At 67.5% G+C, this 56,522-nt stretch carries 55 protein-coding genes, 1 tRNA gene and 1 other RNA gene (1 of these 57 cut by a window edge); 31 read left to right on the top strand and 26 right to left on the bottom strand.

Translation table 11 applies throughout. The features are described from left to right. Positions 1-450, top strand: the final stretch of a protein-coding gene (locus FPY90_RS04225) for an alkene reductase (RefSeq protein ID WP_498684005.1). 627 nt of this gene lie to the left of the window's left edge; the window shows 450 of its 1,077 coding nt (coding positions 628-1,077); its start codon lies beyond the left edge, outside the window; the stop codon is at positions 448-450. 37 nt (positions 451-487) lie between these two features. Further along, entirely contained in the window at positions 488-1,201 is a 714-nt protein-coding gene (locus FPY90_RS04220; protein ID WP_498684004.1) for an SDR family oxidoreductase, read from the top strand. Positions 1,202-1,320: 119 nt separating this feature from the next. On the opposite strand, the gene FPY90_RS04215 is transcribed toward FPY90_RS04220, so the two are convergent. The 4 genes from FPY90_RS04215 to FPY90_RS04200 form a co-directional block, all read right to left on the bottom strand. Further along, the gene (locus tag FPY90_RS04215; protein ID WP_498684001.1) at positions 1,321-1,593 is read right to left on the bottom strand and encodes an alpha/beta fold hydrolase; all 273 of its coding nucleotides are present in this window, start codon (positions 1,591-1,593) and stop codon (positions 1,321-1,323) included. A gap of 735 nt (positions 1,594-2,328) precedes the next feature. Then, complete coding sequence (locus tag FPY90_RS04210) at positions 2,329-3,324, bottom strand: NADP-dependent oxidoreductase (RefSeq protein WP_498683999.1); 996 nt, start codon at positions 3,322-3,324, stop codon at positions 2,329-2,331. Between the two features lie 380 nt (positions 3,325-3,704). Further along, positions 3,705-4,946: an MFS transporter gene (locus tag FPY90_RS04205; RefSeq protein WP_498683998.1), complete on the bottom strand. Its 1,242-nt coding sequence runs from the start codon at positions 4,944-4,946 to the stop codon at positions 3,705-3,707. 17 nt (positions 4,947-4,963) lie between these two features. Further along, a complete protein-coding gene (locus tag FPY90_RS04200) occupies positions 4,964-5,485 on the bottom strand; it encodes a PaaI family thioesterase (RefSeq protein ID WP_498683994.1) in 522 nt (173 codons plus the stop codon). Between the two features lie 314 nt (positions 5,486-5,799). Here FPY90_RS04200 and FPY90_RS04195 point away from each other — a divergent pair, with 314 nt between their 5' ends. From FPY90_RS04195 to FPY90_RS04185, 3 genes are all read left to right on the top strand, one after another. Next, positions 5,800-6,192 (top strand): tautomerase family protein, encoded by a 393-nt coding sequence (locus tag FPY90_RS04195; RefSeq protein ID WP_498683993.1) that lies wholly within the window; start codon positions 5,800-5,802, stop codon positions 6,190-6,192. 74 nt (positions 6,193-6,266) lie between these two features. Then, on the top strand, positions 6,267-6,734 hold the full coding sequence (locus FPY90_RS04190; protein ID WP_083411239.1) for a winged helix-turn-helix transcriptional regulator: 468 nt from the start codon (positions 6,267-6,269) through the stop codon (positions 6,732-6,734). A 48-nt stretch (positions 6,735-6,782) separates the two neighbouring features. Then, entirely contained in the window at positions 6,783-7,139 is a 357-nt protein-coding gene (locus FPY90_RS04185) for a VOC family protein (protein ID WP_071214928.1), read from the top strand. A 668-nt stretch (positions 7,140-7,807) separates the two neighbouring features. Here FPY90_RS04185 and epsC read toward each other — a convergent pair. The 3 genes from epsC to msrA all read right to left on the bottom strand — a co-directional run bounded on the left by epsC (position 7,808) and on the right by msrA (position 10,093). Then, on the bottom strand, positions 7,808-8,392 hold the full coding sequence (gene epsC / locus FPY90_RS04180) for a serine O-acetyltransferase EpsC (RefSeq protein WP_071214929.1): 585 nt from the start codon (positions 8,390-8,392) through the stop codon (positions 7,808-7,810). Between the two features lie 123 nt (positions 8,393-8,515). After that, positions 8,516-9,451 (bottom strand): cysteine synthase A, encoded by a 936-nt coding sequence (gene cysK, locus FPY90_RS04175; RefSeq protein WP_498683988.1) that lies wholly within the window; start codon positions 9,449-9,451, stop codon positions 8,516-8,518. Between the two features lie 99 nt (positions 9,452-9,550). Beyond that, positions 9,551-10,093: a peptide-methionine (S)-S-oxide reductase MsrA gene (msrA, locus tag FPY90_RS04170; protein WP_071215178.1), complete on the bottom strand. Its 543-nt coding sequence runs from the start codon at positions 10,091-10,093 to the stop codon at positions 9,551-9,553. 201 nt (positions 10,094-10,294) lie between these two features. On the opposite strand from msrA, the gene FPY90_RS04165 reads away from it, so the two are divergent. The 4 genes from FPY90_RS04165 to FPY90_RS04150 all read left to right on the top strand — a co-directional run bounded on the left by FPY90_RS04165 (position 10,295) and on the right by FPY90_RS04150 (position 14,802). Continuing rightward, positions 10,295-11,389, top strand: a complete 1,095-nt coding sequence (locus tag FPY90_RS04165; protein ID WP_498683987.1) for a Nif3-like dinuclear metal center hexameric protein — start codon at positions 10,295-10,297, stop codon at positions 11,387-11,389. A 189-nt stretch (positions 11,390-11,578) separates the two neighbouring features. Further along, complete coding sequence (locus FPY90_RS04160; protein ID WP_498683985.1) at positions 11,579-13,348, top strand: HNH endonuclease signature motif containing protein; 1,770 nt, start codon at positions 11,579-11,581, stop codon at positions 13,346-13,348. Positions 13,349-13,573: 225 nt separating this feature from the next. Beyond that, positions 13,574-14,314: a zinc ribbon domain-containing protein gene (locus FPY90_RS04155; protein WP_071214932.1), complete on the top strand. Its 741-nt coding sequence runs from the start codon at positions 13,574-13,576 to the stop codon at positions 14,312-14,314. Next, positions 14,302-14,802: a VOC family protein gene (locus FPY90_RS04150; protein WP_071214933.1), complete on the top strand. Its 501-nt coding sequence runs from the start codon at positions 14,302-14,304 to the stop codon at positions 14,800-14,802. The genes FPY90_RS04155 and FPY90_RS04150 overlap by 13 nt, the downstream gene beginning before the upstream one ends. On the opposite strand, the gene FPY90_RS04145 is transcribed toward FPY90_RS04150, so the two are convergent. Beyond that, positions 14,799-15,587 (bottom strand): YaaA family protein, encoded by a 789-nt coding sequence (locus FPY90_RS04145; protein ID WP_307579697.1) that lies wholly within the window; start codon positions 15,585-15,587, stop codon positions 14,799-14,801. The two genes, FPY90_RS04150 and FPY90_RS04145, sit on opposite strands and share 4 nt — an antisense overlap. Positions 15,588-15,712: 125 nt before the next feature. Between FPY90_RS04145 and rnpB the strand changes: the two genes are divergently transcribed. From rnpB to FPY90_RS04120, 5 genes are all read left to right on the top strand, one after another. Beyond that, positions 15,713-16,078: RNase P RNA component class A (gene rnpB / locus FPY90_RS04140), an RNA gene on the top strand. 322 nt (positions 16,079-16,400) lie between these two features. Next, the gene (locus FPY90_RS04135; RefSeq protein ID WP_071214935.1) at positions 16,401-16,613 is read left to right on the top strand and encodes a hypothetical protein; all 213 of its coding nucleotides are present in this window, start codon (positions 16,401-16,403) and stop codon (positions 16,611-16,613) included. A 65-nt stretch (positions 16,614-16,678) separates the two neighbouring features. Then, on the top strand, positions 16,679-16,996 hold the full coding sequence (locus FPY90_RS04130; RefSeq protein ID WP_498683983.1) for a hypothetical protein: 318 nt from the start codon (positions 16,679-16,681) through the stop codon (positions 16,994-16,996). Beyond that, the gene (locus tag FPY90_RS04125) at positions 16,981-17,994 is read left to right on the top strand and encodes an alpha/beta hydrolase family protein (protein WP_498683982.1); all 1,014 of its coding nucleotides are present in this window, start codon (positions 16,981-16,983) and stop codon (positions 17,992-17,994) included. Before FPY90_RS04130 ends, FPY90_RS04125 begins: the two co-directional genes overlap by 16 nt. A gap of 179 nt (positions 17,995-18,173) precedes the next feature. Beyond that, complete coding sequence (locus FPY90_RS04120) at positions 18,174-19,634, top strand: glyceraldehyde-3-phosphate dehydrogenase (protein ID WP_307579701.1); 1,461 nt, start codon at positions 18,174-18,176, stop codon at positions 19,632-19,634. Between the two features lie 234 nt (positions 19,635-19,868). On the opposite strand, the gene FPY90_RS04115 is transcribed toward FPY90_RS04120, so the two are convergent. The 5 genes from FPY90_RS04115 to FPY90_RS04095 form a co-directional block, all read right to left on the bottom strand. Then, positions 19,869-20,708 carry an acyltransferase domain-containing protein gene (locus FPY90_RS04115; protein ID WP_498683980.1) on the bottom strand — a complete coding sequence of 280 codons (840 nt, stop codon included), beginning with the start codon at positions 20,706-20,708 and terminating at the stop codon, positions 19,869-19,871. Positions 20,709-20,800: 92 nt separating this feature from the next. Further along, positions 20,801-21,373, bottom strand: coding sequence for a peptide deformylase (gene def / locus FPY90_RS04110; protein WP_307579705.1), 573 nt, complete (start codon positions 21,371-21,373; stop codon positions 20,801-20,803). 219 nt (positions 21,374-21,592) lie between these two features. Further along, a tRNA-His gene (locus tag FPY90_RS04105) sits at positions 21,593-21,668 on the bottom strand. A 139-nt stretch (positions 21,669-21,807) separates the two neighbouring features. Further along, on the bottom strand, positions 21,808-22,425 hold the full coding sequence (gene orn, locus FPY90_RS04100) for an oligoribonuclease (protein WP_083411241.1): 618 nt from the start codon (positions 22,423-22,425) through the stop codon (positions 21,808-21,810). A 40-nt stretch (positions 22,426-22,465) separates the two neighbouring features. Next, on the bottom strand, positions 22,466-22,639 hold the full coding sequence (locus tag FPY90_RS04095) for a hypothetical protein (protein ID WP_307579708.1): 174 nt from the start codon (positions 22,637-22,639) through the stop codon (positions 22,466-22,468). Positions 22,640-23,025: 386 nt separating this feature from the next. Here FPY90_RS04095 and mptB (FPY90_RS04090) point away from each other — a divergent pair, with 386 nt between their 5' ends. From mptB (FPY90_RS04090) to FPY90_RS04075, 4 genes are all read left to right on the top strand, one after another. Next, the gene (gene mptB / locus FPY90_RS04090; RefSeq protein WP_307579710.1) at positions 23,026-24,576 is read left to right on the top strand and encodes a polyprenol phosphomannose-dependent alpha 1,6 mannosyltransferase MptB; all 1,551 of its coding nucleotides are present in this window, start codon (positions 23,026-23,028) and stop codon (positions 24,574-24,576) included. Further along, the gene (mptB, locus tag FPY90_RS04085; protein ID WP_498683974.1) at positions 24,573-26,177 is read left to right on the top strand and encodes a polyprenol phosphomannose-dependent alpha 1,6 mannosyltransferase MptB; all 1,605 of its coding nucleotides are present in this window, start codon (positions 24,573-24,575) and stop codon (positions 26,175-26,177) included. Before mptB (FPY90_RS04090) ends, mptB (FPY90_RS04085) begins: the two co-directional genes overlap by 4 nt. A 61-nt stretch (positions 26,178-26,238) precedes the next feature. Next, a complete protein-coding gene (locus tag FPY90_RS04080; protein ID WP_498685499.1) occupies positions 26,239-27,564 on the top strand; it encodes a glycosyltransferase family 87 protein in 1,326 nt (441 codons plus the stop codon). A gap of 99 nt (positions 27,565-27,663) precedes the next feature. Beyond that, the gene (locus FPY90_RS04075) at positions 27,664-28,164 is read left to right on the top strand and encodes a hypothetical protein (protein WP_071214943.1); all 501 of its coding nucleotides are present in this window, start codon (positions 27,664-27,666) and stop codon (positions 28,162-28,164) included. A gap of 107 nt (positions 28,165-28,271) precedes the next feature. On the opposite strand, the gene FPY90_RS04070 is transcribed toward FPY90_RS04075, so the two are convergent. Both FPY90_RS04070 and FPY90_RS04065 read right to left on the bottom strand, forming a co-directional pair. Then, positions 28,272-29,738: a DUF2079 domain-containing protein gene (locus FPY90_RS04070; protein ID WP_498683971.1), complete on the bottom strand. Its 1,467-nt coding sequence runs from the start codon at positions 29,736-29,738 to the stop codon at positions 28,272-28,274. Positions 29,739-29,784: 46 nt separating this feature from the next. Further along, the gene (locus tag FPY90_RS04065; protein ID WP_071214944.1) at positions 29,785-30,417 is read right to left on the bottom strand and encodes a uracil-DNA glycosylase family protein; all 633 of its coding nucleotides are present in this window, start codon (positions 30,415-30,417) and stop codon (positions 29,785-29,787) included. A 582-nt stretch (positions 30,418-30,999) separates the two neighbouring features. Between FPY90_RS04065 and FPY90_RS04060 the strand changes: the two genes are divergently transcribed. From FPY90_RS04060 to FPY90_RS04045, 4 genes are all read left to right on the top strand, one after another. Beyond that, positions 31,000-31,824 (top strand): DUF2637 domain-containing protein, encoded by an 825-nt coding sequence (locus FPY90_RS04060; RefSeq protein WP_071214945.1) that lies wholly within the window; start codon positions 31,000-31,002, stop codon positions 31,822-31,824. A 246-nt stretch (positions 31,825-32,070) separates the two neighbouring features. Beyond that, complete coding sequence (locus FPY90_RS04055; RefSeq protein ID WP_498683970.1) at positions 32,071-33,354, top strand: GTP pyrophosphokinase; 1,284 nt, start codon at positions 32,071-32,073, stop codon at positions 33,352-33,354. A gap of 111 nt (positions 33,355-33,465) precedes the next feature. Then, a complete protein-coding gene (locus FPY90_RS04050; RefSeq protein ID WP_071214947.1) occupies positions 33,466-35,067 on the top strand; it encodes an ABC-F family ATP-binding cassette domain-containing protein in 1,602 nt (533 codons plus the stop codon). A 189-nt stretch (positions 35,068-35,256) separates the two neighbouring features. Continuing rightward, positions 35,257-35,724 (top strand): GNAT family N-acetyltransferase, encoded by a 468-nt coding sequence (locus FPY90_RS04045; protein ID WP_498683967.1) that lies wholly within the window; start codon positions 35,257-35,259, stop codon positions 35,722-35,724. Between the two features lie 28 nt (positions 35,725-35,752). On the opposite strand, the gene FPY90_RS04040 is transcribed toward FPY90_RS04045, so the two are convergent. From FPY90_RS04040 to FPY90_RS04030, 3 genes are read right to left on the bottom strand one after another with little or no spacing between them, the layout of a single operon-like run. Beyond that, positions 35,753-36,679, bottom strand: a complete 927-nt coding sequence (locus FPY90_RS04040; protein WP_498683965.1) for an SURF1 family cytochrome oxidase biogenesis protein — start codon at positions 36,677-36,679, stop codon at positions 35,753-35,755. Positions 36,680-36,694: 15 nt separating this feature from the next. After that, positions 36,695-36,952 carry an acetone carboxylase gene (locus tag FPY90_RS04035; protein ID WP_498683964.1) on the bottom strand — a complete coding sequence of 86 codons (258 nt, stop codon included), beginning with the start codon at positions 36,950-36,952 and terminating at the stop codon, positions 36,695-36,697. Next, positions 36,949-37,539, bottom strand: a complete 591-nt coding sequence (locus FPY90_RS04030) for a DUF3099 domain-containing protein (protein WP_498683962.1) — start codon at positions 37,537-37,539, stop codon at positions 36,949-36,951. The genes FPY90_RS04035 and FPY90_RS04030 overlap by 4 nt, the downstream gene beginning before the upstream one ends. A gap of 249 nt (positions 37,540-37,788) precedes the next feature. On the opposite strand from FPY90_RS04030, the gene fabG reads away from it, so the two are divergent. From fabG to FPY90_RS04010, 4 genes are all read left to right on the top strand, one after another. Next, the gene (gene fabG / locus FPY90_RS04025) at positions 37,789-38,508 is read left to right on the top strand and encodes a 3-oxoacyl-ACP reductase FabG (protein ID WP_071214952.1); all 720 of its coding nucleotides are present in this window, start codon (positions 37,789-37,791) and stop codon (positions 38,506-38,508) included. 483 nt (positions 38,509-38,991) lie between these two features. Further along, on the top strand, positions 38,992-39,456 hold the full coding sequence (locus tag FPY90_RS04020; RefSeq protein WP_071214953.1) for a GatB/YqeY domain-containing protein: 465 nt from the start codon (positions 38,992-38,994) through the stop codon (positions 39,454-39,456). Between the two features lie 145 nt (positions 39,457-39,601). After that, a complete protein-coding gene (locus tag FPY90_RS04015; protein ID WP_498683959.1) occupies positions 39,602-41,614 on the top strand; it encodes a hypothetical protein in 2,013 nt (670 codons plus the stop codon). A 185-nt stretch (positions 41,615-41,799) separates the two neighbouring features. Then, on the top strand, positions 41,800-42,546 hold the full coding sequence (locus tag FPY90_RS04010; RefSeq protein WP_071214955.1) for an SDR family oxidoreductase: 747 nt from the start codon (positions 41,800-41,802) through the stop codon (positions 42,544-42,546). A gap of 108 nt (positions 42,547-42,654) precedes the next feature. Here FPY90_RS04010 and FPY90_RS04005 read toward each other — a convergent pair whose 3' ends face one another. The 4 genes from FPY90_RS04005 to serB form a co-directional block, all read right to left on the bottom strand. Beyond that, positions 42,655-43,461, bottom strand: a complete 807-nt coding sequence (locus tag FPY90_RS04005) for an isocitrate lyase/PEP mutase family protein (RefSeq protein ID WP_071214956.1) — start codon at positions 43,459-43,461, stop codon at positions 42,655-42,657. 103 nt (positions 43,462-43,564) lie between these two features. After that, positions 43,565-45,568, bottom strand: a complete 2,004-nt coding sequence (locus FPY90_RS04000; RefSeq protein WP_498683956.1) for an ABC1 kinase family protein — start codon at positions 45,566-45,568, stop codon at positions 43,565-43,567. A 183-nt stretch (positions 45,569-45,751) separates the two neighbouring features. Continuing rightward, positions 45,752-47,449, bottom strand: a complete 1,698-nt coding sequence (locus FPY90_RS03995) for a VanW family protein (RefSeq protein ID WP_071214958.1) — start codon at positions 47,447-47,449, stop codon at positions 45,752-45,754. Between the two features lie 160 nt (positions 47,450-47,609). Next, positions 47,610-48,518, bottom strand: a complete 909-nt coding sequence (gene serB / locus FPY90_RS03990) for a phosphoserine phosphatase SerB (protein WP_071214959.1) — start codon at positions 48,516-48,518, stop codon at positions 47,610-47,612. A 129-nt stretch (positions 48,519-48,647) separates the two neighbouring features. Between serB and FPY90_RS03985 the strand changes: the two genes are divergently transcribed. From FPY90_RS03985 to lplAB, 5 genes are all read left to right on the top strand, one after another. After that, positions 48,648-49,433 carry an ABC transporter ATP-binding protein gene (locus tag FPY90_RS03985; protein WP_071214960.1) on the top strand — a complete coding sequence of 262 codons (786 nt, stop codon included), beginning with the start codon at positions 48,648-48,650 and terminating at the stop codon, positions 49,431-49,433. Positions 49,434-49,529: 96 nt separating this feature from the next. Continuing rightward, positions 49,530-50,333 carry a sulfite exporter TauE/SafE family protein gene (locus FPY90_RS03980; RefSeq protein ID WP_071214961.1) on the top strand — a complete coding sequence of 268 codons (804 nt, stop codon included), beginning with the start codon at positions 49,530-49,532 and terminating at the stop codon, positions 50,331-50,333. Next, positions 50,333-51,205: a TrmH family RNA methyltransferase gene (locus FPY90_RS03975; protein WP_498683953.1), complete on the top strand. Its 873-nt coding sequence runs from the start codon at positions 50,333-50,335 to the stop codon at positions 51,203-51,205. The genes FPY90_RS03980 and FPY90_RS03975 overlap by 1 nt, the downstream gene beginning before the upstream one ends. A gap of 160 nt (positions 51,206-51,365) precedes the next feature. After that, positions 51,366-51,623, top strand: a complete 258-nt coding sequence (locus FPY90_RS03970; RefSeq protein ID WP_071215183.1) for a type B 50S ribosomal protein L31 — start codon at positions 51,366-51,368, stop codon at positions 51,621-51,623. A gap of 155 nt (positions 51,624-51,778) precedes the next feature. Then, positions 51,779-52,846 (top strand): lipoate-protein ligase LplAB, encoded by a 1,068-nt coding sequence (gene lplAB, locus FPY90_RS03965; RefSeq protein WP_498683951.1) that lies wholly within the window; start codon positions 51,779-51,781, stop codon positions 52,844-52,846. Between the two features lie 67 nt (positions 52,847-52,913). Here lplAB and mtnN read toward each other — a convergent pair whose 3' ends face one another. The 4 genes from mtnN to FPY90_RS03945 form a co-directional block, all read right to left on the bottom strand. Next, positions 52,914-53,684 carry a 5'-methylthioadenosine/S-adenosylhomocysteine nucleosidase gene (gene mtnN, locus FPY90_RS03960; RefSeq protein WP_498683949.1) on the bottom strand — a complete coding sequence of 257 codons (771 nt, stop codon included), beginning with the start codon at positions 53,682-53,684 and terminating at the stop codon, positions 52,914-52,916. Next, positions 53,681-54,148, bottom strand: a complete 468-nt coding sequence (locus FPY90_RS03955; RefSeq protein ID WP_498683948.1) for an S-ribosylhomocysteine lyase — start codon at positions 54,146-54,148, stop codon at positions 53,681-53,683. The genes mtnN and FPY90_RS03955 overlap by 4 nt, the downstream gene beginning before the upstream one ends. Before the next feature lie 170 nt (positions 54,149-54,318). Further along, positions 54,319-55,692, bottom strand: a complete 1,374-nt coding sequence (locus FPY90_RS03950) for an NAD-dependent succinate-semialdehyde dehydrogenase (protein WP_498683947.1) — start codon at positions 55,690-55,692, stop codon at positions 54,319-54,321. Between the two features lie 109 nt (positions 55,693-55,801). Beyond that, positions 55,802-56,515, bottom strand: a complete 714-nt coding sequence (locus FPY90_RS03945) for a VOC family protein (RefSeq protein ID WP_498683945.1) — start codon at positions 56,513-56,515, stop codon at positions 55,802-55,804. Between the last annotated feature and the right edge of the window lie 7 nt (positions 56,516-56,522).

Genomic DNA, 56,522 nt, shown 5'->3' with positions numbered 1-56,522 from the left:
ATCGAGGTCACGCGGGCGATTGTTGAGGAAATCGGGGCCGACCGCGTCGGCATTCGTCTCTCCCCGGCCATGCCGCTGGGTGGAATCAACGAGGGTGAGACCGAAAGCGTGCGGGCACAGTATCGCCACCTGGTCGGGGAACTGGCGAACCTGAACCTTGCCTACCTGCACCTGCACCACGTTGGCGACGACGAGCTGCTGCGCTCGCTCCGGGAGATTTGGCCCACCGCGCTGCTGGTTGTCCGTTACGGTCGCACCCGCGAGCAGATTGCCGACGACATCGACGCAGGCCTTGCCGATATTGCCCCGTTGGGCCGATTCGCCCTGGCCAATCCGGACATTGTCGAACGCCTGCGCACCGATGCTCCGCTCAACGAGCTGGACCCGGCAACCCTCTACGGCGGCGGCGAAGCCGGATACGTCGATTACCCCACCTTGGCGCACGCCTAGTCTCGCCCCACCTCCAACCAAAAGAAAGCCCAAGAACATGTCTCCACTTCACGGCGCAGTCGTCCTTGTTACCGGTGCAAACGGTGGCATCGGAACCCATTTTGTCCACGAAGCCCTCGCCCGTGGCGCGAGCAAGGTCTATGCCACCGCCCGCAATCCCCGTGCCTGGGATGACGAGCGGATCGTTCCACTGGCCCTGGACGTCACCGACCATGCATCCATCCAGGGAGCAGTTGACGCTGCCGGGGACGTGACGGTGTTGATCAACAACGCCGGAGCCTCGGTGGCCAGCGCCGGAATCCTTTCCCACACCGACGAAGAAATCCGGGCCAACGTGGAAACCAACTTCCTCGGACCCTTGTTTGTTGCCAGGGCGTTTGCCCCTGCTCTGTCGGCAAACGACAACTCGGTGCTGATCGACATGCACTCCGCACTGAGTTGGTATGCCGTCGCAGGAATCTACAGCGCCACCAAGGCGGCCCTGTGGTCGGCAACGAACTCGCTACGCCTGGAGCTGGCCCCCGCCGGCGTGCACGTCGTCGGGGTGCACGTTGCCTATGTCGACACGCCCATGGCCGCGAACTCGACCGATCCGAAGACCGCCCCGGCGGACCTGGTGAACATCGTCTTTGATGCCGTTGCTGCCGGCAAGCACGAGGTTCTTGCCGATGAAACATCGGAACAGCTGAAGGCCGGGCTTAGCGCCCCACTCGAAGCGCTGTATCCGCAGTTGGCCCGCACGACGACGTAAATGGGTGCACCGCCGGTGATGAAGAACGCCGGCGGAGCGCTCGGGTTGCAGAGCCCCACGCTTTCGACGGATGACCAATGACAAGTAGCCAGCCCCAAACTCTTGGGGCTGGCTACTTTTCATGCCGTTGAGTGGGAACCTCTGGGCAGGAGGGAAACGTGGTTGGGTCCTCGGCCCCCGGGGGTAGGGTTTTTGTTGAGAGGCGGCCGGTCGAGGAATTCAATGGCTGAGGAAGTGAATTGCTCGTGGAACGGGGAGATGCTTCTGTGGCCCGCTCCCGGGTAGATGACCAGCTCGGAGCCGCTGATCCGTTGGTGCGGATCTTCGGAGAAACGGGTCAGCGCCATGCGGCCATCGTCACCGTTGGCGATCTGGGCGGGCTGGATAGTCATGGCCAGATCCATGGATGCCGCACGGCCCCAGTTTTTGATGGCCTTCAGTGAGCCTGAAACGCCTTGAATGAGATGGGTGCATCGCGGTCCGCAGTGCGTTCCTGAAGACGTTTCACAAATTCCTTCGCTGCCCGCTTGCCGTCGGCGTCCCGAGTGGAGAACAAGAACTCCTTGGGTCCGAGCTGCTCAACGCCGCACGGGCCGTGTCGAGGTAGGTGGTTGGCTTAAACCTGTCCGTGCTCTTGCCGCCCTTGGGGCCGGTTCCCATGAGAATAAGCTTGCGGACCAACTCGGGGTGCATGACCGCCAGGCTCTGGGCGACCATCCCTCCGAGGGATAGCGTAAAGGCATCTACGGTGTCGAAACCCAGGGCCTTGATGAACGAGTACGCATCTTGTGTCATTTCTTTGACATCGCCGGCAACCTGACCCGTGGATGCGCCCCCCGTGATTATCAAAGGTGATGACGTGGTGATCCCGGGCAATGGGGTCAACAACGCGCGGGTCCCAGCTATCCAACGTTGCTGCCAAATGGACAAGGAAGATGACCGGGACTGCACCCTTGGGGCCCAACTCGCGGTAGGCATAGCCAACGCCGTCTGCGGAGATGCTCCGTCCCGGAGCATCCCTATAGGATGCAGCTGTGCCACTGGGTACATGACTATTTGTGTTCATGAGACGTTCCTGGGTGCACGGGCTTCGAGCGGTTTCGACCGGGCTCGGCAGATGTTCGCGCTTAGGGCAAGCTGATCACGGCCTTGCCGCGGATACCGCCCTGAGCAAGACCCTCCAGTGCCTGAACGGTCTGGTCGAAGGGGAAGACCCGTCCAACCACCGGGCGTACTGCGCCCGCATCAATGAGGGAAGCGAGCTGACTTAGCTGCTCGCCGCTGGCCTTCATAAACAAGAACTCGTAACTCACCCCAAGGCCCTTGGCCTGGCGCCTAATTCCGGCACTGAGTCCGGTGATCGCCAGGCGCAGTACCGGGTTCAGGCCCGCCTCGCGGGCAAAGGCCGGGTCCGGCGGCCCGGAGATACCGATAGCCTTCCCGCCTGGCTTGAGGATACGGAGGGACTTCTTGAGGTTTTCTCCGCCGAGGCTATCGAGCACCAAGTCATAACCGGAGAGCAGCTGTTCAAAGTTCTCGCTCCGGTAATCAATGACGGTGTCGGCGCCAAGCTCGCGAACGAAATCTGCGTTGGATGCGCTGGCCGTGGTGGCTACGCTCGCTCCAAGATGCTTGGCAAGCTGAATGGCAAACGAGCCCACCCCGCCGGCACCTGCATGAATGAGTACTTTTTGTCCGGGCTGGACACTGCCCCGCTCAACCAGGGCCTGCCATGCGGTCAAGGCCACCAGCGGCACTGAGCCTGCTTCCTCGAAGCTGATCGATGCCGGTTTCAGTGCCAAATCCGCTTCGGGCACCGCGATTCGTTGGGCAAAAGCCCCAATGCTGTCCTTGCGTGGGCGCCCAAACACCTCGTCGCCAGGCTTGAACGCCTGCACCTTCGCACCAACTTGTTGTACGACACCTGCAACGTCGTGTCCAAGGGTTAGTGGAAGTTGATAGGGAAGTATTTGCTTGAACTCGCCGGCCCTGATTTTCTCATCAAGTTGGTTCAGTCCCGCGGCTCGCACCTGGATGAGGACATCATGCTCGCCGACCACGGGCTCGGGGATTTCCACTGCCTTCAGCGGACCCTTGTACCGGCTAATAGCGAAAGCCTTCATGATATGGCTCCTTCACGTTCGATGATTAGTGCCTGCCAGCGATAACCGGAACTGCAGAATTGGCGTTAAGGGGATCAGTGGCAAAGTACCCGTGCATGCCCAACTCCGAACTTCCACAACAAGACATGCCCGAGTATGCTCATAATTGAGTATACTCATGTTTTGATTCAAGTGGGACTCACTGACGGCTTTGGACAGAACGCTGTGCTTCCTCGACGCAGCCGAGGCGCCAGTGGCGGACACGTAGTTGCTACGGCCGAGCGTGTTTCATCACTGGAGCGCACAGCTCCACAGCACGTACGCTGCGTCACAAGTCGCGCAGTGACTTGGCGGCGGCGTTCTTCCCGGGTGCGGCCCGTGGAAGCATGGACCGGAGTGGGTCAAGTGCGTTCGGTTGATGCGGGGGATGGGTCGCGGTCCGATTGTCGCTTCCTGATATCGACGATCATGAGAACGAATAGCGAGGTGCTCAAGCCTGCCAGCGACAGTGCAGCGATCCCAACAGCGGCGCTTAGGCTGTTGCTGGTCGCGAGTGCGCCAACGCCGATGGCGGTGCCTGCCTGGAAGGCGTAGGCGATCAAATAGAGCAGCGACAGTGTTGCACCGCGGTGGCCTTCGGGAGCGGCTTGGTTGATGAGACCGAGACCTCCGGTAAAAGCGAAGGAGTAGGCGATCCCGCCGACGATGCACCAGCCTAGGAAGAGCGAGATCGACCCGAACATGCTGGCGGCGGCCATGAGCCCGAGGCTCAGGACAGTGAGGGATGCTCCCACCCAGACCGAGGCGTGAGCCGGGACGCGCGACAAGAAAAGTGCGGTGATTCCGATGGCCGCTGCCGAGCATCCCAGCAGGAGGCCAACGATCGCGGTGTTCGCAGTTTGGGTGAACTCGGTGATCATGTGCGCGCCGAGGGAGAGGAAAATGGCACCCACGCAATAGGCCAGGGCCACCGACAAGGTGGCGATCGAAAAACGGAGCCGAATGCCCGGGGGCACGCTGGGTGCCTGGGGTCGCCACCTTCGGTTCCGGGCCGGCCTGTCGTCGGAAGTGCACAACAGCGCCGTGATGGATGCGAAGGACAACACGAGCAGCACTGCGTAGCTCGAGAACAAGGGCATCGGTAAGTACTGCGCGAACGCGCCACTGACCACGAGGGCCAGGGTGAGGCCGGTCGCGGTGGCCACGGTCGCCATGGAGCTGGCGAAACGAGGGCTGCTCGTGGGGTTGTTCTCCATGAGCGCAGCGGTCCCGGCGCCCATCGCCAATCCCGCGCCGGCTCCTTGCAGCACGCGCCCGGCAAACAGGAATGCCACATTGGGAGCGAAGGCAAAGATCAGGGCAGAAGCGGCGATGAGTGCGACGCCGGCTACCATGACCAATCGCCTTCCGAACTGGTCGGAGAGGTTCCCAAGGATCGGAAGGACGACGAGCAGCGCGAGCGGGTAGGCCGCGAATACCGTGGTGACGATGACCGGTGTCAATCCCCACTGCGCCGCATAGATCGGATAGAGCGTGCTTGGGGCTCCCGAGGACCAAAGCACCAAAGCGAGCACGGATGCCGCCGCCCAGAACGCCCCACGCCTGCCCAGGCGGCGGCCGGGAGGGGAAATGCTCTCAGGCAAGACCGGGTTTGGCCGGGTCATCTGGCGGGATCCGGATGGATGAGCAAGCAGGTGCTCGAGGCAGTGGCCAACACCCTGCCCTCACTGTCCCGGATGTCGGCCTCGGCGAAAGCGGCGCTCTTGCCGCGGCGGGTGACCCAGCCGTGGGCGGTGACGGGGCCTGTTTCTGCGGTGATTGGCCGCAGGAAGGAGACCTTGATTTCCAGGCTCGTGTACCCGACTCCTGCAGGCAGGGTGCTGTGCACGGCGCACCCGCACACCGAGTCAAGAAGCGTGGCAAAGAATCCGCCATGGACCGAGCCAATTGGATTGTAATGCGACTCGTCGGGCTGGGCTGTCATCACGACATCGCCATCCGCGACGGAGACGAATTCCAGCCCGATATGGCTGCTGATCGGTGGCGGTGGGGTCCGGCCGTCGGCCAGCGCCCGCAGCTGCTCCAGCCCCGTCCGGATGAACAGCTTCGTTTTGTCTTCCTCGGGGCTGTGGTAGCGGATGGTGCGCGAACGGTTCGTCAAAGGGTCGGGCGGTGATGTCATTGGCTGTCCTTGGGGTGATCGATAAGGGAGGGGAATCCCGATGCGACGGGGGATAAGTGATCGGCACCAGATTGTCTTGGTCCGTGCGGAAGCATTCGCCGACCGATTTCTCCCACGGGTCGAACTGATAGGTGCCGGCATGTGGATGAAGTCACCGGTGACTCGATGTCCTGCAACGCACGCATCACCTCCCGATTAGAAGGCAAGTCATATGGTGCGAGCGATTGTTTTGATCCTATTGGTGCTAGCTTTGTTATAGCAACCCAGGTCGGGCTGCAACGCGTGACATTAGGCAACATGAAGGGTTGTTGGCAATGCCGGTATTTCAGGTCCATGTCCCTGAGAGTCGATTCACCTCCGCACAGAAGCGTGCGCTGGCAGCGGTGCTGCCGAGGGCGCTAAACGAGGCCCTGGGGATTCCTGCCGAGGATCAGTTCGTCGCAATCACCTCGCACAACCCGGACGAGCTCTACCTGGACGCCGGATACATGGGGATGAATCGCAGCGGCGATGCAGTGATCATCACCGTGCTGTTCACTGCCGAGCGACCCCTGGCGGACAAGAGACTGCTCACGAATGCGATCTGCGAGAATGTCGTCGAAGCGCTGGGTATCCGTGCCGACGACGTATTCATCGCACTGATTCCGGTGCCGAAGGAGAATTTCTCCTTCGGCAGGGGAGAGCTGCAGCTTGCATCGGGCAACTGAGTCGGGTGCCCAACGCGAGCTGGGTAGCGCATGGCCGTGGAATTGCCGTCGGGAGCCAGCGTTAGAATTGGAACATGCCTAGAAAGTCGCAAGCCTTGACGGATGCATTGATGGGCCAATGTGCCATCGCCCGCAGTCTGGGGGTTCTCAGCGACTCGTGGAGCTTTCTGCTGCTTCGCGAGGCACACCTTGGCAAGCGCACCTTCGCGCAATTCCGGGATTCCTTGGGCATCGCAACCGACGTGCTCAGTGCGCGACTGGACGCGCTGGTGGAGCACGGGATCCTCGAGAGGATCCCCTACCAGGAGGCAGGGCAACGCACGCGCGATGGCTATGGGCTGACCGCAGCAGGTAACGAACTGAAGGTCGTTCTGATAGCAATGCAGCAATGGGGCGAGGAACACCTCCCGCGAGAGCGAGGTTTGAGTGTGCTTCCGGTGACGCGGGACGGCCACCAGCGTGTGCGGGCAGGCTTGGTCAGTGCAAGTGGAACGATCGAGCCCCACGAGAACGTGGAGTTCGTTCGCATCAACACCGCCTGACGACACCTATGTGGGGCACCGGCCAATGCGGCAGCGGAAGGCTAGCCCTTGGGCACGTACACCTGCAGGTGGACGCTATTTGGCACGGACCTCCGCTTCTACCCAGGGATCCTCGGCATCGAAGTCACCGGGGAGATGGACGTCGCCCGGTTCCTATCAATCAGGAGCTACCAGCACCACATCGGCATGAACACCTGCAACAGCCTGGGAGCCGAAGCGCGGGCCGCTTCCCTCGGACGCGGCCGGGTCGACATCGACGTTCACACCGTCGATGACCTGGAAGCCCTTCAATCCCGACTCAAGGACCACCGGATCAGCACGCGCCAAGACGGCCGGATGCTGTCCTTCGAGGGCCCCTGGAACTTCTCCATCCACGTCACGGACGCCGAGCCACACACCAACTAGACCCCGTATCTCAGGACGCGATCAACATCCCGAGACCCAACACGACGCCCTGCCCGCGTCCGGGTGCGGACAGATGTTCCTCGGCGGCGCATCGGGAACACCCGCCTGTAGGCCCGAACCCGACAAAGTTCCGCTCTCGGCCGTCCGGCCCGGCGACCAGCGCGCCGTTACCCGGCCGGACGGGCCCGGCCGCGCGTTGGAAAACCTCATCGACCGGTCCAAGACACCGCAGGAGTGAGGCGTGGACTTCGTGGTCCTGGACCATGGCATCGTCACCGCACCGGGGCGGCGTTCTTCCGGATCGCCGGCTCGATCGCCGAGTTCGAAGACTCACCAATGCCCGAGCGGACCAGTGGCGGGCTCTCGGTTCCGGACCCGGTACGGGCACCGGAAGCAAGCCGCATCATCTGGCACCGGCCCGTCTCGGCCCAGGGCCCCGAGGAACGCGGCGTGCATCACTTCCGTCACGCTTCGCGCCGTGCCTTCCCGGCGTCCACCAAGTGCCTGAACCCATCGGTTCGAACGGGCTGTTCATCATTGGCCTCGTCCCGGCTCAAGCCCAAGGCGCGACCCGTCGATTAACGCACACGGCGGGCGGAACAGGTTCCCTGGTGAGGGAATGTTCCGCCCGCCGTGCGGGAGTTGCTGCCGGGGGTACCGGGGTGGAGCTAGATCCACATGGCCGGGTCGATGTACTCGGCCGGGTCCACCGCGGGTGCGTGCTCCTCGGCGGTGCGCGGACGGTTCTTCGCCGGGATCCCGGTGATGATCGAGTCCGCCGGGGCGTCCTTGACCACCACGGCGTTGGCGCCGATGGCCGAGTCCGCGCCGATCACGATCGGGCCCAGCACCTTCGCGCCGGCGCCGATGACCACGCGGTCCCCGATGGTCGGGTGGCGCTTGACCTTCGCCAGCGAGCGCCCGCCCAGGGTCACCCCGTGGTAGATCATCACGTCGTCGCCGATCTCGGCGGTCTCCCCGATCACCACGCCCATGCCGTGGTCGATGAAGAAGCGCCGGCCGATGGTGGCCCCGGGGTGGATCTCGATCCCCGTCAGGAACCGGCCGGCCTGTGAAATCAGCCGGGCCGGAAAGCGCGTCTTCGGGTTCTGCCAGAGCCGGTGCGTCAGCCGGTGGATCCAGATCGCATGCAGGCCGGAGTAGGCCAGGAAGTTTTCGGTCTTGCCGCGTGCCGCGGGATCATGCGCACTTGCCCCGCGCAGGTCTTCGGCTAGTCGGGAAAAGAATCTCACACCTTGGCCTTTGTTCGTGCGGCATTCCGGCTTTTCGCCGGCCCACCGCGGGTGAAACCCGAAACGGTGCCGGTGGCGGCGGTTTCCCGCGAGCCGGCCCCGGCACCGAATGGATCAGCTGTCTTAGCCACGGATGTCATCAAAGAGCAGCGTGGAGATGTAGCGTTCGCCGAAGTCCGGGATCACGGCGACGATGAGCTTGCCGGCGTTTTCCTCGCGCTTGGCGATTTCCAGGGCGCCCCAGACGGCGGCGCCGCCGGAGATGCCGCCCAGGATGCCTTCCTGCGTGCCCAGCGCGCGGGCGATGGCGACCGAGTCGTCGATCGACGCGTCAAGCACCTCGTCGTACAGCTCGGTGTCCAGCACCTCGGGGATGAAGTTCGCGCCCAGGCCCTGGATCTTGTGCGGTCCGGGCTTGCCGCCGTTGAGGATCGCCGAGTCCTTCGGCTCCACCGCGACGACCTGCAGGCCGGGCTTCTGCTCCTTGAGGTAGCGCCCGGCGCCGGTGATGGTGCCGCCGGTGCCGATGCCGGCGACGAAGATGTCGATCTCGCCCGCGGTGTCGTTCCAGATCTCCGGGCCGGTGGTGGTCGCGTGCACATCCGGGTTGGCGGCGTTGGCGAACTGCTGCGCCCAGATCGCGTTCTCGGTGGTGGCGACGATTTCCTTGGCCTTTTCCACCGCGCCGCGCATGCCTTCGGAGCCCGGGGTCAGCACGATCTCGGCGCCGAAGGCGCGCAGCATCACGCGGCGCTCGGTGCTCATGGTCTCGGGCATGGTCAGCACGACCTTGTAGCCGCGGGCCGCGCCCACCATGGCCAGCGCGATGCCGGTGTTGCCACTGGTGCCCTCGACGATGGTGCCGCCCGGGCGCAGGTCCCCGGAGGCCTCGGCGGCGTCAACGATGGCCACGCCGATGCGGTCCTTGACCGAGTTGGCCGGGTTGTAGAATTCCAGCTTCACCGCGATCTTGCCCGGCAGCCCGGCACCCAGTCGGTTCAGGCCCACCAGCGGGGTGCGGCCAACAATTTCGGTGACGTCGTTGTAGATCTTCGACATGGTGTCCTTTGTCCTTGGGGTCAAGCGGTGCGGGATAATGGCGTGCAGCTGGGCTCCGGGGCGTTGCGAGGCGCCGGTGTCCTTGATCCACAAGCCTAGTCAGGACCGCTCGGCGGCGGGCTCATCCAGCCATGTTGCGTAATATTTCCTCGCCTTGGCCAGCTTCGGGTCGATGATGACGCGGCAGTAGCCCTCGGAAGGGAAGCGGTTGTAGTAGTCCTGGTGGATCCCCTCGGCCACGAAGAAGTCGGCCGGCTCCTCGAAGGAGGTCACCAGCGGATCCGGGTAGAGCTGCGCGAACTTGCCCGCGCTTTCGCGGAACAAGGCCTCCTGGGCGGCGTCGAGCGGGAACATTGCCGAGCGGTATTGCGTGCCCACGTCATAGCCCTGCCGGTTCAGCGTGGTGGGGTCGTGGGTCGTGAAAAACATGTCCAGGATGACGTCGTCCGGAACCACCGCGGGGTCGAATGTTACGGCAACGGCCTCGGCGTGTCCGGTATTGCCGCCGCATACCGTGCGGTACTGCGGCGCCGGATCCCATCCGCCGGTGTAGCCGGAGATGACCGAGGACACCCCGCGGGTGCGCTGGTAGACAGCGTCCAGGCACCAGAAGCAGCCCCCGGCCAGCACAAAGGTGCTCAGGAACTGCCCGTCGGGGCCCTGCGTGCGGGGCGCGAAGCGGATGGGGGTGCTGGAGATTGAGAAGTCGTTCACATCTGTGTTCAAGCGCCGATACCTGGATTTCATTCCCGGGCCGTTTCAGCGGCCCCCGGCGGCACGCGGATGCGCATTTTCCGGGCCGCACATGCGTCCATTCGGGGCCGGGGCAGTTACGGTAGAGGCATGCAGAGCAACAAGCAGCAGCCGCACGGCATGCGTATCGTCTCCGGGTCCGATTCGGCCCAGCCAGCATCCGCCGACACCGCAAACATGGCTGCGGACCCCGAGGGGACCGGCGCTGCCGGCAGCGCCACGGCAACGGAACCCAACCCCGGACCGGGCACCGCCGAGGTCCCCGTCGCGCAGCAGGGACAGGACACCGCGGCCCCGGGCCCGGACCCCGAGGCGCCCGATCCGGCACCGGCCGACGACGAAGCGCCACTGTCCACCCCAACGCTCGGACAGGTGCTCGTCGCCGTCGAGGAACTCTGGCCCGCGTCGCTGGCCGAGCCCTGGGACTCGGTGGGACCAGTCGTCGGGCGCCCCGAGCGGCCCGTCAAGCGCATCATGTTCGCCGTGGACCCCACCCTGGAAGTCGTGGCCGATGCGGTGGCCCGCGGCACTGACCTGTTGATCACCCACCACCCGCTGCTGCTCAAGCCCGTCAACTCCGTGGCCGCCAACGGGTTCAAAGGCGAGGCCGTGCACCTGCTCATCGAATCCGGCTGCGCCCTGGTCACCGCCCACACCAACGCCGACTCGGCGATCGGCGGGGTCTCCGACGTGCTGGCGGACATCTTCGGGCTCACCGAAACCCAGCCGCTGGCGCCCTCCAGGGACGGGCTGCCCGAGGAAGGGATAGGCCGGGTCGGCATGCTGCCCGAGCCGATGCAGCTGCACGAGTTCGCCTCCCGCGTCTACTCCGCGATGCCGGCGGTGGCCGGGGGAGTGCGCGTGGCCGGGGAACGCGCCGGGATCGTGCGCAAGGTCGCGGTCTGCGGCGGGGCCGGGGATTCGCTCTTCGACGCGGTCCGCGCCTCCGAGGCGGACGTGTATGTCACCGCCGACCTGCGCCACCATCCGGCCTCCGAGGCCCGCGAGGCCGCGCTGAACGGCAAGCCGTACCTGATCGATGTCTCGCACTTCGCCTCGGAGTGGCTCTGGCTGCCCTCCGCCGCCGACGCGCTGAAGAACGTGCTGCATGATTTGGGGCACGACGTGGAGATCGGGGTCTCGGCCATCAACACCGACCCCTGGGATTTCATCCTGACGCCTTAACCGACTTTCCCGGCCCACCGGCCTCGATGCGGTGCGCGCTCCCCGCCCGGACCACCCGGGCGCAGGGGAGAGCGCACCGCATCTTTTACGTCCGCGCCGTTCCCTGCCGATTGGACGGCCTTCGCCGGTTATCCACAGATTTGCCGCAGGTGGTGGCGGGCGCAGAGGCGGGGGAGCACGATGGATCCCATGGACTCACCGGCCGGCATCATCGACACGGCCCTCGCCGCACTCGGCGGGGCCCTGGGGGCGGGCACCGGAAAAGATTCCGGGCCCGGCACCCCCGTCGATCCGCTGCGGCTGCTCACCATCGTGGACCTGGCCGCCCGCCGCGTGCTGGAGGAGGCGGCCGCCTCCACGGCCGGATCCCCGGTCCGGGCCGCGGCACTGGCGCGTGTGGCCGAGGGCCTGTTCCGCACCGGGTCCTACGGGCAGCTGTTGGCCGCAGGCGCCTGCGAGGCCGCCGAGGTCCACACCCTCACCGAGGCACCCCTGGCCCAAACCAACGCGGCGCTCGAAGACCCGGTCGGCTTCGCCAGCGGTGCCGTTGGGTTGCCGGCGGATGCAGTGACCGGACCCGACCGCAAGCCCCTGCACCGCGACACCGCGGAGTTCCTCAAGAACCAGCTGCACCTGAGCTATTTCCAGGCCGCCCACCGTGTCCGCACCCACGCCCGCCTCATGGAGCACCCCGGCCCGGACGGCACCACGCGCCCGCCGGCCTTCCCGAACCTGGGCCGGCAGCTGGTCGGCGGCTCCTCGGATCCGAAATCCCTGGCCAACGCCGCGGCGAAGCTGGCCGCCCTGGAACCGGTCTTGGAGGCGCAACCGGACCCGGACGCGGCACGGGCCGCCCTGGAGGCACAGGTTGCCCGCGCCCTGCACACCGCCGACGAGGCAGCCGTCGGCAAGTTCCTCAAGCAGGCGGCCGTCGATCTTGGACACACCAGCATTCAACGGCAGGAGGCCGCAATGGCCCGGTTCGAGGGGTTGCGCTACCGTGGCCTCCGGCCCGCCGGGCACCTTTGGGAGCTGACCACCGACGCCGAGGGGCACGAGTTCCTTTGCACCTTGGCCGACGACCTGAACAATCCGCGCACCGACTCCGGCACCCAAACCGCCCCGGAACCCGCTTCCGCACCGACGCTGCGTGGGGATTCGGGACTCCAGGGCACTGTCGGCGCCGCCGAGGCCATCGAACGCGTCGATGACGCCCTGCCGATTCCCGACTGGGCCGCCAACCCGGACACTCCCGCCGGGCAGCGCCCGCGTGCGGGATTCAACGACGTGGGCAAGCCACTGCCCTGCGCCAACCCCTACGGGCTTCCCGACAACGACCTGTACCCCGGCGAGACCCGCGACGAGGCCAACGCCAGGCGCCGCGCCCGACGCCTCTCCACCGCCCTGTTCGAGGCACTTCGCGCCTGGATGGACCCCGCCGCCGCGGATCCCGGGATGCCCTTGAACTCCCGCATCGAATTGTTGGTCATGATCGATTACGCCGCGCTCACCGGGGCCTTGGAAGCCGCCGGGTTCACCAGCCACGGCCAGTACATCTCAGCCGCTTCGGCCCGCCGCATGGCCTGCAACGCCGGGATCACACCGGTGGTCGTGGGCGGGGAAAGCCAGCCCCTGGACCTGGGCCGGCGCAAGCGTTTCTTCACCAAGGGCCAGAAGCGCGCCATCGCCGCCCGCGATCGCGGCTGCGCCAACCCCGGCTGTTCCATGCCCGTGCACCGCACCGAGGTCCACCACATTAAGCCCTTCTCCGAAGGGGGAGAGACCAACGTGAGCTCCGGGCTGTTGCTCTGCATCCGGTGCCACACAGCCTTTCACGCGGGACACTTCAGCATCCGGGACGTCGACGGAATCCCGCTCGTCGTGCTGCCCAAGTCACGCGACCCGCTTCAAAGACCCCGGCGGAACTGGGTCTTCCACCCCGAAGCCGCAGCCGCCTGAAACCGACTCCCGCCCAGGCAACGGCCTTGCCCCAACGCCGTGCCACCGGCTCTCCGCGCCCGCCTCGCGGCCCACGTCCGGGCAGGAACGTGCGCCTTCCGCAGATACCGGCGGGTCACAATCACCACGACGTACCCGGACTGACTAGGGTTGGGCCTAGGCGGTCACTGATCGCCACGGCTCACCAGGAACGGCAGCGCCACAGCGCGCACAGCGGAGGACACCATGGCAAAGGCAGCACCGGCGGAACAGCTTCGACTCTTGGACGTGGCGGCGCTCGACTCGCAGGCCACCAAGCTCACCCGACAGATCGCCGAGGCCACCGCCGACGCACAGCTGGCCGCAGCCCAAGCCGCCCTCGCCGAAGCCCGCGCAGCGCAGTCCGAGGTGCAGCTCGAGGTCGACGCCGCGGCCGCGGCACTGAAGGAATCCGAGCGGGCCGTCGAAAAGGTCGTGGCCCACATCGGGAAGGACCAGAAGCGCATCGATGCCGGGGCAGGCACGCACCAGGACTTGATGGCGCTGTCCCACGAGATCGACTCGCTCACCGCCCGCCGCAACGAGCTTGAAGACACCCAGCTTGAGCTCATGTCCGCTCTCGAGGACGTGCAGGAGCGGGCAGCGCAGGCCCAATCCCTCACCGCCACCCGCACCGGCGAACATGCGGAACACCTGGCCCGCCGCGATGCCGCCGTTGCCGCGCTGCAAGACCAGCTTGCCGAATCCCGGGCGGCCCGAGCCACGTTGGTGGCCACCTTCGACGAGGCACTCATCACCATCTACGAGCGGCTGCGCACCCGCAACGGTATCGGTGCGGCCCGCCTCTTCCACGGCACCTCCGAGGCCAGCGGCATCGCGTTGTCCGCGGGCGACCTGGGCGAGATCAAGGCGGCACCGGCCGACGAACTGGTCTTCTGCCCCGACACCGGCGCCATCCTGGTGCGCAGCGACGAATGGGGAGCGTAGGCACCCACGCGGCCCAGGACTCGGTGATTTCGCCTCGTTCCGGTCGGCTGCACCACACGGAGATCTGGGTCCGCGACCTTGCTGCGTCCCGGGCCACGCTCGGCTGGCTCTTCGAGGAAATTGGCTACACGCCGGGGGACTCCTGGAAGGACGGAACCAGCTATGTCGGGGCGCATGACTACATCGTGCTGGAATCGGGTCCCGACGTGCTCGAAGAACCCCATCGACGGAAGGCGCCGGGCGTCAACCACCTGGCCTTCGCCGCCGGATCGCGCCGCAGGGTCGACGAACTCACCGCGCAGGCGCTGTCCCGCGGCTTTGCGCTGCTCTTTGCCGAGACCCACCCGCATGCCGGTGGTCCGGCACACTACGCGTCCTACCTGGAGGACCCGGCCGGGTTTGAAATCGAGTTGGTTGCCGAGGCGCCGGTCAATGACGGACCCCGGGGCGCCGAACCTGCTGCCGCCGGCGGCAATCCGGCGAGCTAGTCGCCGACTGCCCTGAAGGCGTGGTCTTCGGGCAGGATGATGTTCAGCTGGTGCGCCTTGCGTGCGGTGCCGGGCACCAGTTCCGCTTCCCAGCGTTCGCAGGCGGCGGCCAGCAATTCCTCCGGGGTGGTCACCTCGGTGCCGCGGGTGAGCAGGTGCGAGGCCAACTCCCCGCGGGTGTGCTTGGCAAAGTGGGACACGACCTTGCGCACCCCGCCGCGCAGCTGGAACACCGAGACGCTGACGGTGTTGGCCGCCGGCGGAACCCAGGCGGCGGCATAGGTGCTGGAGCGGCAATCAACCACCAGCGAATCGCCGGCCCGCTCCTGGAGCACCGGAGCCAACTTCGGCTTCCACCAGCTGGCCAGCTTCCCGATCTCGGGCAGCTTCACGGACATCGACAGCCGGTAGGCCGGAATCCGGTCGGCAAATCCAACGGCCCCCCAGAGCGCGGAAATCACCAGGATGCTGGAATCCGCACGTGCCCGGGCCGCGGCATCGAGCCGCTCATAGCCCAAGGCTTCGAACAGCACACCGGTGTATACCGTGTGGGCTGCGGCCGCCGGCTCGGTGTGCAACTCGATGTTGCGTGTCACCTCGGCGACCAACGACTTGCCCACGCCGAGCACCTCGAGCGCGTTTTCGGCACCCGACACCTCTGCCAGTGCCTTCAACAGCTCATGGCGGTGCGGGTTCAGTTCGGGGAACTGCAGCTCGTCGGGGTTGAACGGGGAGCCGTTCCCGGCAGGTTGTTTGCCCTCGGAGGGCGGAAGCAGAATCAGCACCGATCCAGCTTAGTCTTCACGTGGCCTTTCCCCTGACTCCGCTACGCCGCCAACCAGGAGATGGCGTTTCCCCGCCTGCCTGGTGTCAAGCTGCAGCCCAAAAGCGACTAGACTTGTTTGCTGGACGGGATGACCAGACGATCGCGTGCCACGCAAGTGGCCCGAGGAACGTCCGGGCTCCGCAGAACAGGGTGGTGGGTAACGCCCACTCGGGGTAACCCGCAGGCTAGTGCCACAGAGAATAGACCGCCCGCATTCGTGCGGGTAAGGGTGAAACGGTGGTGTAAGAGACCACCAGCATTCCAGGTGACTGGAGTGGCTTGGTAAACCCCACCCGGAGCAAGGTCAGACAGACTGCTGGGTTGTTCGCTCAATGCAGTCGGGTGGACCGCTTGAGGGTGTCGGCAACGGCACTCCTAGATAGATGATCGTCACCGTGATTCGGGTAACCGACCGCGGCACAAAACCCGGCGTACGTGTCATCCCGTCCATTCAACGCCGCCGCATCACTTGCAAGCAACGGGGGGCAGCGGCTCTTGCGTGGTCCAGCATGACGCCGGGATTCCCGAGGACGCCCGGCGCATCACGGGCTGAACGCCATGAAACCGCCACGAATCTTCGCCCGGCGGATGTGGAAGAGCCGTATCAAGGCCGCCCGGCACGCCCAATCATCGAGCAACTCATGCCGGCGCACCTTCCCGCACAGGCAGAAACGCAGACTTGCCTTCAGCCAGCCGGTGACGGGTTGAGCAGGGTCGATGCCTTGGCTACAATTTTGCCTGCAGATTTCGACGCGATTGAAAGGACTCCACCGTGCACCAGCTGGAATTGATCCGTGCCGCCGCCGAGGACGTGGCCTCCGCACGGATTCTCCTGAACGAACGAATCGAGGCCCTCGAGGCCATCATGGCTGCAGCCCTGGACCACGGGATCCCCGCCGCCCAGGCTTCGGATGCCGCCCAAGCCGCCCAGCTGGCCGCTTCGGAAGAACCACAGGTGACGCCCCGTAGGTTGCAAGTCGCATGAGCCGGAACCGGGCGGCAGCAGGGAGCCGAGCGGCCAGCAGGTGGGCCCGGCATTAGACTCAAGTCATGGAGTGGCTTTTCTGGCTGATCGCGATACCGGTGCTGTGCCTCGGATTGCTCTGGGCCGCCTCGAAGTTCACGTTCCCCACCGATGGTGGAGGAAACGGCGCCGGTGGCGTCTTCGATGCCTTGAACAACTTTTACCAACCCTCCGGCTCGGCCGCCCAGCAGGCCCGGGAGGAGCAAAAGCGCCAGGTCCATGAGTCCGCCCAGGGGCAGGACCGCGACCCGCTGGCTGGCTTCCCGCACAGCCCTCCCAAGCACCCGCACGAAGCCGCGGACGGTTCCGAGGACACGCCCGGGGAACCATGGACCCCGCGCTAGATCCCGCGCGGGCGCACCGGAACACGGCTGGTCTCGCGCCAATCGAGATCACCTGCGATGACGGCCAGGTCCTGCACGGGCACGTGTTCGAAGCAACGGTGCCCCAGGTCGCTCCCGCCGGCGGCGTACCCCAGGGCGTCGTCGTCATTGCTGCGGCAACCGGCGTGCTCGCCCGCTACTACCGCCGCTACGCTGCTTTCCTTGCCGCGAACGGATTCATCGCGGTGACCTTCGACTACCGCGGCATTGGCGCCTCCGCGCCCGCCACCCTGCGCGGATTCCGGGCCCGCTGGCACGACTGGGGAGCCCGGGACATCGACGCCGCACTGCGCTGGGCACGGACCGGCCACGAAGGCCTCCCGCTGTTCTTTGTCGGCCACAGCTTTGGTGGATTCGGCGTGGGCCTGGCACCGGAATCCCGGCACCTCACCCGTATCCTGACCGTCGGGGCACAACACGCCCATTGGCGCGACTACGCCACGGGGCACCGCTCACGATTCCTCGCCCGATGGCACCTGTCCATGCCGCTGTCCACGCTGGTGCACGGATTCTTCCCGGGCAAGCGGCGCGGCTGGCTCGAGGACCTGCCCCGGGGAATCGCCCTGGACTGGGCGCGCAGCCGCAAGGACTTCACCGGCAACGCACCGGCCGGCCAACGCGAACGGATGCGCGAAGCCCAGCGGGCGCTGCGCACACCGATCCTCGCGGTGGCACCCACCGACGACCCCTATGCCACCGCCTCGGCCATGGCCCGCGCCCTGGCCGCCACCCCGCGGGCACCGGCCAGCACGCACCACCTGGAACCGCGGGACTACGGGCGCGAGGGCATCGGGCACTTCGGGCTCTTTCACGACAGCTACCGCGACACGTTCTGGCGCCAGACCGTCTCCTGGCTCGAGCACGGCATCGACCCGTGGGCGTCAAGCGGAAACCTGCCCGGCACCGGGGAGAGGTTCCCGCCCAGCAGCGGCGCGGGCCCGGCGCCACGACGGGTGTGAGAGACCTCACCGGCCCGTGCCGAAGATCGCCGCGCACGCATACTAGAATGGATGGTGGGCCATAGCGCTCCACGGGGGAATGATCCTGCTACCCCCTCAAACAACCGCTTCTGCAAAGGTGCTTTAGCGGTAACAACCGGCTAGAGGATCGCCAGCCGGCTGAATCGGAAGGATTTTCAGTGACCCAGCAGTCTGTCGAAGCCCTACAGGAATGGAGCGGGCGCGAAGAGCTCGCCGAGGCCATGATCCCGTTGATCGGGCGCCTGTACCGCAACAACAACGTGGTGACCTCCATTTATGGCCGCAAGCTGATCAACCAGTCGGTCATCAACATCCTGAAGGCACACCGCGTGGTTCGCCGTGTCGAGGGCGAAGAGCTCTCCATCGAGCAGACCATGCCGCTGCTGCAGGCCATTGACGCCCTGAACGTCGGCGCCGTCGCGGTCGACCTGGGCCGCCTGAACAAGAAGTTCGTCGAATCCGGTTCCACTGACCTGAACGCCTTCCTCATCGAGGAACTGGGCGAAAAGGTCGGCAAGGCCGGCGCCACGGACGCCGAGCCGACCGACGTGGTCCTCTACGGCTTTGGCCGCATCGGCCGGCTGCTGGCCCGCATCCTCATCGAACGCGGAGGCTACGGACTGCGCCTGCGCGCCATCGTCGTGCGCAAGGGCTCGGACGACGACCTGGTCAAGCGCGCCTCGCTGCTGCGCCGTGACTCGGTCCACGGGCCGTTCGACGGATCGATCACCGTGGACGAGGAAAACAACACCATCCTCGCCAACGGCACGCTGATCCAGGTCATCTACTCGAACGACCCGGCCACCGTCGACTACACCTCCTACGGCATCGACAACGCCATCGTCGTTGACAACACCGGCCGCTGGCGCGACGAGGCCGGCCTGTCCCAGCACCTGGCCGCCAAGGGCGTCTCCCGCGTGCTGCTCACAGCACCGGGCAAGGGCAACCTGAAGAACATCGTCCACGGCATCAACCACACCGATATCACCGCCGATGACAAGATCGTCACCGCCGCATCCTGCACCACCAACGCCATCACCCCGGTGCTCAAGGCGCTGAACGACCGCTACGGCGTCGTGCACGGACACGTCGAGACGGTTCACTCGTTCACCAACGACCAGAACCTGATCGACAACTTCCACAAGGGCGAGCGCCGTGGACGCTCGGCGGTGCTGAACATGGTCATCACCGAGACCGGTGCCGCCAAGGCCGTGGCCAAGGCCCTTCCGGAACTCGAGGGCAAGCTGACCGGCAACGCCATCCGCGTCCCCACCCCGGACGTTTCCATGGCGATCCTGAACCTGAACCTGGAAAACGGGACCACCAAGGAAGAGCTGAACAGCTACCTGCGCGAGACCTCGCTGGGTGCCGAACTGCACAAGCAGATCGACTACATCGATTCGCCCGAGGTGGTCTCCACCGACTTCGTCGGATCGCGCCGTGCGGGCATCGTTGACGGCCTGGCCACCATCGTCTCGGACAAGAACGCCGTCGTCTACGTCTGGTACGACAACGAATTCGGCTACTCCTGCCAGGTGGTGCGCGTCATCGAAACCATGGCCGGCACCCACCCGGTCGCCGTGCCCGCCATCGCCGCGGTCCAGGTCGCAGGCGTCTAGCAGCACGTCCGCAAGGCGGGCCGCACCCTTCTTCAGAATCGAAGGAGGGTGCGGCCCGCTTCGGCTTTAACGCCGAAACCCGGGCATCGGTGGCGTTGCTCGCCGGAATCCCGGGTGCGGGCACGGCGGCAGCCTGGAAGCGGTTGGGCGGGGCTGCCTCCCGGGCCCGAGGGGCGGGACACCGAGTATTCCCCACCCGGTTGCCCTTCGAACCCCACGTATAGCGGGCGGGATTCAGCCGACGGGCATCGGCCAGGGCGCAAGACCCTTGCCCACCTGCCATGAACCGCCATTCTCGATGCGTTCGAGCACCACCCGCTGCAGGGACGAGTCCCTCGGCAGCGTTGAGATCTCCGCGTCCGCGGGTACCTGGAAGGTGAAGTACAGCGCGTCGCCCGGCTCCTCGCGCAGCTCGACGTTCGTGAAGCGGGCGGCGAATCCGGCCATGTTCGAGTTCGGCAGTTCGTCGGCAAGATGCGGATCGAGCAGCCAGGAATCGCAGTAGGCATGGTCGATGCGCTGTGCGGGGAAGTGCTCCGCAAAGAAGGTGGCGGCAAGCCGCAGCGACGCATCGACGGAGCCGGGATCCAGCGCTCCGTCTTCGGGGATGTGGAGGCCCACCGCCCAGGGACCGTTTGCCGGGTCGCGGTGCAGGTGGAATTGCAGGCGTCCCAGCCGGAACAGCGAACCGGACAGGTGCAGGGTGGTCCACCACGCGGTGTCGAGCCCGAAGCCCCCGTGCGTGCGGCGGTGCCAGTGCAGTTGCGCACCGATATCCGCCAGGGTCGCCTCGATCACCGCTGCGGGAATCCGCATCCCTTCCATGCGTGCGGCCGCCACCGGGGCGAAGCGCAGCAGCGCCTCGATCCAGGCCCGGGAATCGACGCCGGGCAGCGCCCGCAGCCCCTCGGCCGGGAACGAGCCCCAGCGCGCATCAAGGGCGGCCAGTGCGCTGAGCACCGGTTCCCCGGCTTCGGTGCGCAGCATGGCCGTGCAAGCGGCAACGTCGGGTTCCGGAACGGCGCACAATTCGAGGACCGCCGCAACGATTCGCGGGTGAAGCTGCTCAATCATGGTGACCTGCTTGCTGGCGGGGAGCGCCTGTGGGTGCATCGACGGGGGGCGTGTGCCGCGAGGTATGCCGGCGGCGGGAAACGGCGCTCGGGCTAGTGGCCGAACGGGTCCTCATCGGTGCCGGGCATCCAGGTCAGCCCGGGAACCCCCCATTCGAGGGACTTCTTGGCCTTCTTCCAGCGCCTGGCCCATTTCTCGGGCAGCTTGTCGACGTAGAGGTAACCGTCGAGGTGGTCGTACTCGTGCTGCATGATGCGGGCAAACCAGCCGGTGGCGTCGAAGGCCACCGGGTTGCCGTCGCCGTCGAAGCCTTCGATGCGGGCGAACTCGGCGCGCTTGAGCGGGAAGTTCAGGGCCGGGGCCGACAGACAGCCCTCGATGTCCTCTTCCGGGTCCGGGGCGGCACCGGAGATCTTCGAGAGCGTCAGCACCGGGTTCACGACCACGCCACGGGTGGGGGCATCGTCGTCGTGCGCGTACTCGTAGGTGAAGATGCGCAACCCCACGCCGATCTGCGGGGCGGCCAGCCCGACGCCGTTGGCCGCATCCATGGTGTCGTACATGTCGGTGATCAGGGCACGAAGTTCGTCGTTGAACTCGGTGACTTCCTTCGCGCGCGTGTGCAGCACGGGTTCGCCGTAGATGGTGACCGGACGAATGCTCAAGACTTCTCCTCAGTGCTTTTTCGTAAAACGGTGTGCGGATGGGGGAGCGGGAGGCCCCGGGCGCGACCAGGTGCGTGGCCAACCACGACGATAGCCCTGCCCCGCGCTGAATCACAACGCCGGACGCCGGGTGGGCTGGTGCCTGACCCGCCCGCCGGAAAAACCGGAACCACGGTGGAATGGCAAAAGCCGCTCCGGATTGATCCGGAGCGGCTTCATTGGGGTGAGTAACGGGGATTGAACCCGCGACCTTCTGGACCACAACCAGACGCTCTGCCGACTGAGCTATACCCACCAAGTTCGCCCTGAGGCTAGTTGTCCTTGGCCCGGAATCTCTTCCGAACTGCTGGGCAACGAGAACTATCTTACACACATATCGAGGTGGAGTGCCAACTCGAAAAGGGCCTCAGGGCCTGTGTTGTGCGACACAGTGCCTAATCAGCTGGCCTTTGGGCAACGATTTGGGCCGCGGCGGCCTTTGCCGACGCGGAATCCGGGCCCGGGGCGGGGACCATGACGGTGGCCCGGTAGTACTTCAGTTCCTCGATGGAATCGCGGATGTCGCCCAGGGCGCGGTGGTTGCCGGTCTTGGCCGGGGCGGCGAAGAAGGCGCGGGGGTACCAGCGGCGGGCCAGCTCCTTGAGGGTGGAGACATCCAGGATCCGGTAGTGCAGGTGGTCGGTGACCTCGGGCATGTCCCGGGCGAGGAAGTTCTTGTCGGTGCCCACGGAGTTTCCGGCCAGCAAAGCCTTGTTGGGCTCCGGGGCGTGGGAGCGGATGTAGTCCATGACGATCTTCTGCGCGTCGGCCATCTCCAAGCCGGCATCCAGCTCGGTGATCAGCCCGCTGCTGGTGTGCATGTTGCGCACGAAGTCGCCCATCTGCTCCATGGCGGCCGCGGGGGGCTTGATCACCACGTCGACCCCGTCACCCAGGATGTTGAGCTCGGCGTCCGTCACCAGGACCGCAACTTCGATCAATGCGTCCGATTCCAGGCTAAGGCCCGTCATCTCGCAGTCGATCCACACAATTTTTTCAGCTGAAATAGGCACGGACCCCAATTTACCCGATGACACCCCGGCGGGGGCCCGGCTACTGCCCGGAGGAGCCGCGCGTTGCCGAGAGCAGCCATAGCATCACAAAGACCGCCAGTCCCGTTCCGGCCAGCGCCATCGAGGCCACCAGGCTCATGCCCAACTGAGGGGAGGCGATGCCCAGCAGCAGGGAGAGGAAGATGCCCCATCCCAGCAGCGAATGGTTGCGCACCGGATTCCGTACGCTCTTTGCACGCCTGCCCACGGTGTGGCCTCGTTTCCGCTTGTGATCGATGTACCTGCTCCAAGCCTATGCAGGCATCCCGGGCGCCGGCTTGTTAGCCACGCCAGCATCCGGGCCGCGGCGGGTGGCCGATGCGCCGGCAAGGGGGTCCGCCCGGGGCGCACGGGGAGAGAATGGTGGTGTGAGCTCGCGCGCACCCGGGCCTTGCCTCCCGGGCAAACCCTGCTTGCGGTGCTAGGATCGGACTTGATTTTTGCGCGGACCGCCGCGCCCTTGCGCGCCACGGAAGCGCGCAAATTTCCGGGTCGGCACCCCATGGGACACGCCGGCCGGAACCTACAGCCAAGATACGACGAACCAGGAGCGGGGCGCAGATGAACGACGTGCGATCCACCGCCGGCGCCAAGGTCCGTGCGGGCCGCGGGCCGCACCTGTCCCCGTTGATCCAGGGCACCATCGGATCGGTCATGATCCTGCTGGGCTCCTACGCCATCGGCTGGCTGGCCAGTGCCTCCCCGTTGAACCGCTACCCGCTGCTGATCGCGATCCGCACCGAGTACTCCGGGGTCATCACCGGCACCGTCGTGCTGACCCTGGGATGCTGGATCCTGTTCCGTGCCTGGTTGCGGCTGGGCCAGCAACTGGCCGGCTGGCCCGAGGGGTCCCTGGCCGTGGTGAAGAAGGCGGTCTGGGCCTGGAGCGTCCCGATGCTGGCCGCGCTGCCGATCTTCTCCCGCGACGTCTTCGCCTACATCGGCCAGGGCCGGCTGGTGGCCGCCGGGCAGGATCCCTACGTCGATGGCATCTCCACGCTGAACAACTGGTTCCAACTGGGCGCGGACATCACCTGGGCTGAATCCGAGACCCCCTATGGCCCGCTCTACCTGAACGTGGAGTACTGGGTGAATCGGCTGGTGGGCACGAGCCCGGACGCCTCGGTGCTGCTCTTCCGCCTCGTCGCCTTCCTCGGGGTGATCCTGTGCATGGTCTACGTGCCCAAGATCGCCGCGCTGCACAACGTCTCCGGCGCCAAGGCCACCTGGATCTCGGTGGCCAACCCGCTGTTTTTGATCAGCTTCGTCGCCTCCGCGCACAACGACTCGCTGATGGTCGGCCTGGCACTGGCCGGGACCTACTACGCGGCCACGCGCCGCGGCGTGCTCGGGGTGGTGCTGATCGCCGCGTCCATCGGCGTCAAGCCCATCACCCTGGTGCTGCTGCCGTTCATCGGGCTGCTCTGGGCCGGGTCCGGGGCAAGCTGGGGACGCAAGATCCGCTACTGGGTGTACACCGCGTCGCTGGTGGGCATCATCATGGCGATCATCGGCTGGGCCAACGGGTACGGTTTCGGCTGGCTGACCGTGATGCTGGGCACCGGCACCGGCACCGTCGTCTTCGCCCCGGTGGGCGCGTTGAACTCCGTGCTCTCGGGCGCGCTGGGGACCATCGGGCTGCCCACCGACTGGCTGCTGCCGGTCCTCAAGCTTGTCGGCCGGCTCGCCTCGGTGGGACTCGTGCTGGTGCTGATCTTCAAGGGCAAGCACTCGCACCTCGTCCAGCGCATGGCCCTGGCCTTCTCCGCGCTGGTGGTCCTCTCGCCGATCATCCAGCCCTGGTACATCCTGTGGCTGCTGCCCTTCTTCGCCATCACCGGCATCCGGGACGACTGGCAGCTGCTCTGGGTCTACTTCACCACCGCGTTCTTCATCGCCTTCGGCGCCGCGGACCAGATCTTCATCTGGCAGTTCCTCTCCGACCTCGACCCCTGGGTCAAGCACCTGTCCACGGGGATTTCCTGGGTGGCGATGGTCTACCTGGCGTTTCTGGACCCGCGCACCAAGCAACTTTTTGCCGCGACGCTGCCGGCCCGGCTGCGCCGCGGAACCGGACCGGTGCGCCGCGATCCCGGGGTGCCTACGCCGTGAGCCCCGCCCCGCGCCCGGCTTCGCCGCCGGCACCCGGCCGCCGCTTCGTTCGCGCCACCCGCGCCCTGGAGACGCTGCGCCAGCGCAGCTCCCGGGTCCCGGGGTTGCGCCACCTCACCGGCGGCGGGGAGAACACCCCGGACATCGCCATCGCCCAGGGGCTGCTCGCCTCGATCATGGTGATGGTCGGGTCCTGGGGCGTGGGCTGGATCCCCAGCTCGCAGGAATCCCTGCTGGCCCGGGCGAAGGTGCTGCTGCCGCTGCGCGTGGAAATGCTCGGGGTGATCGTCTGCACGCTGCTGCTGGCCCTGGGCTCGATGCTGCTCTTCCGCGCCTGGCTGCGGCTGCGCCAGCGCGCCCAGGCCGATGAGGCCAACCCGGTGGCGGTGGTCGTCAAGTCCATCTGGGTCTGGTCGATCCCGCTGCTGTTCTCCTTCCCGATCCTGTCCAAGGACGTGTACTCCTACCTGGGCCAGGGCCGGCTGATGCATGCCGGGCTCTCGCCCTACACCGAGTGGGTCTCCCAGCTGCCGGGCTGGTTCGCGCAGGGTTCGGACTCGCTGTGGGCCGAATCCACCTCGCCCTACGGGCCGCTGTTCTTGATGTACGCCCGGTTCGTGTACTTCGTCTCCGGCGGGGTGCCCGAGTACGGGGTGGCGCTGATGCGCCTGGTGGCCGTGGCCGGGGTGGCGCTGTGCGCCTGGGCCGTGGTGGCGCTGGCCCGGGCCGCGGGCCGGGATGCGGCCTGGCCGCTGTGGATCTCGGTGGCCAACCCGCTGTTCCTGCTGAACATGGTCGGCGGGGTGCACAACGACGGGCTGATGGTCGGCGGGGTGCTGCTCGGCTTCGTGCTGGTGCTGCGCAAGCGCCGCCTGGCCGGGATCCTCGCCGCCAGCGCCGCGATCGCGATCAAGCCCATCGTGGTGCTGGTGCTGCCCTTCCTCGGCCTGGCGATGGTGGCGGCCAACGCCGGCCTGGGCGCGAAGATCCGCGCCTGGGCCTACACCGGTGCCGTGGCCGGTGCCGTGATGGCGCTGCTGGGCTGGGCTTCGGGCCTGTGGTTCGGCTGGATCCCCGCGATGGCCGGTGCCGGGTCCGCGGCCTTCCCCTACGCGCCGGTCGGGCTGCTGGGCATGCTCGCCGGCTGGATCGGTTCGCTGGCCGGCGGGGACCTGTGGTTCATCGCCGGGATCGTGTTCACGGTCTTCCGGATGGCCTCCCTGGCCATCGTCTTCTGGCTGGCCATCCGCCGCCCGGCCGGACCCCCGCTGCTCTACGCCGGCTATGCCCTGGGAGCCGCGGTGGTGCTGGCGCCCATCATCCAGCCCTGGTACCTGTTGTGGCTGATCCCCTTCTTCGCGCTGTCCCGCCGCTACCCGGTGAACTGGGAACGCGCCCTGTACATCCTGTGCCTGCTGGTGCTGCTCTCCGGGGTGGTGGACCAGTTGTCCATCGGCCAGTGGTTCTCGCTGCTGGCGGTGCGCCTCTTTGCCGCAGCCACCACCCTGGCCTACATGGCCTACCTGGTGTTCATCGACCCCAAGACGGCGGCCATCTTCGGTGCCGACAGGCGCCGGCCGCTGCGCCAGGGCAGCAACTAGCACCGCCGCCCACACACCGACTTTCCACCCCAACACCCAGAAACGAGGCAACCGGATCGTGATGCAACCGGTCAAGAACCTGTTCACCGCCCGCGAGGCAACCCGTCCGGTCATCATCGGGCTGCTGGTCCTCACCGTGATCGGCGCTTCGCTGGCGGTGCTCACCAAGCAATGGTGCCGCATCAACGGCTGGCCCGACGCCGAACAGCACCTGCACATGTGCTATTCGGACTTCACCCAGCTCTTCGGCACCCGCGGCATGGCCGACAAGCTCTTCCCCTACTTCACCGGGCTGCCGGCCGAGCAGGCCCTGGAATACCCGGTGCTGCTGGCGATCATGGCCGGGCTCACCGCCATGGTGATCCCCGGCATCGGGTTCAGCGCCGAACGCCAGCTGGCCTACTTCGACGTGAACTCCGCGGTGTCCTTCGTCTGCTGGGCCGTGGTCGTCGTCGCGGTGGCCTACGCAGCGCGGCACCGCAGCCGGGATGCGATCATGGTGGCGCTGGCCCCGGGCATCATCCTGACCAGCCAGCTGAACTGGGACCTGCTGGCGGTGATGCTGGCAATGACCGGCCTGCTGGCCTTCTCCCGCAAGCACATCGTGCTGGCCGGGGTGCTGCTGGGCCTGGGCGCCGCCGCCAAGCTCTACCCGTTCTTCCTCTTCGGGGCGATCCTGGTGTTGTGCCTGCGCACCGGGCGGATGCGGCACTTCTGGGTCTCGCTGGCCTCCGGCGTCGTGGCCTGGCTGGCGGTCAATGTGCCGTTCATGCTCACGGCGTTCGACGAATGGAGCCGGTTCTACACCTTCTCCGGGGACCGCCCGGCGGGGAACTCCTCGATGTGGCTGGCCTTCGTCTGGACCGGGATGGACGGCTCGACCATGTCCTACCTGTCCAACGGGCTCTTCGGGATCGCCTGCCTGGGCATCGCCTGGCTGGGCCTGAGCGCCGTGCGCCGCCCGCGCATGGCGCAGCTGGCGTTCCTGATCGTTGCCGCGTTCCTGCTCTTCGGCAAGGTCTACTCGCCGCAGTTCGTGATGTGGCTGATCCCGCTCTACGTGCTGGCCCGCCCCAAGTGGCGCGAATTCCTTCTGTGGCAGGGCATCGAGGTGTTCCACTGGGTGTTCGTCTGGCTCTGGAGCGCCAAGTGGGTCTCCGGGCTGAAGTACTTCGGGGATTCCTGGGCGATCGAGATCCTCTACGGGATCGGCATCGTCGCGCACATGGCGATGCTGGTGTACCTCTGCATTAAGATCATCGGGGACATCCGGAACCCGGATCGCGACGTGGTCAGGTCCGAGGGGCTCGACGACCCGCTGGCCGGCCCGCTGGAGAACCTCGGGGACAAGTTCGTGCTGGGGCGTAAGGCAGGATCCGAACTCTGATTCCGGATGCCCTGGCCTGAGGATCCCTGGCCGGCACCCTCACCGGGGGCCCGCGGGCCTCGGCACGGATCGGCGCGTGGCACTGGCAGGATGGTACCCATGAAGAAAACGGGTCCCATCCTGCCTTTGCGTTTCCGTACCCGGCCGCTGGCAACCGGCGTGGGGGCAACCCTGTGGCTGGCCGGAATGGTGTCCGTGTACCTGGTGATGCCACGGGCGGGCATCCTGTCCAGCGGGCGCAGCCTGTGGGACGCCTATGCGGCGTTTCAGCCAGGTTCACATCTGGGGAACCTCGTGGCGGGAAGCCTCTTCACCCTCGCCAGCGCCCTGGTGCTCTTCGCCATCCATCGTTCACGGCTCGGTGCAGTCTCCGGTGCCCTTGTTGCATGTGGCCTCATTGGCCTGGGGATCTACTATCCGGCCGCGGTGATGGGCTTCGGGATGGCGCACGTGGTGGCATCCGAGGGCGAAGCCCCGGCCCAGGGTGGTCTGGCGATGAACCTGGTTCTCGGCGGCGGCATCGCGCTGCTGATCCTGCTCTGCCGTCTGCTGGCCGGGGGCCGTTCTCGCCTGGCGGAGCGGCCGCGCACGACGCGGTGAGTGGCGATTCCCGGCGCGTCCGGGAGGCTCGGTGCCGGTCACTGGGTGGAGCAGCAGGTCCGGGAAGCGACGCCTTGGGCAGGTGCTGGGTTGCGTGCCTGGCGGCCTCAGCGCTTGAGGTAGTCCGAGCAGACCGGGTTCACCGGGATGTCGCGGTGCAGCACCAGCAGCCCGTCGTCGATCGGTGCCACCTGCGTGAAGCCCAGGGCGTGTGCCCGGTCCAGGGCCTGGGGAGGGTTCAGCGGGTCCCAGCCGCCGAGTTCCTGCTCGTTGAAGTCAATGATCATCCAGCTGGAAAGGTCGGTGCCGATGTCCCCGTGCAGGCCGACATAGGTGCGGGTGGTCAGGTGCGGCACCAACGTGTCGGCGGCCTCGACGCACACCCCGTCGGGGATCATCGCCACGGCGCGTTCCTTGGCGGCGACCAGCGTGCCCGGCGCCCAGTTGGCCCCGGTGAGCGTGCGCCCGAGCGGAAACACCGAATGGAAGAACAGCGTGCCGACCAGCCCGAAGGCCAGCAGCCAGGCCGGTGCAATGACCCGGATTTTTTTCCAGCCGAAGCGGTCCATGAGCTTGCCGAGCACGTGCACGGCGGAGAGGATCAGGATCGGGGCCATGATCGCGTCGTACTGGTAGACCGGGGCCCAGGTGTTCAGCCGGTCGTTGAACAGCCGGCTGAGCAGCAACGGGGCACCCAGGATCACGTAGGGGGAGGCCAGCGGCAGCAGCGCCAGCGGCACGAAGCTGAGCAGCCACAACGCCACCTTGAGCTGGTGGTTGAACAGGATCGCGATCGACTGGAACGGGTGGGTGAGCAGGAAGACGATGGCAGCCCCGGCGCCGGCACCCAGCGCGGTGTACTGCCAGTAGGTGAATTCGCCGGCGGGGGAGAAGAGCGGGATCAGGTAGCTGGTCACCACGACGTAGCCGCCCAGGCCCAGGGCCGCGGTCAGCGCGGCCTTGGCCCACTGCCGGTGGAAGAGCAGCACGATGCCCACCGCGACCATGGTGATGCCCATGTCCTCGCGCACCAGCAGCAGCGAGGCCGATAGCCCGACGACCAGCCAATAACGGCCTCGGTCGAAGGCCCAGATGATCCACCCCATGATCGGCACGCCGAAGGCGACCTCGTGGAATTCCCAGTTCACGATCGCCTGGAACGGCCACCACAGCAGCATCGCCGAGGCGGTCAGCAGCGCCCCGAGGTGCCCGAAGCGTGTGCGGGTGAACAGGTAGACCGGGATCGCGGTGGAAACCAGCAGCAGTGCCAGCACGATGGAAAGCATCCGCGGGTCGTTCCAGATCCAGTAGAACGGGGCCAGCAGCACCAGGATCGGGTGGAAGTGGTCGCCGAGCAGGTTGAAGTCCACGCCCTTGATCGGCACGATCGGTGCCTTGAACATGGCGTACTGCCGCGCCGCCTGGTCGAAGATCCCCAGGTCGTAGCCGCGGGACTCGAAGTTGGCAAAGCGCAGGAAGGAGTGCGCAACGTACAACACCCCCGCCAGGGCCATTGCCAGTCCCAGTTGGAGTTTCTGGGCACGGCTCACGGAAGCGGGGGTGTTGTGGGGCATGGACTCGAGTTTATCTGCAAGTCGCTGCGCGGGCGATTCGATGGTGTTACTTGGCGGGGGCCAGACCGGTGCGGGCCATCGCGTCGGCGTAGGCCGCGTAGATTTCCTCGAGGTGTGCCTGCTGGCGTTCCGGGGAACCGGCGAAGGCGCGGCCGTCGAGGGACTTGACCTTGTAGGTCTTGAAGCCGCGGCGCCACAGCAGCGGGTTCTGGGTCTTGACCAGTTGTTCGGAGAGGCGGTGTGCCTCGGTGCCGTGGGCGATCAGGACCGATGCGCGCGGCACGACCTTGAGCAGGCGCAGCAGCGGCTTGAGGCCGGAGGTGATCTGCGGCGGGGTGAACTTGCCGTTGGCCTCGCCCGGGGTGTGCCACGGGTGCACGTTCCACGGCAGGATGTACTCCGGACGCAGCCCCAGCTGCCACTGCATGCCCAGCATGCGGGTGGAGGCTTCCTGCGACCCGGCGTCGATGAAACCGGTCTCGTTGGCGACGCCGATGTTGGAGAACAGCGAGATGATGCGTGCTTCCTCGATGTTGTGCATCGGATCAACGAAGGATACGGAGGTCTCAGGTCGAAGGGCCCGGGTCTCGTCCAGAAGACGGTTGACGGGTTCGATCTGGTCCTCGTAGCGGCGTTCCATGAGGGAATTTTCGACGTGGTCCGGGGCAATTGCTGTCATGAAGGTGAGCTTCTCCTGCTGTGGTACGTAAGGCACGGCCGATCGCATCAAGCGCGCGCCGCCGAGGGCGGTGCACGTCGATTACCGTGTCAATGCTGCTAGAGCTGGGGTGGGGAGTGGGATCGAGGTGGTTCCGGTGGCTGGCGTGCCCCATGGTGAACGCAAGGTTGATCCACGCTTAACAATAGCCGCTCCGGGCCGCTTTGGGCAGGCTTGGCCGTGGGCGGCCGGTGGTGATCATTGGCACAAGCTCCGGGGCCTCGCCGCACAATTGATGGCCTAATCCGCGCACGGGATGGCGGCCCGCTCCCGCCGCCGTCCGGTGGCGGGAGCTCCACGCATGGTGCGCCCCGCGTGGAAAGCGTTCTTCGGCGATTCGGGCAGGGGAGCGGTTCCTCGATGGCGGATCGGCATTTGACGGCGGTTGCCGCGGACGCCGAAAGGATCGTTGGTCCGGAACGGGTGAAGCCAGCGCATAGAATTGGGTCTGGTCCGCCATGGGGGAACCATGCCCTGGGCAGGTTCGGCCGACCACTGTTAGCGCAACACCAGACCCACAAATGATTGAGGCATCGAAGCCAGATGAATGAAAAGATCCCGAACGAACCGCACAAGGCCGTCTTGCGCACCGCGGTGGCCGCCACCGTCCTGATCGCCGTGGGCGCGTTCGTGCTGTCCTTCGCGGCCTTGACCGACCTGGCGCAGCGTTCGGGCATCGACGCGAACCTGGCATGGATCTGGCCGATCATCATTGACGGCATGATCGTGGCCTCCACCGTGGCCATCGTCGCGCTCAACGGCCACAACCGCCGCGCAATGATCTACCCCTGGACGCTGCTGTTCTTCGGTGCCATCGTCTCCACCGCAGCCAACTCGACCCACGCGATCCTCACGGTCGACTCCATCTCCAACGGCGTGCCCCCGCTGGTCTCGGCGCTCGTGGCCGCGATGCCTCCGGTGGTCCTGCTGGCCATCACCCACCTGACGGTGCACATGTACCAGAAGAAGGCCGAAGCCGCCGAGCTGCGCGCGGCTGCGGACTACGACGAGGAAGCCGTCGAATCCGAGAAATACGGGCTGGCCTACGACGACGGTTTCCAGGCGGCCATGAACGATGCGCAGGCCGCCGAGGCCGAGCGCCTCGCCGCTGCCAAGGACCAGCTGGCCGAGGCGACCGCACGGGCACGCGCCGAGGGCCTAGCCGAAGCCAAGAAGGCTCCAGTCGCCGCGATGGCCGGTGCAAGCACCGCGCCGAACGCCGCAGCCAAGGCCGGCGCTGCGAAGAACCAGGCGGCTTCCTCCAACGGAGCCAAGCCGGGAGCTTCGGGCAAGGTGCAGGCCATGGCCGGCACCGGCGCCTCCCCGCTCTATGACGAGGTTGCGCAGTCGCTGGATTCCAAGAACTGATCCACCAGTCAACCTTGCCGCAACGGCGAGGTGGGTGGCCGAGGCAGGTCGGCCAGGCCCGCGTTCCGGTGTTGCCGGGGGAAATGCCCCCGGCACCGGGCCGCGGGCTTTTCCGCGCCAGGGCGCACCCTCATGTCGGGACGGGCAATGCTCCCTCCGCCGTGCCTTCGCGGTGCCGGGCCGGTGCCGGTTGATAGGCTGATCCAAGAGCACCCCCAACCAGCCGTTTGTATGTAGGAGGCACGTGTGGGCACCCCCTGGGAAACCCTGGACGAATCATTGCGTGAAGAAGTCAGCGCCAGTGTGGAGCGCTATGCCGTAGCCCGCCCGATGCTCGAACGCGTTGCAGAGTCCATGCGGACCCGGATCGAGTCGCTCTTCGACGAGACGGAGAACACCCCGCTGTTCGTCGTCAGCCGCGTCAAGACCGTGTCGTCCTTCCGCGACAAGGCCTCCCGCATGCTGGTGGGGGAGGAGGGCGAGGAGCCGGCCCTGGAGTTCCCCAATCCGGTGCGCGAGATCCACGACCTGGTGGGCGTGCGCGTGATCGTGAAGCTGCCGCACGAGATCCGCGAGGCGGCCAACCTGATCAAGCGACGCCGCTCCGACTTCGACTGCCGCTCGGACCGGGAGAAGGACATCGGCTCGGTGGAGTCGGGAACCTACGGATATTCCTCGCGCCACCTGATCCTCAAGACCCGTGGCGAGGAAGTGGTCCGCGACTTCCAGGCGAAGCTCGGCGGGGACATCCGCATCACCGGGAACTTCGTCTTCGAGGTGCAGATCCGCACCATCCTGTCCCACGCCTGGAGCGAGATCGAGCACGACATCCGCTTCAAGAACGCCGAGCCGCGCGCCTGGAGCCCGCACATCGACAGGCAGTTCACCGCCACCGCCGCGATGCTCGAGGCCGTGGAAGACCAGTTCTCCGAGCTGCACGAACGCTTCCAGACCGTCACCGGGTTCTGGGACGCCGAGGGCGAGGGCGCCGTTCCGCTGACTGCCGAGCGCATCCAGTTCATCTGGCAGACGCTGCTGCCGCACGTGGACCGCAAGTCCGACGACGACTGGGGCTGGGCCGCGGAACTGCTGGCCGCCCACGACCTCTCCGGCACCCGGGAATTCGCCGCGCTGCTCCAGCCCAATGTCATCACCTCGGTGCGTGCGGCCCTGGACCACCGCTACTCGCCGGGCCCGGACCGATTGCTCGACGATGTGCTGCTGTGGCACTTCGGCACCCACCACATCCAGGCCACCAGCGGCGGGGACGCGCACCGCGCCGATTCGTTGCGCCGCCGCCTGGTGCAGATGGATGCGTACCGGGCCAAGCAGGCTGCGGACAAGCCCGTCCCGGCGCCCGCGGCCGGGTCCTCGGCATCCCCGGCCAAGCCGAACGACGTGCAGGTGGAGAAGGCCGAAGCGAAGGTTGATGCCAAGGCCGACGCAAAGCCGGACGCCAAGGGCACGGCCAAGTCCGCCGGAGCGAAGGCCGAGCCCCAGCCAACCAAGGGCGGCAGCGCCAGGTCCTGAAGCGCCCCGGCGGCGTGAGATTCGACGCATCTTCGGGCCAAAGTGCGGTTGACCCGCGTAGACTGGGTAGGTTGCCCAACAGGGCCCCAAAACTTTACCGAAAGGGTCACCGTGATTTCCGTTGCCGATTTGGAGCTGCGCGCCGGCGCACGCCTTCTCATGGAGGGCGTCTCGTTCCGCATCGACAAGGGCGACAAGATCGGCCTCGTCGGGCGCAATGGTGCCGGAAAGACCACCATGACCCGCGTGCTTGCCGGGGAAACGGCGCCCGCAGGCGGCTCGGTCACCTCCACCGGAACCATCGGCTACCTGCCGCAGGATCCGCGCACCCCCAACATGGAGCAGCTTGCCCGCGACCGCATCCTTTCGGCCCGCGGCCTGGACGTCATCGTCGGCAAGCTCAAGAAGTGCCAGGACGACATGGCCTCCGAGGATGCCGCGGTGGCAGCGAAGGCCATGCGCCAGTACGACCGCATCGAGGCCGAGTTCATTGCCGGCGGCGGGTACGCGGCCGAGTCCGAGGCCGCGGCGATCTCCAACAACTTGGCCCTGCCCGAGCGCCTGCTCAACCAGGCACTGTCCACCCTCTCCGGCGGCCAGCGCCGCCGCGTGGAACTGGCCCGCATCCTGTACGCGGATGCCGAGACGCTGCTGCTCGATGAGCCCACCAACCACCTTGACGCGGACTCGATCACCTGGCTGCGCGGCTTCCTGGCCAACCACCAGGGCGGCCTGCTGGTCATCTCGCACGACACCTCGCTGCTCGAGGCAACCGTCAACAAGGTCATCCACCTGGACGCCAACCGCGCCAGCATGGACGTGTACAACCTGGGCTGGAAGCGCTACCTGCAGCAGCGCGAGACCGACGAGCGGGCCCGCAAGCGCGAGCGCGCCAACACCGAGAAGAAGGCCACCACCTTGCTGGCGCAGGCCAACAAGATGAAGGCCCGCGCCTCGGGTGCCTCCGCTGCGCAGTCCATGCTCAAGCGCGTGGACCGGTTGATGGGCGGGCTGGACGAGGTCCGCGTCGCCGACCGCGTCGCAAACCTGCGCTTCCCGGATCCGGCCCCCTGCGGCAAGACCCCGCTGATGGCCGAGGGCCTGTCGAAGTCCTACGGTTCGCTGGAGATCTTCACCGATGTCTCCCTGGCCATCGACCGCGGCTCCAAGGTCGTCATCCTGGGCCTGAACGGCGCGGGCAAGACCACGCTGCTGCGCATGCTCGCCGGGGTGTCCAGCCCCGACACCGGCGACCTGGTCCCGGGCCACGGCCTGAAGATCGGGTACTTCGCCCAGGAGCACGACACCCTGGACGTGGACCGTTCGGTGCTGGAAAACATGCGCTCGGCGGCCCCGAGCCACATGGGCGACGCGGAGGTGCGCGGCATCCTGGGTTCCTTCATGTTCTCCGGCGACGACGTCTCCAAGCCGGCCGGGGTGCTCTCCGGCGGCGAGAAGACCCGCCTGGCCCTGGCCACGATCGTGGCCTCCAGCGCCAACGTGCTGCTGCTCGATGAGCCCACCAACAACCTGGACCCGGCCTCGCGCGCCGAGATCCTCGGCGCGCTGTCCAACTTCACGGGCGCCGTGGTCATGGTGTCCCACGACGAGGGCGCGGTTGCCGCGTTGAACCCGGACCGCGTGGTGCTGCTGCCCGACGGCGACGAGGATTTGTGGAACGACTCCTACCTGGAGCTTGTCACCCTGGCCTAACCCGGATTCGGCCCGCCTTCCCCCTTGTGCCAGTGGCACCCCGGGGCGAGGGCGGGCTTTTCCGTGTCCCGGGCCGGCCCCTCGCCGGCATCTTGCGCGCGGCACGGACCCGCGGTAGCTTCGGCATACCGGCCCCCGTGCGTTCAGGGGGAACGAAAACCAACCCCGGCGACGGAAAGGAAGCAACCGATGGGCGCCAGTCAGTGGAACATCGGCCCCGCGGCGGATGCGGCGGAGCTGCTCGCGGCCTCGGGGCTGTTCGACAACCCGGTCTCCGAGCACGGCGCGCGGGCCTTCCTGGGGATGCCCGGACACCACCTGCTGCTGGCGCGCAGCGGGGACGGAACCGCGGTCGGCTTCGTCTCGGGAGTGGAGATGCGGCACCCGGACAAGGACGCGGAGTTGTTCGTCTACGAACTGGGCGTGGACGGTTCGTTCAGGCAGCGGGGAATCGCCACGGCATTGTTGCGCGCCCTGGCCGCCCTCGGCCTGGAGCTGGGCTGCACGGGAATGTGGACCGGCACCGAACGCGCGAACGCCGCGGCCCTGGCGACCTATCGTTCGCTGGGTGCGGTCGTGGACGCCCAATCGGTGTTCGTCGAATGGGACTCGCTGGGCGCATCCTTCGCGACCTTGAAGGCGCCGGATAAGCCCTGAACGGGTGGAACCATCCGCCGGGACGAGGCTACTTGGTCCCGGAGATGCCGGCGTCGCGTTCGGCAGCCTGGCGTTCGAGTTCGTCGAGGTACGCGTCCTCGGTGGCCTCGTCGGTGGGGCTGCCGTCGCGGCGGACCAGCTTCTTGGGCTTCTTGCGCATGTGGTGCGCCTGGTGCAGCACCGGTTCCTCCCCGCGCAGGGCCGCCGCGGCAACCTCCTCGCGGTCCTCGCGGTTGATCCGCGCCTGCTGCTTGGCGGCATAGCCAAAGCCCACAAAGACCAGCACGCCGAAGGCGAACCACTGGAACATGTAGGACAGGTGCGGGCCCTCGTCTTCCTCGGGACGCTGCAGCTGGATCGGAGCCTCGGCCGCGGCCGGATCCTCCAGGTACATCAACCCGTAGCTTCCGGTGGCCACCGGGTAGCCGAGCTGCTGCTCGTAGGTGGGCAGGTCGATGGAGGCCAGCTGGCCCTCGGGAGCACCGCGGTCGAGCTTCGGCTCGCCGCCCTTGAGCCGGACGTCTACCTCGACGGTGCCGGCCGGGGGAGCCGGGATCGCATCCGGGCGCCCGGCGTTGTTGTTGCCGATGGGGAGGAACCCCCGGTCCACGATCACCACGGTCCCCTCGAGGGTGCGGAAGGGGACCAGGACCTCGTAGCCGGGGCGGGATCCGGAGATCCGGTTGCGCACCACCACCTGGTCCTCGGCCAGGTAACTGCCGCGCAGCGAAACCGGGGTCCACTTGCCATCGGCCGGCAATTGCTCGAAGAGCTGCTTTGCCTCGGCGAAGGGGACCGGTTCGGCGTCGTAGTTGCGTTTCACATGGGAAATCTCGGTCAGGGCGCCCTCCCGGCGGTCCATCTGCCATTTGCCCAGGAAGGTAAAGGTGGTGGCGAAGAGGCACACCAGGAGCAACCAGCCGATCCAGCGGGTGCTGGCCAGGAATCGATACACGCTGCTTTGTTCTCCTTAGGTGGTGGTGCCGGGGGCAGGGTCAACGAGCGGCAGGCGCTCCTTGAAGAGCAGCCGCTCGGAGAGGTAGTTTTCGAGCCAGTCGGCATGCTCGCCGCAGGCCAGCCAGGTTTTCCGGCGTTCCGGGGTGTGGATCTTGGGGTTGTTCCACAGCAGTTGCACGGTGGCGTCGTCCCGGCATCCCTTGCGGGAGCAGCGCGGGGGACCGGTGGGACCCTGCGGTGCCCCGCCGCCCAGGGAATCGAAGATGCTCACTGGGAACCGCCGCGGTGGTGCTGCCCGGCCAGGGGCTGTTCGGGCTGTTCCGGCTCCTCCAGGAAGGACCCGTCGATGGTCGTCGGTGCGTCGGCCGGGAAGGGGCCCGCGGCATCCGATTCGTAGGTGGCGGATGCGGCCGGGGCCGGGTGCACGGCTTCCGGGTTGGTGGCGGGTTCGGTGATGATTTCGCCGTCCTCGTCGATCTCGAAGGTCTCCCCGTCGCGGGGCGCGGCATCGGCGGGCGGTGATTCCTCTTCGGGGACGGTGGTTCCGGAGGTGAGCAGGCGGGGATCATCGCCCTCGAAGAACTCCGCCGGGGGCTGGCGCTTGGTCAGGTCGGCACCGCCGTTGGCGATCACCACCGCGATGTAGGGCAGCACGATGGCCCCGGCGAGGAACACCCACTGCAGCCATCCGTGCACGAAGAAGGCCGCAATGAAGCAGGCCAGGCGCACGGACATCGAGATGGTGTACTTCAGCACGCGGGAATGCTGCTCCGCGGCATGGGACTCTTGGGCCTCGGTGATCCGGTGGACCGGTGGGCCCTGGTCATGGTGGTGATGATTGCTATGTGGCTCGCTCATAGTTCTTCCGTCGATCCGTCACCCATCATTGTCTCACCGACCTGCGCCGGGGTACGAATCGGCCCGGTGCGCGGGCAGCGAACGTCCGCCCCGCGGTCCACCGGCCACGGTTGCGGGGGTGGCCGTGGCCGTGGCGGGGTGCAGGCAACAGCCGCGGCGGACGTGGTGCCGGAACACCTGGACCGCGCTCGGGCTAGGATTGGATCCGCAGCCCACCACCCACAACCAACAATTCCTTATGGAGGATCCATGTCCGAAACCCCCACCGGCCGCAGCGTTCTGGTCACCGGCGGCAACCGCGGTATCGGCCTGGCCATTGCCCGGGCCTTCGAAGCCAACGGCGACAAGGTCGCCATCACCTACCGCAGCGGCGAAGTCCCCGAGGGCCTGCTGGGCGTGAAGGCGGATGTGACCGACACCGCCTCCGTCGACGCCGCGTTCACCGAGGTCGAGGCCGCGCACGGTCCGGTCCAGGTGCTGGTGGCCAACGCCGGGGTCACCCGTGACATGCTGCTGCTGCGCATGAACGAGGACGATTTCACCTCGGTCATCGACACCAACCTCACCGGTGCGTTCCGCGTCATCAAGCGCGCGTCCAAGGGCATGATCAAGATGCGCAAGGGCCGTGTGGTGTTGATTTCCTCGGTCGTGGGTCTCTACGGCTCCCCGGGGCAGATCAACTATGCGGCTTCCAAGGCCGGCCTGGTGGGCATGGCCCGCTCGCTGACCCGCGAATTGGGCTCGCGCGGCATCACGGCGAACGTCGTGGCGCCCGGTTTCATCAACACGGACATGACCGCCGCGCTGCCCGAGGCCACGCAGAAGGGCTACCTGGCCTCGATCCCGGCGAACCGCTTTGCCGAGGCCGAGGAAGTGGCAAACGTGGTGCGCTGGGTGGCCAGCGACGAGGCCGCCTACATCTCCGGCGCCGTCATCCCGGTCGACGGCGGCCTGGGCATGGGGCACTGACCCCGGGCGAACTCGGCAGCCCCGCCATCGGGGGATAGCCAACAGCAGGGATCGACGGCCGTCACGGCATCCGTGGCGGCCGCATCTCCGTGCGCACCGCAGCGCTGCGGACGTGCCATCCGGGCGAAGCCTCGATCCCGGTTTCCGCGCCCGGCTGCGGCATGTTCAAAACCATATTCAGGATTAACATCTAGGTAAATTTTTGAGTTAGTCCGCTTTAAGGCCGCGTACGCCATGCGCGACCCCCACCGCCAACGAAAGCCCAGACCGAAAGGCCGTTCTCGGCCACCGGGGAACCGCCGCGGGGGAGCCGGGACCTCGCCGTTCCGGCTCCCTGGTGCAAATGCCCGCGATTTCCGCGGCGCGGTCCGCCGGAGGGGACCTGCCCGCGCTGCAACGAATAAACTGTTGGGGATACCGGCATCAAGACGCGTGCAGCCGCACCGCGTGCCTGCCGGGCCACGACGGGAAGAAGACGCCACCATGGAAACCCTCAAGGACCGCCTCCGCGCGGACATGACCGCACACCTCAAGGCCGGCAACAAGGTCGAACTCACCACCGTGCGGAACCTGCTCGGCGAGATCAACACCCGGGAAAAGGGCGGCAAGACACCCATTGAACTCGACGATGCCGCCGTGATTTCCCTGCTCCAGAAGGAAGCCGCACGCCGCCGCGAAACCGCCGTCACCTACACCAACGCCGGCCAGGGAGATCGCGCGGCCGCCGAGGAACAGGAAGCCGCCATCATCGAGGCGTACCTGCCCGCCGCGCTGAGCGAGGACGAGGCCAAGGTCATCGTCGCCGAGGCCGTCGCCACGCTGCGCGCCGAGGGCAATGAACTGGGCATGCGCCAGATGGGTTCGGTCATGAAGCTGGTCACCGAGAAGGTCGCCGGCCGCTTCGACGGCAAGGCCCTGAGCAACATGGTCCGCGCTGCACTGGCCTAGCTAGGCCCACCGGAGCGCGCTGCGGGCATCGGTTTCGGCGCGCCGGGCCGGTCGGAAGACCAAAACCGTTCCGCATGCCCCGGTAGCCTTGATGAGCCGATGCGGCCACGCACCGGTAAACACTTCGACACGATGCGGGATCTGGATGACTGGCTGGGCCGGAACGAACTGGCAATTTTTCGACGACGAGGACACCCAGACCAGGATCGGAGTCACCTTTGGCTACGGCCTGCTTGACGAAGAAGTCGCGGCCACCGGCTCGCTGTCGATGGCACTTTCCGCCTTGCGCACCGAATTGGCACGGCCCGTGGAACTGGGCGCAGGACGCACCGGCTTCCCCGAGGTCATTGCCGAAGCGGGGACAGACACCTCGACACTGCTGATCCGTGGCGCCACCGATACGGTCGCCGCCGCCTGGCGGCGGCTGCCGGGGCTCTTCGACGGTTGGATCGTCACCGACCAGACATCCGCGATGCGCCCGGAGCACCCGGTGTGGCCGGCGGACCTGGTGCGGCGCACCGGCCGCAACGCGGCGGCATTGGCGGGGATCCAGGTGAGCGCACCCGATGCACGTGAACGTGCCCGCGTGCTGCTGCCCCTGCTCGACCCCAAGTCCGAACGGATTCGAGCGGTGTTTTTCACCACCGACCAGTCCCTGGTGGGTCTCGGGTTCCCGGTCCGCGAAACCGACTCGGGCGCGGAACCTTCCCGGATATGGGCCGACGGCACGGCCAAACACGTCGGCGGTTCGGACGCGGGGCCCCTGCCGGAGGGCCCGGCCACACTGGTGCGGCGTGCCACGGGCAACGGCACCGGTTCGCTGCCCGTCAGCGAGGACCCGGTCCTGCTCTCCACCCTGGTGCCACGCTCCGCGGCCGGGCTGGCCGCAGCGGAACTGCTGCGCGCCCAGCTGGCGGCAACGGCAGCCAACGCGGGGCAGGATCCCGCCGCGATCGGCATCGACATGCTGGGCATCGGCGCGGAGTTCTGCGTCTTCCTCGTTGCGGAGAATCCGCTCGGGGAAGCGGCCCGGCAGCGCGTGCTCATGGACTTCAGCCGAACCATGGCCTTGGTCCCGGATCCCTGGGTCGAGGACGCGGTGCGGGAGACCCACCACGGGCTTTCCCCCCGGCTGGCCCGCGAACGCAGGGTGGTGGGCCTCGACGACGATCCGGGCACCGACACCGCCGGGGTGCGCCAGGTGCTCAGCCAGGCAACACAGTGCCTGCACCTGGCCCTGGAGCTGGGGTCACCCGACCCGCTCGATGCCGGGAAACGGGGCAGGGACGGGAAATCCGGACGTGAACGCATCTTTCGTTCCCTGCCCGGCGGGGACGTGACCACCGACAGGTCCGTCACGCTGGCCATCGGCGAGGGCTCGATTGCCCTGGGCACCCGGTCGGCAGGGCATGGGGGAGGCACCATGCACGAAACGCGCATGGAGATTGAAGCGATCCTTGCGGTCCTGGAGGATCCGGCCGGCACCCTGGCCATCATCGACGAGGACCAACGGGTGCTCACCTTCCACCCGCAGCTGTTCAAGCGACACAAAGTGCTTCAACGGTCCCTCGATCCGGTGCTCGGCGGGTTGCCGCGCCTGCTGATCAACAACGGCGCCGACCCGGCATCCATGCGGCAGCGCCGCGGGCGTGCCAAGCGGTGGCCGGCCTGGCTGATGGCCGGCTCCGCGGCGCTCGTTGCCTGCCTGGCGGTGATGATCGCGGTGACCAACATCGATGAGCCGCAGGTCACCGGGCGGATCACCATCGGCGAGACGGCCCAGCTGGGCAACGGAACCACGATCACCGCTACGGGCTTCGAACGCAGGCCGACGGCAGCGGAAGACGCGGAGTCCCAGGTGGCAGTCCAGGTGCGCTTCTGCGCCGGCTCCGACACCAAGGGCGCGGAATTTTCACCGGAAACGCAGCGCAGCGTGGCACCCGCGGACTTTGCGATGCTCAATCAGGAATATGCGTACGCGCGGCTCGTCGACAGCGACTCGCAGCTGCGCCGGGACACCCTTGCCCAGGGCCAATGCGCCGTCGGGGACCTGGTGTTCAAGGGCGTCGACCTTTCCGTTCCGCGCCTGGCCTACAAGAACGCGTTCGGCGACGACGTGGTTTGGTACAGCCCCGGGCAGGTGCCGCCGGCGCAGTAGGCGGCACCTGCCCGGGAGCAGGCCGCCCTGGACTAGACTTGTTTGGAGGATTCCTACAAGTCTGCTCCCCATGGAGTGCTGGCAGGATTGGAACCAGCGTCCGGGTATTTGTACGGACACCCCAAGTTCCCCCAGCACCGGCGGGGAACCAGTAATTTTCAAGCAGTGATGCACAAGGAGTGTAAATGACCGATCTCACGGGCAAGTCCGCGATCGTCACCGGGTCGTCCCGGGGCATTGGCGCCGAAGTAGCCAAGATCCTCGCCGCACAGGGTGCCGGCGTGGTCATCAACTACCGCCAGAAGGCACCGCGCGCCAACAAGATCGTTGCCGGCATCACCGAGGCCGGCGGCCGCGCGGTGGCCGTGGGCGCCGACCTGACCGGACCCGAGGGACCTGCCGCACTGGTCGATGCGGCCATCGAGAACTTCGGCTCGCTCGACGTGCTGGTGCTCAACGCCTCCGGCGGCATGGAATCGGGCCTCGGCGAGGACTACGCGCTGCGCCTGAACCGCGACGCCCAGGTCGCCATGCTCGAGGCCGCCACCGCGAAGATGGCCCCGGGCTCCCGCGTCGTGTTCGTCACCAGCCACCAGGCACACTTCATCGACCAGGTCGAAACCATGGACGCCTACGAGCCGGTGGCCCGCTCCAAGCGCGCCGGGGAGCTCGCGCTGCGCGAATTCATCCCGGCACTCGAGGCCAAGGGCATCACCTTCGTGGTGGTCTCCGGCGACATGATCGAGGGCACCATCACCGCGACGCTGCTGGACCGTGCCGAGCCCGGCGCGATCGAGGCCCGCCGTGCCGCCGCCGGCAAGCTGTACTCCGTGGTGGAGTTCGGCGGCGAGGTCGCAGCGATGGTCACCGCCGATGTCCCGACCGGCCACACCGAGTACGTCGGCGGGGCCGGCGACTTCCTCAAGAAGTAGCTCCGCGGTTCCCTCCCGCACGGCCCGCGGCCGGCAACCCAAGGATCCCCGCTTCCGATCACGGAGGCGGGGATCCTTGCACGTGTGCGCCTTCGGACCAGGACCGGTTCAGCTGCCGAGCAGGCCATCGACGTTGGGAAGGCCCTCGAACCGGGTGAAGGTGCCCTGCTCCGCGATCTCCCGCGCGGCCCCCAGGAACCCGTCCCAGGCGGTGCGCGCCAGCGTGCCGCCCACGCTGATCCGGCGCACCCCGAGCTCCGCCGCTTGTGCGACGGTGGTGAAGGGGGCGTTGACCAGCAGGTTCACCGGCTTGGGGGCCACCGCGGCAACGATGGCCGAGACATGCGCGAGGGACACGATCCACGGGGCGTAGAGGCAATCGGCGCCGGCCTGTGCAAAGGCACGCAGGCGGCGGATCGTCTCGTCGATGTCGGGGCGTCCATGGACGAAGCCCTCGGAGCGCCCGGTGAGCAAGACACCCGTTCCGCTGCGGTCGATCGCTTCGCGTGCGGCCCGGATGCGCGCCACGGCCAGCTCGAAATCGAAAAGCGGATCCTCCGGGTCGCCCGAGGCATCCTCGATGGACAGCCCCGCGACCCCCGTGGACACGGCCCTGGCGACGTTTGCCCCCACCTCGTCGGGATCGACCGCGTAGCCGCCCTCGAAGTCCGCGTTCACCGGAACGCGCACGGAATCCACGATGGTGCGCAGATGGGCGAGCACCTGGTCGATGTTGCCCGAGCGGTCGGGGTGGCCGGTCGTCCAGGCGAACCCCGAACTGGTCGTCGCCAGCGCCTTGAAGCCCAGCTGTTCCAGGGCGCGGGCGCTGCCGGCATCCCACGGGTTGGGCATCACGAAGCACCCGCCGGAGTGCAAGCGGTGGAACGCGGCGACACGGTCATCGGACCTGGGCATGGCACACCTCGGTTGTGGTTCGGTTCCCAGACTCTACGCGCGGGGCAAGGCCCCGACAAGGGGGCCTTCACCGGTGCCGCTGCGGGGAACCGGCCGACGGGTGTCACCTCCCGGTGTTCAGGATCCGCACCAGGGAGCGCAAGCCAAAGACGAATCCGCCCAAGGCGAGGGTGTAGCCCAGGAACTGGTAGAGCCGCAGGTTCTGCGCCAGCATGGGTCCGGAGTCGGAGACCATCAGCAGGATGCTGCCGATGATCGCGGCGATGGAGATCCCGGCGATGATGCCCTCGTGGACCAGCCCCGTGAGGAAGCCGCGGTCCGCGGGGGAGGCAAATTGCCGGACGTTGACCTGCAGGTTCCCGCTTTCGATTTTTTCATTCAGCATGGACAGGTTCCGCGGCAGCCGCTGCAGCGTCGAGATGAAGCCGATCGCGTTTGAGGCCAGCATGTTCCGAAGCGCCTCGGGCGTGGTCATGGCCGAGATCCACGTCAGTGACCGCCGTTGTGCCTCCGCGATGACGTCGAAACCCGGATCCAGCAGCTTGATGGTTCCCTCCAGTGCGCCGATGGCCCGCAAGGCGCCGGCCAGTTGCGGCGGGACGCCCAGGGAATGTCTGTGGAGCAGCCCGAACAGCTTGGTGAAGAGCACACCGGGCGAACCCTCCAGGTGCGTGAGCAGGATGCCCATGCCCCGCTCAAGGGCGCGCCGGTCCAGCGCGGGCGCCCGCTCCACCATTTCCAGCAGGCGGTCGGTGGCCGCGACGTTGTCGTCAGCCTGGACGGCCACGATGAATCCCGCCAACGACATCCGGGTGTCGCGCCCGAGGCGTCCCACCGCACCGAAGTCCAGCAGTGCCAGGGCGGGCCCTGCGGGAGCGTCGCTGCTCGGGCCGGAGGGGCGCAGCACCAGGATGTTCCCCGGATGCAGGTCGGAGTGGAAGACGCCGGCGACGATCACCTGCTGCAGGATTCCGTCAAAGAGCTCCGTGGCCAGCCTCCGGCGGGAATCGGGGGTTTCGGCCTCCAGGCAGGCCTCGCCCAGCGGCTCGCCGTCGAGGCGCTCCATGACCAGCACCTTGTTGGAGGAGTATTGCGGGTAGACCGCCGGGATCTTCAGTGCGGGATTGCCCGCCGCCACCGCACGCATGTTTGCCAGTTCAACGGTGTAGTCCAATTCCTCGCGCAGCGAGACCCCGAAACCCACGGCGAGGGATTCGAGCCCGAGCGCCCGGCCCCAGGTGGTGCGCCGTTCGAGCATCCGCGCGAACCGCTCGATGATGTCCAGGTCGACCTTGACCTGCTTGCGGGCCGTCGGACGCTGGATCTTGACCACGACGCGCTGCCCGGTCCTGAGCACCGCGGTGTGCACCTGCGCCACCGAGGCGGAGGCCAGCGGCTCCGGGTCGATCGAGGCGAAGACCTCGTCCGCGTCCCGGCCCAGGGCCGCCTCCAGCAGCGGGCGCAAGGCGCCGAAGGGTTCCGGTTCGGCGCGCGTCTGGAGCAGGGACAACTCGGCATTGTATTCCGGGGGCAGCGCATCGGCCCGGGTGGAAAGCATCTGGCCGAGCTTGATGAACGTGACCCCGGACTTGCCCAGCGTGGCGGCCAGGGACCGGGCCGTCCGGGCCGCCTCCGGGGTCCCGCCCTGCATCGACCGCGCGTTGACCGGGCGCAGCAGGCCCTCGCGGAAGGCGGTCCTGGTGACCTGCAGGTAGCGTTTGCGCCGCGCGCCCGATGCCCGCAGCGAGCTCACCATGCCCCACGGGGTTCCCAGGCTGCCGGTGGGCCACAGCACCTCCACGGCCACCAGCAGCCCGGTGCCCAGCGCGAAGGCCCAGGCGATCGAGAGGCCGAACAGCATGAGCGTGGGCACCACCGCCCGCGCAGCGTCTTCGGCGTCGACGATCCCGGAGTGGGCCAGGAAGACGGTGGTCAGCGGGGCGCCGCCGAAACAGACGACCAGGCCGACGCCGAAGGAGCGGGGCCATCCGACCGGGACTCCCAGGATGCGCCGCACGGCAAAGGCCGCGGCCAAGGCGAAGAGCACCGTCAGGACCGCGGAGAGCAGCAGGAGGGGGAGGAACGCTGGGGTGCCGGTCGGATCCAATCTCGGGCTCCAGGTGGGTAGGCGACAGGAGAAGAACCGGGCCGTGACAGGTGCGCTTTTGCGGCCCACGGGTCCAGACTACGTGAAACGACCCGTTGCCGACATGGGGGCAGATACACAGGAGGCGCCCGTCGCCCGGTGTCGGGTGTCGGACGCCTCCTGGGCGGGCGATGCGGGCCGCGGTTAGGGCTTCTTGCCGCAGACGACCTTGTTCCAGGGCTGGTAGGTCCAGGACTTGGTCTCCGCCGGAAGCGTCTTCTCGGCCGAGGTCCGCGAACGCGTGACGTTGATGGAGAAGCCCTTCTTGCCGCCGCTTTCCGGCACGCATTTTTCCGCCGGGTTGTAGGTGGTGCGCGGGTTGGTGAAGTTGTACTTCGCGCTCGAGGTCGACTTCACGGTCCAGTAGTCGGTGGACCACAGGCGCGTGTGCACCCGGCCGCCGCCGACCCAGGCCTCGATCATGACGGCATAGGGGGTGTTGTTCTTCCACGCCATGTCGACCTGGCCCTCCCAGAGGGTGGCCTCGCGGCCGGCGGGGTAGCGCTCGAACCAGCGGCTGTGCGGCTTGTGGGTGATGTCGTCGTAGCCGGCCAGGAACCCGGCGTTGTACATCTGGGTGGAGATCTGCGAGAGCCCGCCGCCCACGGCCTCGGTGGCAAAGCCGTTGACCACCACGCCGGAGCCGTAGTATCCGTTGGCGGTGGTGATCGGGCCCAGGGCCTTTTCCAGCGAGAAGGTCTCCCCGGGCATCACCAGCACGCCGTTGAGCCGCTTGGAGCCGGCGTAGAGGTTCTTGGTGCGCACGGTGTCGGAGGCCGGGTACGGGGTGGAGAAGTTCACGATGGCTTCCTTCACGCCCAGCTTCTTCGCCGCCTCGGTGGTCAGCTTCGGAACCGTGGTGGCCAGCTTGACCTTGGCGGTGCGGTCCTTGTCCAGGGAGGCGGCCAGCACCAGCTTGTCCAGGCCCTCCGCGTCGATGGACTTGCCGGTTGCCGAGGGTATCACGGTGGGCTTGCCGCCGGAGAGCACTATCCGTGCGTCCTTGGCGGAGGACTTGAACCCGTCGGAACCCTCGCTGGCGGCTTCGGCCAGCTTCTTCGGATCCAGGGACATGGTCACCGCGTCGTCGGCGATCTTGAAGGATGCGGCCGCGGCCAGTTGGGCCGGGGACAGCGAGGCGCTGGATTTCCCGTCGGTGAGCTTGATCGGGCCTTCGACCAGCGGCTTGGCGGTCTCCTCGAGCGCCTTTTCAAGGGTCTCCTGGGAGGTCTTGGGGGCGGTGAGCGTGGCCGGAAGCGCGATGGGGTCCGCGGCGTCGAACCAACCGTTGGCAAGCACCGTCACCGACTCGTCGAGGTTCAGCTCCACGCCGGTGACGGGCTTGGTCAGCACGGGCTTGGCGCCGTCGAAGGCCAGCTTGCCCTCGGTGGTCTTGGCTGCGAACTTCGGTGCCAGCGCCTCCACGGCGCCGCGAAGCTTGGCGTCGTCGACGTCCAGGACCGGCTCGATGTGCAGCTGCCCGGTGACGCGCTTGATGAGGTTGGCCGGGTTCAGGTCGAAGCCGGTGAGCCCGTCGAGGGTCCGGTCGATGTCCAGGCCCAGGCCGGCGGTGGCCGGATCGAGGGTTTCTTCCTTCCCGTTGACCGCCACGGTGATCTTCTTGGCGGCCTCGGGGGAGAGCTTGTGCTCGAGCACCTGGCGTGCGGCCTCCGCCGAGAGCGAGCCGACGTTGACCCCGTGCACCGTGGTGTTGGCGGGGATCTGCGATCCTACAAAGGCGGCGGCGCCGGCGTAGAGGCCTGCGGCCAGTGCGACGGACGCGCCGGCTATGAGCCAGCCGCGGCGCGACTTGCGTTCCGGGCCGCGCTGTCTGCGACCCAATTCTTCACTAAGCAAAACGACTGGTTTCTCTTCCATCGGGGGCACGCCGGCGTACCGTGACTTGGGCGGCGACGCACAGCACCGTGGCCGTGCCGCCCTTTGCATCCTACCGGGGGGCTCCAAACGACGGAGTAATTAACCGGTCATTAGTAGCAAATCGTTATGAGATCCCTACCAAGTTGGCGATGATGTCCAGCCGCGGCAGGTCGATGCGGGCATCGGCGGCATCGCGCAGCAACGGCTTGGCGTTGAACGCCACGCCCAGCCCCGCGGCCCCGACCATGTCCAGGTCGTTGGCACCGTCGCCGGCGGCGATGGTGTGTTCCATCGAGATGCCCAGCTCCTTGGCCCAGGTGCGCAGCATCACTTCCTTGAAGGCGCGGTCCACGACGGTGCCGTCCACGGTCCCGGTCAGCTTGCCCTCGGCGATGACCAGGTCGTTGGCCCGGGCGAAGTCCAGGCCGAGCTCGGCGGCCAGCGGATCAAGGATCTGGGCGAAGCCCCCGGAAACCACCGCGATGTGGTGCCCCGCGGCCTTGAAGGCCGCGATCAGCTCGGCGGCCCCGTCGGAAAGTTCCAGGCGCGCACGCACCGCGTCGATCACCGCCGCGTCAAGCCCGGCCAGCGTTGCCACGCGGGCGTGCAGCGAGGCGGCGAAGTCCAGCTCCCCGCGCATCGCGGACTCGGTGACCGCCGTGACCTCGGCTTCGCGGCCCGCGTGGGCGGCGAGCAGCTCGATGACTTCCTGCTTGATCAGGGTCGAGTCCACGTCCATCACCAGCAACAGCTTCTTGGCGCGCACCAGTTCGGCCGGGACCACGGCGATCGCGGTGCCGCGCACCGCGGGATCCTCGGAGCGGGCCAGCTGGGCGTCCAGCGGGTTCACCAGGGCGCGGAGCTGGCGCACCGTGCCGGCAACCTCCCAGCGTGCCCCGCTGCGCCCGGTGCCGGTGAACCCCGCCTCCTCGATGACCTCGTGGCCGGCCGCGGCCAGGGTGCGACGCAGCCCGACGGGTTCGGGGCAGGAGGCTGCGGCGGAATAAAAGACGATGAAGGCGGTGGATTGCATTCCTGTATTCTCCCGTGGCGTGGCACGTTGGCCCAAAACGGGGTGCGCTTTGTTGCGCGGAACACCGCGGCAGCCGTCCGGCCGGGTCCGGTTGGGCCAAAACCGGGTCACTGGCCTAGTGTTTTACCCATGAATGAAGTGCTGGGCCTGGCCGACGTCTCCGTGGTACGCGGACGCAAAGACTTACTGACCGATATCAACTGGCAGGTAAAGGAGGGCGAGCGTTGGGTGGTGCTGGGGCCCAACGGCGCCGGAAAAACCACGCTGCTGCAGATCGCCGGTGCCCGCATGCACCCCACCCGCGGTGTCGCGGGCGTGCTGGGCGAGGTGCTCGGGGCCGTCGACGTCTTTGAGCTGCGCCCGCGCATCGGCCTGTCCTCCGCGGCCCTGGCCAGCCACATCCCCGAGGGCGAGAACGTGCTCAACGTCGTGCTGACCGCCTCCTACGGGATGACCGGGCGCTGGCGCGAGGCCTACGAGAAGATGGACGAGCGCCGTGCGTTCGCCCTGCTCCACGACTGGGGCATGTCCACCATGATCAACCGCCCCTTCGCAACCCTGTCCGAAGGGGAGCGCAAGCGCGTGCAGATCGCCAGGGCGCTGATGACCGACCCGGAACTGCTGCTGCTCGACGAGCCCGGAGCCGGACTCGACCTGGCCGGCCGCGAGGACCTGGTGGCCCGGCTGAGCGAGCTGGCCGCCGACGAGGAGGCCCCGGCGATGGTGCTGGTCACCCACCACCTCGAGGAGGTCCCGCCGGGCTTCACCCACGTGCTGCTGCTGCGCGAGGGCCGCGTGGTCGCCGCCGGCCCCCTCGAGACGACGTTGACCGAGGAGAACCTCTCGGAGACCTTCAACACGCCCCTGAGCCTGCGGGCCGAGGGCGGGCGCTACAGCGCCGTCGCCAAGCGCTAGCCCCGGCAGCCTTTTTGAGGTGTGCCGCATCCCGCTTCCGGGGTGCGGCACACCTGTTACGACGCACTTTCAACTATTTCAGGAGCTGTATCCGGCGTGGACTTGTGGCGCGACATCATCATCTTCTTCGCGGGCCTCTGGGCCGGGACCATCAACACCATCGTCGGATCCGGAACCCTGGTCACCTTCCCGGTGCTGGTGGCCCTGGGGTTCGCTCCGGTCAACGCGGTGGTCTCCAACGCCATGGGCCTGGTCGCCGGAGGGTTCTCCGGGGCCTGGGGCTACCGGCGGGAGGCAGCCAGCGTCTGGCGCACGATGCTCAAGCTGGTCCCGGTCTCGCTGGTCGGCGGGCTGATCGGCGCCTGGCTGCTGCTGCACCTGCCCGACACCGTGTTCGGCTACGTCGCCCCGGTGCTGATCGTGCTCGCGCTGCTGCTGGTGATCTTCCAGCCGCGGCTCTCGGCCTGGGCGAAGTCGCGGCAGGCCGCCAGTGTCGGGGTCAACCCGGACGAGGCCGACCGGACGCGCATCGGGCCAACGCTCTACATCCTGGTGTTCCTCATCGGCATCTACGGCGGCTACTTCACCGCCGCCCAGGGCATCTTGCTGATGGCCGTGTTCGGGATCTTCCTGCATGCCTCCCTGCAGCAGTCCAACGCCATCAAGGTGGTGCTGTCCCTGGTGGTGAACCTGGTCGCGGCGATCTCCTACCTGATCTTCGCTCCCGAACGCATCCACTGGCCGGTGGTGCTGCTGATCGCCGTGGGTTCGCTCATCGGCGGCTTCATCGGGGCGAAGGTCGGGCGCAGGCTTTCCCCGGGCTGGCTGCGCGCGGTCATCGTGGTCCTGGGCCTGGTGGCCCTGGCCAACATGGTCGCCAAGCTCTTCATGGGTTCCTGATGCCCCCGGATTTCGACGTCGAGGCGGCCCTCCGCCCGGGGGCGGGCCCGGGCCTGGGGGAGCGGCTGGTGTTCCTGCACACGGCCCAGGACCCGCGGATCGCCGACTACGCGGCGCTCTCCGACGCGGCGCTGCGTCGGCAGGCGGACCCGGCCAACGGCCGCTACATCGCCGAGGGCGCCAAGGTCATCGGCCGCGCCCTGGCCGCCGGACACAGCCCGCGCTCCTTCTTCATGGCGCCCAAGCGGCTGGCCGGGCTCGCCGAGGTGCTTGAGGCGCACCCGGGGGTGCCCGTCTTCGTCGGGCCCGACGAGGTGCTCGAGGCGGTCACCGGGTTCCACCTGCACCGCGGGGCCCTGGCCGCGATCCACCGGCCCGCACCGCTGGAGCTTGCCGAGGTCCTTCGCACGGCAAGCCGGGTCGCGGTGCTCGAGGACATGGTCGACCACGCCAACCTGGGTGCGATCTTCCGCTCCGCGGCGGCCCTGGGCATCGATGCGGTGCTGCTGACCCCGCGCAGCGCCGACCCGCTCTACCGCCGGGCCGTGCGGGTGTCGATGGGCGCGGTGTTCCAGGTCCCGTGGGTGCGCCTGGAATCCTGGCCCGGGGACCTGCAGGCGCTTTCCGCGGCCGGATTCCAGGTGGCGGCGATGGAGCTGACCGAACGAGCCGAGCGCATCGACGCGGTGGCCGCGCTGGAGGTCCCCAGGCTCGCGCTGGTGCTGGGCACCGAGGGCGCCGGGGTGTCCGACGCGGTGCTGGAGGCCGTCGACCGCCACGTGATGATCCCGATGCGACCGGGCATGGATTCGCTCAACGTGGCTGCCGCCGCTGCGGTCGCCTTCTGGGAACTGCGTCTCCGCACCCCCTGAGCGAAGGTTCGGCGGCCGGCAACCGCCCTGCGACCTGCGCGCGAATTGCGAAATCCTTGGGTTGTTCGGCTACACTGGAACGTCGGCTTCGTGATCCCGCAAGCCGGTTTTGCACATTTGGTCGCTGGCAAAATCCAGTGACGTGAACAAAGGTTTTTCCATGAAGGCTGATACCCACCCGCAGTACAACACGATCGTGTTCAACGACCTCGCCTCGGGCGAGAAGTTCCTGACGCGCTCGACCGCGAAGAGCAACAAGACCATCGAGTGGGAAGACGGCAACACCTACCCGGTCATCGACGTCGAAATCTCGGCTGCCTCGCACCCGTTCTACACCGGCAAGCAGCGCATCATGGACTCGGCCGGCCGCGTCGAGCGCTTCAACGCACGCTTCAAGGGCTTCGGCGGCAAGAAGTAATTCTTCCCCCCGCAACGCCTGCACACGGGACCTTCCCTTCGGGAGGGTCCCGTTGCTGTTTAACCCGCCACGTCCCACCCCGAAAACCGGCCCCGGCGGACGGGCACCGGGCGCCGCTTGGCGGGGTGCGGTGCCCGGTGGATAGGATGGAGTCCATGACACAGGGCTATACGCATCATGGTGAATACAAGGTGGTCGGCGGCAAGTTGGTGGTCGTCGACCTGGTCGTGGCGGACGGGAAGATCGCCGTCGCTTCGCTGAACGGGGACTTCTTCCTGGAGCCCGACGAGGCACTGGTCGACCTGAACGAGGCCCTGGTGGGCCTGCCGGAAAACGTCGAACACTCCGTGGTGCGCGATGCCGTGGCAGCGGGACTGCGCGAGGGAGCGGTGATGTTCGGGTTCGACGCCGATGCCGTGGCCCGGGTGGTGCGCCGCGCGCTGGGCCACGCGACCTCCTGGGCCGACCACCGGTGGGAAGTCATCGGACCCGAGACCATGCCGATCATCGAGAACGTGGCCCTCGACGAGGTGCTGGCCCGCCAGGTCGCCTCCGGGGAACGCGGGCCGAGCCTGCGCATCTGGGACTGGAACGACTCGGGCGTGGTGATCGGATCCTTCCAGTCGGTGCGCAACGAGGTCGATGCGCAGGCCGCGGCCGAACACGGCATCCAGGTCATCCGGCGGATCAGCGGGGGAGGTGCGATGTTCATGGAGGCGGGAAACTGCATCACCTACTCGCTCTACCTGCCCTCGTCGCTGGTCGACGGCATGAGCTTCGCCGACTCCTACCCGTTCCTTGACGCCTGGGTCATGGAGGCCCTGGCCACGGTGGGCGTGAAGGCGCACTACAAGCCGCTGAACGACATCGCCACCGACTCCGGGAAGATCGGCGGGGCCGCGCAGAAGCGGCTGGCCGGCGGCGTGGTGCTGCACCACGTGACCATGAGCTACGACATCGATGCGGAAAAGATGCTGCAGGTGCTGCGCATCGGCCGGGAGAAGATCTCCGACAAGGGCATCGCCTCCGCGGTCAAGCGCGTGGATCCGCTCAAAAGCCAGTCGCGGCTCGGCCGCGCGGAAATCATCTCCGCCATGATCGACACCTTCACCCGCCGATACGACGCTTCCACCGGGGCGGTCGATGCGGCCACGCGGGAGGCGGCCCGCCAGCTGGCGGCCTCGAAGTTCGCCACCGAGGCCTGGACCGCGCGGGTCCCGTAAGGGCGCTGCCCAAAGGCCCGCGCGGGCCCGGGGATCAACCGCCCGGACCCGCGCGGGCCACCTGGTCTCAGGCGAAGGCCGGCACGGCGTCCGCGCGCGGGGATCCGGCCAGCTGCCAGGAACCAAGCACCGCGCAGGTGATGGCCGCCGAGCGTTCGGCGGCGTCATCGACGTGGGTGAGGAAGTCCGCGTCGGAGGCCGGCCCGCAGAGGTCGGAGATCCCGCGGATCGCCAGGAACGGGGCGCCGAACGAGGCACAGGTCTGGGCGATCGCCGAGGATTCCATGTCGGTGGCCAGCACGCCGTCGAACTGCCCCTTGATGACGGCGGAGCGTTCGTGGCCGACGAAGGAATAGCTGGAGACCAGCAGCCCGTGGTGCACGGTCTGCACGATGCCGTGCCCGGGGGTGCCGATGTCGCTGGCTTCGAGCAGGGCCTGCGGCACCGGGTAGGAGGCGGGCATGCCCGGGACCTGCCCGAGCTCGTAGCCGAAGGCGCGCGCGTCGGCATCGGCGTTGATGACCGCCGATCCGACGACTACGTCTCCCACCCGCACGGACTCTCCCAGACCGCCGGCGCTGCCGGCGCTGATGACCAGCGGCGCGGGGGCCCCGGGGGCCTCCCGGCCCGCGCGCAGCAGGGCCGCGGTGGCGGCGCCGGTCGCATTGACCAGGCCGATGCCGCCGCGCACGAAGAGCACGTTAAGCCCGTCAAGGGTGCCGGTGCGCTGGATCGAGTTGCCGATGCGCACTTCTTCGCCCACCGCGGAGGCCCGCTCGAGGAACGGGAGGGTTTCTTCCTCCATGGCGGTGATGATAACGACGTCGATCGGGCTCACGCGGTGACCTGTTCCCAGACGGCACGGGCGGCCAGGAAGGCGCGGGCGGCGTCCTGGGCGTCGGCGAGCGAGTGGTTGGCGCCCCAGCCGCACTGGATTTCGTTGGCGGCGGGGACCTCGGTGGCCTTGAGCACGTCGGTGAGGGTGGCCTCGATGAGGTTCGAGGTCCCCGGGACGTCGGGTTCGCCCTGCAGGATCAGGTAGTAGCCGGTCTGGCAGCCCATGGGGGAGAAATCGATGACGGAGTCCGAGTGGTTGCGGGAGGACTCGGCGAACAGGTGCTCCAGGGAGTGGATGGCCTTCATGTCCAGGTGGGCCACATTCGGCTGGGTGAATCGCACGTCATATTTGGTAATGACGTCCCCCTGCGGGAGCACCTTGCGGTCCGCGACGCGCACATAGGGTGCCGCGACCGTGCGGTGGTCGAGGTTGAAGGACTCAACATTCATGCGTTCAGGGTTCATGGTTGCGCTTTCCTGCCGGTGTTTTGGTCCCGGGCCTGCCCGGGCGCGGGACGTGTTTCCCCAATTCTATCCGGCGTGGGCTGCGCGTCGGATGCCGATTGCCTCACACCCGCCCACGCCCGGACCGGGCGTGCCACGCCCTGACCGGGCGTGGCACGCCGGGAGCCGGGCTAGCCGCGGAAGGTGACCAGCTTGCGGTTCACGAACTCCTCCATGCCGTACTTGCCCAGCTCCCGGCCGACGCCCGAGCGCTTCACGCCGCCGAAGGGCAGCTCGGCGGCGGACCCGCTGGTCTGGTTGATCGAGACCATGCCGACCTCCAGCTGCCGGGCGATTGCGTGCGCCCGGTCCATGTCCTGCGTCTGGATCGAGGCGCCCAGCCCGTAGGCCGAGCTGTTGGCCAGGGCCACCGCTTCCTCGTCGCCGGAGACCTTGTAGAGCACGGCCACCGGGCCGAAGAGCTCCTCGGCGTAGGCGCGCATCTGCGGGGTGACATCGGCCAGCACCGTCGGGGCGAAGAAGGACCCCTCGCCCTGAAGGGGAGCTCCGCCGGCGAGCACCGTCGCTCCCTTGTCGATGGCATCCTGCACCTGGGCCGCCAGGCCGTCCCGGGCCGCGGCGGAGGACAGCGGGCCGAGGAAGGTCTCCGGGTGTGCCGGGTCCCCGACCTTGATGCCGGCGACCGCGCCGGTGAAGTCCTCGACGAACTCGTCGTAGACCGAGGCGTCGACGATGATGCGCTTGGCGGCGTTGCAGGCCTGGCCGGTGTTGCCGAAGCGGCCCATCATGGCCTGTTTGGCCGCACGCTTCACGTTGGCGTCCTCCAGCACCAGGAACGGGTCGGAGCCGCCGAGTTCCAGCACGACCTTCTTCAGGTTGCGCCCGGCGATTTCCGCCACCGCGGAACCGGCGCGCTCGGAGCCGGTGAGCGAGACGCCCTGCACGCGGGGATCGGAGATAACATCGGCGACCTGGTCGTTGGTGGCGAACACGTTCACGTAGGCGCCCTCCGGGGCCCCGGCGTCGGCGAAGATCCTCTCCATGGCCAACGCGGATTCGGGGCACTGCGGGGCGTGCTTGAGCAGGATGGTGTTGCCGTTCATCAGGTTCGGCGCGGCGAAGCGGGCGACCTGGTAGTACGGGAAGTTCCACGGCATGATGCCCAGAAGCACGCCCACGCCCTCCTTGCGGATCACCGCGGTGCCGCCGGAGGCGACCTCCAGCTGCTCATCTTTGAGGAACTTCTCGCCGTTGGCCGCGTAGTACCGGTAGATCGACACGGTGATGTCGATTTCCTTGCCGGCCTGGAAGACCGGCTTGCCCATTTCGCGGGTGATGATCGCGGCCAGCTCGTCGCGGCGCTCCTCGTAGAGGTCCGCGACGCGGTCCAGCAGGGCCGCGCGGGTGGCGATCCGGGAGGTGTTCCAGGCACCGAAGGCCGCATGGGCGAGGCCCAGGGCCGCCTGGATGTCGGCATCGGTGGCCGTGGGGTAGGTCGCCTCGACGACGCCGGTGGCGGGGTTGGTGACGGCATAAACACTCATGGGCACTCCTTGGAACGGCAGAACAGGGTTGTCCTGCCACCGTATGCCACGTGTGCGCCCGATCACCAACCGGCCCCGGGCGCGGCGTGGCCGTCGCGGTGCCTCCACGCTAGCTTGCGGGCAGCACGCAGAATTCGTTGCCCGAGGGGTCCTGGTAGATGCGCCAGCGAAGCTCGCCCCAATTCGGGTGAAGTTCCCGCCCGCCGCGGGCAACGATTCCTGCCGCCACCGCCTCGGGGTCGTCGCCCGCTTCCAGGCGCACATCCAGGTGCGTCCGGTTCTTCGCCTCCGCCTTGGGCGCAGGTTCCTGGCACAGGGCCAACAGGGGACCGCGCCGCGAGTGGTGGCGAAGGGTCCGCGGGTCCTCGTCCAGCACGCTCCACCCGGTCAGCCAGGCCCAGAACCCGGCGTCCCTCTCGGGATCCGCGCTGTCCAGCGGGAGGGCGGCGATCGGCCCGGTGCCGCGGTAGGCGGCCCGGTCCTCCATCACACAGAACGCGTTGGATTCCGGATCTCCCAGCACCACCCACGGGACCTCGCCCTGCCCGATGTCCAGGCGTGTGGCCCCGAGCGCCAGTGCCGCCGCCACCACCGACTCCTGTTCCGGTCCGCCGCGCAGATCCAGGTGCAGCCTCACCGGGTCGCGCGGCGGCTCGGGAACCGGCTGGAAGCACAGATCCAGGGTGGGGCCGCCCGGGACGGACAGCCGGGTCTCAAACCCTTCGGGGGTGTCGGTGAGTTGTTCGCAGCCCAGCAGTTCCTGCCAAAACAGTCCGAGGCGCCGCGGGTCGACCGCGTCGAAAACGATGTTTTCCAGATACATGGGGCCA

The organism is Arthrobacter sp. C2, from assembly GCA_024207135.1.
In the GTDB taxonomy this organism is placed as follows: domain Bacteria; phylum Actinomycetota; class Actinomycetes; order Actinomycetales; family Micrococcaceae; genus Paeniglutamicibacter.
Note: the sequence above shows the minus strand (reverse complement) of the source record. Positions and strands in the feature narration are given on the sequence as shown.

Bases quoted from the DNA above. Each gene is read 5' to 3' on its own strand.
- FPY90_RS04005 (WP_071214956.1), bottom strand. From the start codon at position 43,461: ATGCCCAGGTCCGATGACCGTGTCGCCGCGTTCCACCGCTTGCACTCC.
- FPY90_RS04215 (WP_498684001.1), bottom strand. From the start codon at position 1,593: ATGACTATCCAGCCCGCCCAGATCGCCAACGGTGACGATGGCCGCATG.
- FPY90_RS04115 (WP_498683980.1), bottom strand. From the start codon at position 20,708: ATGATTGAGCAGCTTCACCCGCGAATCGTTGCGGCGGTCCTCGAATTG.
- FPY90_RS04030 (WP_498683962.1), bottom strand. From the start codon at position 37,539: ATGAGCGAGCCACATAGCAATCATCACCACCATGACCAGGGCCCACCG.
- FPY90_RS04210 (WP_498683999.1), bottom strand. From the start codon at position 3,324: ATGAAGGCTTTCGCTATTAGCCGGTACAAGGGTCCGCTGAAGGCAGTG.
- FPY90_RS04125 (WP_498683982.1), top strand. From the start codon at position 16,981: ATGGACCCCGCGCTAGATCCCGCGCGGGCGCACCGGAACACGGCTGGT.
- FPY90_RS04080 (WP_498685499.1), top strand. From the start codon at position 26,239: ATGCAACCGGTCAAGAACCTGTTCACCGCCCGCGAGGCAACCCGTCCG.
- FPY90_RS03985 (WP_071214960.1), top strand. From the start codon at position 48,648: ATGAATGAAGTGCTGGGCCTGGCCGACGTCTCCGTGGTACGCGGACGC.
- FPY90_RS04075 (WP_071214943.1), top strand. From the start codon at position 27,664: ATGAAGAAAACGGGTCCCATCCTGCCTTTGCGTTTCCGTACCCGGCCG.
- FPY90_RS04045 (WP_498683967.1), top strand. From the start codon at position 35,257: ATGGGCGCCAGTCAGTGGAACATCGGCCCCGCGGCGGATGCGGCGGAG.
- FPY90_RS04070 (WP_498683971.1), bottom strand. From the start codon at position 29,738: ATGCCCCACAACACCCCCGCTTCCGTGAGCCGTGCCCAGAAACTCCAA.
- FPY90_RS03950 (WP_498683947.1), bottom strand. From the start codon at position 55,692: ATGAGTGTTTATGCCGTCACCAACCCCGCCACCGGCGTCGTCGAGGCG.
- FPY90_RS04160 (WP_498683985.1), top strand. From the start codon at position 11,579: ATGGACTCACCGGCCGGCATCATCGACACGGCCCTCGCCGCACTCGGC.
- serB (WP_071214959.1), bottom strand. From the start codon at position 48,518: ATGCAATCCACCGCCTTCATCGTCTTTTATTCCGCCGCAGCCTCCTGC.
- fabG (WP_071214952.1), top strand. From the start codon at position 37,789: ATGTCCGAAACCCCCACCGGCCGCAGCGTTCTGGTCACCGGCGGCAAC.
- FPY90_RS04015 (WP_498683959.1), top strand. From the start codon at position 39,602: ATGACTGGCTGGGCCGGAACGAACTGGCAATTTTTCGACGACGAGGAC.
- FPY90_RS04130 (WP_498683983.1), top strand. From the start codon at position 16,679: ATGGAGTGGCTTTTCTGGCTGATCGCGATACCGGTGCTGTGCCTCGGA.
- FPY90_RS03945 (WP_498683945.1), bottom strand. From the start codon at position 56,515: ATGTATCTGGAAAACATCGTTTTCGACGCGGTCGACCCGCGGCGCCTC.
- FPY90_RS04065 (WP_071214944.1), bottom strand. From the start codon at position 30,417: ATGACAGCAATTGCCCCGGACCACGTCGAAAATTCCCTCATGGAACGC.
- FPY90_RS04190 (WP_083411239.1), top strand. From the start codon at position 6,267: ATGCCTAGAAAGTCGCAAGCCTTGACGGATGCATTGATGGGCCAATGT.
- FPY90_RS04195 (WP_498683993.1), top strand. From the start codon at position 5,800: ATGCCGGTATTTCAGGTCCATGTCCCTGAGAGTCGATTCACCTCCGCA.
- FPY90_RS04165 (WP_498683987.1), top strand. From the start codon at position 10,295: ATGCAGAGCAACAAGCAGCAGCCGCACGGCATGCGTATCGTCTCCGGG.
- mptB (WP_307579710.1), top strand. From the start codon at position 23,026: ATGAACGACGTGCGATCCACCGCCGGCGCCAAGGTCCGTGCGGGCCGC.
- cysK (WP_498683988.1), bottom strand. From the start codon at position 9,451: ATGTCGAAGATCTACAACGACGTCACCGAAATTGTTGGCCGCACCCCG.
- FPY90_RS04010 (WP_071214955.1), top strand. From the start codon at position 41,800: ATGACCGATCTCACGGGCAAGTCCGCGATCGTCACCGGGTCGTCCCGG.
- FPY90_RS04150 (WP_071214933.1), top strand. From the start codon at position 14,302: ATGGGGAGCGTAGGCACCCACGCGGCCCAGGACTCGGTGATTTCGCCT.
- FPY90_RS03970 (WP_071215183.1), top strand. From the start codon at position 51,366: ATGAAGGCTGATACCCACCCGCAGTACAACACGATCGTGTTCAACGAC.
- FPY90_RS03955 (WP_498683948.1), bottom strand. From the start codon at position 54,148: ATGAACCCTGAACGCATGAATGTTGAGTCCTTCAACCTCGACCACCGC.
- FPY90_RS03975 (WP_498683953.1), top strand. From the start codon at position 50,333: ATGCCCCCGGATTTCGACGTCGAGGCGGCCCTCCGCCCGGGGGCGGGC.
- FPY90_RS04060 (WP_071214945.1), top strand. From the start codon at position 31,000: ATGAATGAAAAGATCCCGAACGAACCGCACAAGGCCGTCTTGCGCACC.
- FPY90_RS04020 (WP_071214953.1), top strand. From the start codon at position 38,992: ATGGAAACCCTCAAGGACCGCCTCCGCGCGGACATGACCGCACACCTC.
- FPY90_RS04220 (WP_498684004.1), top strand. From the start codon at position 488: ATGTCTCCACTTCACGGCGCAGTCGTCCTTGTTACCGGTGCAAACGGT.
- FPY90_RS04200 (WP_498683994.1), bottom strand. From the start codon at position 5,485: ATGACATCACCGCCCGACCCTTTGACGAACCGTTCGCGCACCATCCGC.
- lplAB (WP_498683951.1), top strand. From the start codon at position 51,779: ATGACACAGGGCTATACGCATCATGGTGAATACAAGGTGGTCGGCGGC.
- FPY90_RS04155 (WP_071214932.1), top strand. From the start codon at position 13,574: ATGGCAAAGGCAGCACCGGCGGAACAGCTTCGACTCTTGGACGTGGCG.